The following is a 57,671-nucleotide window of genomic DNA, read 5'->3' as shown; positions in this document are numbered from 1 at the left end:
AATGCAAACTTGACATTGCGTATTGTCAGATTTGTGCTTTAATAAAAAAGTACTCTTAAAAAGGTTATAAAAACAACATGGAAAAGCAAGTTGATATTCTTATCGTTGGTGCAGGTATCTCTGGTATTGGTGTAGCTGCGCATCTTTCAAAACACTCACCACAACGTTCATTTGAAATTATTGAGCGTCGTGAGAGCTTCGGTGGTACTTGGGATTTATTTAAATATCCGGGTATCCGTTCCGATTCAGATATGTCTACTTTTGGGTTTAATTTTAAACCATGGCAAAAAGCCAATGTCTTGGCAGATGGCGCTTCGATTAAAGGCTATGTTGCTGAAGTTGTCGATGAATTTAAATTAAAAGATAAAATTCATTTTAATCAACGTGTACGTACTGCAAATTATGATTCATCAATTAAAAAATGGGTCGTACAAATTGAAGATGAAAATCAAAAACTCAATACGTGGGTTGCAAACTTTGTAATCGGATGTACGGGTTATTATAATTATGATCAAGGTTATCAACCTGATTATCCAGGTAAAAATGATTTTAAAGGCGAATTTATTAACCCACAATTTTGGCCTGAAAACTTAGATTATTCGGGTAAAAAAGTGGTGATTATTGGTAGTGGTGCAACAGCTATTACCTTAGTGCCTGCGATGTCAAAAGGTGGAGCAGGGCATGTGACCATGTTGCAACGTTCACCAACCTATATTGCTTCAATCCCATCTATTGATTTTGTTTATGACAAAATGCGTAAGGTTTTACCTGAAGATGTGGCATATAAGTTAACCCGTGCACGTAATATTGGTATGCAACGCGGTATCTATGCGCTTGCACAAAAACAACCGAAGTTACTGCGTAAGTTCTTACTCAAATCGATTGAAATGCAATTAAAAGGTAAAGTGGATATGAAACACTTTACCCCAACCTATAATCCATGGGATCAGCGTTTATGCGTTGTGCCAGATGGTGACTTATTTAAAATTTTACGTTCTGGTAAAGCCAGCGTTGAAACAGATCAAATTGAAAAAATTACCGCAACAGGTATCCAATTAAAATCTGGGAAGCATTTAGATGCGGATATCATCGTTTCAGCAACAGGTTTAGAAATCCAAATCTTGGGTGGTATCAAAGCGACAATTGATAATAAACCAATGAATACGTCTCAACACATGCTGTATCAAGGTGTGATGGTTAGTGATGTGCCAAATATGGCAATGATCATTGGTTATATCAATGCATCATGGACATTAAAGGTTGATATCGCAGGTGAGTATATTTGCCGTCTTGTAAACTATATGGACAAGAAGGGCTATGACGAAGTTATTCCTCAAGGTGATGCAACTGAATTGATGGAAGATACAGTGATGGGCAGTTTAAGCTCAGGTTATATTGCCCGTGCGGCGGATGTGATGCCGAAACAAGGTAAGCATGCACCTTGGAAAGTGTCGAATAACTATTTAGCAGATCGTAAAGAACTTAAAAATGCCAAGTTTGAAGATGGTATTTTAAAATTCCATAAGCGTGAAGCACAACTTGCAAAAAAGCCTAAACTGGTTTCTTAATCAAACCTAGAAATCACTCAACTAAGAAATAGCAAAATAAACAAGCTATGAAATAAACAAGGAGCGAAAGCTCCTTTTTTATTGCGACATAAAATTGATTTAAAAAGAATGTTTGGTGATAGAAAAAGGAGCCAAAGCTCCTTTAACAATGATCAGATAAATTATAAAGAACGGGAAATCAGTTCTTTCATAATCTCGTTTGTACCTGCATAAATACGATTTGCCCGATTATCGATATAAGCGCGTGCAATTGGATATTCCAGCATATAACCATAACCACCATGTAATTGAAGGCATTCATCAACCACATTAGAGAATACTTCTGAAATTTTGTATTTTGCGGCAGCTGCAGCATCAACACCTAATGTACCTTCAAGTTGTAATTCCATACAACGGTCGAGGTAAGCACGGCAGAAATCAATTTCTGTGCGCATTTCAGCAAGTTTAAAACGTGTATTTTGAAAAGCACCGATCGGTTTACCAAACGCTTTACGGTCTTTGGTATATTGAACGGTATGTGCCAGCGCTGCTTCTGCGCCTGCTTGACAGATAATCGCGACCAGCATACGTTCCCATGCCAACTCTTTCATCAGCATGATAAAACCCATGCCTTCCATACCCAATAAATTTTCTTTTGGCACACGAACATCTTCAAAGAACAATTCGCAAGTATCTTGTCCTTTCATACCAATTTTATTGAGTGGTTTTCCTTTGCTAAAGCCAGCACGGTCAGCTTCGACGATAATCAAAGATAGATTGGCAGAACCTTTCTCTGAACTGCCTGTTTTACATACGACAATTGCCATATCGCATAGATAACCATTGGTAATAAAGATTTTAGAACCATTGATTACATATTCATCCCCATCTAAAACGGCGGTGGTGCGAACACCTTGTAGGTCTGAGCCTGTTCCCGGTTCTGTCATCGCAATGGCTGTGACGGTTTCTCCAGAAGCCATTTTAGCAATCCAATGTTTTTTCTGTTCTTCATTACCAAAGTTGTTGATGTAGTTGGCAACAATATCTGAGTGCAAAGAAAAACCTGTAGAAGAATCCATTGCATAGGCTTGTTCTTCAATCAGAATCATACTGTAGAGGCGATCTACGCCATAGCCACCATATTCTTCAGGCATGGTTGCACAGAGCAGGCCCATTTCACCTGCTTTGTTCCATAAATCGCGATCTACATGTTGTTGCTGTTCATATTTAGCAATATTTGGCACAACTTCTTTTTCATAAAATTTACGTACTGTTTCACGAAAAGCATCGTGATCGGAATTAAACAATTTACGAGGCAACATATTGGTTAAAGGTCGGATAGCACCTGATTGCATTTTTATAATATCCATATGAGTTTTAGTGAGTTGAAATTATGTGAATTGCTTATTTGTCGCAATGAGATGAATGCTCAAAACTCATTTTTAAATGATGAATTTGGTCATTTAGAAGAATTTAGCGAGAAATTGATCGGGAATCGGGTAAACTAAGTCAGAATTAACCATTGGGGGAAAATGATGTCAGAAGAACTTACTTTAGAAGAACGTAAAGTGATTTATCGTGCTCGTCGCGGTTTAAAAGAGATTGATGTATATTTTGACCCATACGTAAAACAATATTACTTAGCAGCAAGTGCGCAGGAAAAAGCCTTGTTTAAAGAGTTAGTTGATCAGGAAGACCCAGATTTATTGGATTGGTTTATGGAAGTTTCAGAGCCACCTCGACCTGAACTCAGAAGCTTGATCAATAAACTTAAAGATTATGTCCACGGATGAGTTAAAAACTCACCAACGATATCAATTCAAACCCAGTCGTATTGCACTGGGTTTTCAACTTTTGTGTTTAACAATTATTTTTATAGTGCTGTACTCCATTATTACTGTATGGATAAGTGTATTACTGCTGTTGTTGGCATGCTTCAGTCTAAAAATATTTAGAATGCGTCCACAAGTCCGAAGTTTAGAACATTTTGATTTAGATCAGTGGACCCTACAATATGAGGATTCCAATCAAATTCATCATGTACAAATTCAGCAAATGATTGATCATCGATTTTATATCGCAGTGTATTTTTGTGAGAAAAACAATAAAAGTTTAATTATTTGGCAAGATCAAGTGAGCAAAATACAGTGGAAATCTTTAAAATCTCGGGTTAAATTAAGTTAATTGTCTAACAAATATAAAAAATCTAATTTTAATTTAATTTAAATAAAACATAGCTTTATTTATATTTTTGCTTATTTAATATTCATTGTTAGACCAAATATATACAAAATAGCGCAATTGTAAAATTGTCCGACAATTATCTCTGTAAAAATCTGATCTTGCATGTAAATTAAAACGACCAACAGCGAGGAGGAATTTCCAAATGGGTGAAATTCATACGTTTTGGTTCTTAGTGGTTGCAATTGTTTTTGCAATTATATTTGGAAGACTAGGAACTATGCTGAGGGAACAGATTGAGAAAGCTAACGCTAACAGTGTTAACGGTAGCAAATTTAAAAGACTTAAAACCAATAAACTCTCTTAAAGAGTTTACCTTTTAACAAGTAGCATGTGCTGAACCGTCGCAATGCTACTTTTTTTTGCTTAAAATTTGTATAAAAACCAGATCAGGTCAATTGAATACTTTCTATATTGTGGCAAATTCTTCAGATGAAATTAGAGCTATTACTCTGTTATTCAGAGATTGCATCTGATATTGTTATTTTAAAAGGGATATAAACACAATTATATAGAGGACAGGAAGTATGTCTAAGGTCCACAAGCTTGGTCAATTGATGCTGACCGCTGTTGTTGCCTCATCTGTGTTATCAGGTTGTTCATATGTTGTAAAATCAGGTGCCAATGTTGCGCTTGGCTTTAGTGAAAAACATATCGTCCCACCCATTTTGGCGGGCAATGATACTGATATGGCATGCAACTCAGGCAATGCGTTAACGCCAGCGATTATGGCAACAAAAGATATGGGGGCCGACCCAACCCGTATGGCAGTATTGTTATATTCAGCTGCGGGGATGTGTGCAGAAAATCGTGCTTTGGATGCAGAACTCAGATATTTACGTGCTTCAAAAGACGGTAAAGTGACTGAAGCGCAAGATGCTCGTATAGAACAAAAACGTTGGGCAGCCCTTGCCGCAGAACGTCAATACACGGGTTATCAATTATTTGCAGAACGTTGGCAGGCAAAATATAAATATACTTTAGGTGATTCTTGTCCAACCATGCGTAAGGACTTAGATCAAACCATCTATTTAATTGGTATGCTCAGTGGTTTGCAATCGATGACCAATGACATTAACTCTGGCGGTGCAGTGAATGTACCGAAAGATATTGCTGCGATTGTCGAACGTGGTATGGCATGTTTAGACAATAACAAATTCTGGGGTGCGCCAATGGCGACACGTGCAGTGATTTGGATATTGTTACCAGGTGCAGGAGATGGTAAGCCTGATCCAACACAGACCTTACAACAATCAATGCAAATCGCAGAACAGAAAGGTGTTCGTTTAGCATTTGCAATGAATGCCGTTGCAGCGCAAGCCAGTGGTGATGATGCTAAATTAAGAGCGGCGTTAAAAGCCTATGCCGCATCGCGTGCAGATGATAAGCCAGTAAACCCTGAATTTAGATTATTAGATGGTATGGCCGGTCAAATGGTTCAAGGTATTGCCGATCGTTATTGGACGGAACATACCGGTGTTCGTGCAGCAGATGATGGAATGACCACATTCTGGGATGAACAAGCCTCTACGGGTGATGATGAATTGTTTAATGATTTACCTGCACCGACTGAAGAGCCAAGTGCTTCAGCTGACGAACCTGCAGCAAATCCATAGTATTCAATTGCATGAATTGGTTAGAATAGAGGAAGAGCGACAGCTCTTCTTTTTTTATGGTGTAGCATGGAACAACACAAGTTAGATAAAAATATATTGTTTATTGCAACCAGTATCATTTTTTTTGCAATTCTTCAGCTTTTTCAAACTCATTTCATTTATCAGCACGATGTTTTTTTAAGCCAGCCTTGGCGCTGGTGGACAGGGCATTGGGTTCATGTGGGATGGATTCATTATGTTTTAAATGTTTTAGCTTTGGCTTGTTTACCCTTTTTATTTCCAAACATTAAAAAGCAAGTTTTTATTGCTTTATTGCTTATTTTATCGCCTTTACTCAGTCTCTGTTTTTATCTGATTTATCCTCATATTTTTGCTTATGCAGGTTTGTCTGGTATTCTTCATGGTCTGTTTGTATTTTGTGCAATCGTCAGTTTAAAAGAAAAGCCAGAACGAAATTTTGCCTTCATCGTATTGTTATGCATCTTCGGCAAAATCGCATGGGAACATTTTTTTGGTGCACTACAAACTGAACAATTGATTGGTCATCCTGTTTTAATACAGGCGCATTTGCTTGGGGTGATTTTTGGAAGTATTTGTGCCATCTTGAGCTTAATTTTTCGACTTAATGTTATGAAATAGACAATGAATCAAGAATATTATTTGTATGAAGTATTATTCTATAAAATTTCATTATTTTGATGAGGTTAAGCACATAGAAGTGTAAAGATATTTAAAAAATAAATTTGAATGAATACTTTGTAATGAATGGATGCTGATTCTCATTTGTGGTTAATTATGTGAATGTTACATCTATTTTAGTTGTAAAAAATATAAGTACTTAGTTGTTTTTTCACATTTAATGATAAGACTATAGATGAGTTGACAAAAAGCTCGCCAAAAAAATTAATCTTTGTCATGTTTTTCTTAGGAAAATTAGGGCAAATTTGAGTGGTGATGATAGGAATGGGTATTGGTAAAGGATTTTACCTCTCACCTAATAATAAAAGATAAGCTGTGCAAGCGATTGTACACTGGTTATAAAAACTGGAATAACAATGCAAGAACCTGTAAATAATAGATCGGGATTAGGTCTACTCAGTTATCTCTGGAATGAGTGGTTCTCAACCTTTTCCATCCTTATTCTGCTTCTCCTGACCTTGATCATTGGGACAGGGGATATGATTCATGGGCAAATGCTTCGTTTAGGTGAACGCCTATATGGAGATGAAAAAATAGGAATGCAATATTCCTTTTTACGTGCTGAGCCCAACAAACCTTCATGTGACCGCAATGTAGATATCGATAAGCTTGTCAAAGAAAAAATGCAACAGGAAGCCAGTGATCCTGATGCGGCATTTTTTGGTTTAACACCAGAAGCAGATGTTCGCGCTTCATTCGTTTCAGCTCAAACGGATTGTGAACAGAAGTATGCGTTCTATGATAAATCGATCAAACATATGGAAGATCATCCATCCCTTCGTTCATATCGTTCGATGGAAACGGGTTTCTTCTGGATATTGAAATGGGGCTCTGAACATCGCGTACTCATCCTGATTTTGATGGTGGTGATTGCTGCAATTACAGCATCATTGAAGATGCATCATATTGGGCTACGTCCAGCGCGTACTAAGCTTGATTTTAAAGTCTATAATATTGCGATGGTACTGGGGAATGCCTTACTGAGCTTCTCGGTCATTAGCCAATATCGTTCAGTACTCAATTCTGGTGTTGAATCGACCCTTGAAACGATTGGAGTCTATTGGCTATGGATGATCCTGTTCGTTGTCTTGACAGTCATCAGCCTGTTTAAATTATTCCGTACACCAGAAAATGCTGAAGAAGGCGGTAAATTTGGCCTTGCGCTGTTGAGCATACCTTTATATGCCTTTATGGCAATTGTGACAGGTATTGCGTTTACTTTCTTTATGGACTACCCAATGGGGCAAGGTATTTACCTTGGCTTGTTGACTGAATTTTCAAATATCTTCCTTAATTTAGCACTGTTTATTTGGGCAGGGATGTTATTGACCCAAACACGCGTGATGGATCTTTTCTTGGCGATTCTTCGTCCTTGGAACTTAGCGCCTGAAACGTTGACGTGGATCATTTTGATTGGTGCAGCAATTCCAACCGCATATACAGGTGCTTCGGGAATCTTCGTTGTTGCTGCTGGTGCGATTATCTATAAAGAAGTGTGGAATTCAGGTGCACGTCGTCAATATGCATTGGCTGTTTCGGCAATGTCAGGTTCACTGGGTGTTGTATTACGTCCGTGTCTCTTGGTGATTTTAATTTCAATGCTGGATAGCCGTCATGTAACTTCAGACGAGTTATTTGATCATGGTATTTATGTATTCTGGTTAACCGCATTTATTTTCTTAGGGGTGTCGTTATTCCTTGCAGAGAATAAGTTCCGTATTAACTCACCGAAAACTGCTGTCCCAGGTATGTTGCGTGCTTTCGTTCCAGTGCTTCCATATATCTTGATTGTTGCTGTCGTGATTGGCTTCTATCAGTTTGGTCTGGACACGAAAATGGATGAATTTACTGCACCTGTAATTCTTCCAATCATGTTATTGGCATTTATTTTATTTGATAAGTTATTTGGTAATAAATTACCGATACCAGAAAACCCAAATAAAGCGCTTGCTCTAGAGCATGAAAAAAATTCTGAATACTTACGTGAGCATGGTGATACCGCTGAAACAAAACGTGGCTTCCGTAGCGCAATTCGTTTTGCAACATCGGAAAGTGTTGGTCATATTGGTGCGTTAATTATCCTGATGGCGTTGTCTGCAAGTGTTGGTGGTCTGATTGAACGTAGTGAAATCGTGACCATGGTTCCAACGCATCTGGGTAGTATCTTGGTGACACTTGGCTTTATGGCATTGTTACTTGCATTAATTGGTATGACAACAGATCCATTTGGTGCGGTGATTCTTGTTGCTGCGACGATTGCGCCAGTTGCATTTGAAAATGGTATTCATCCGATTCACTTCTGGATGATCGTACTGGTTGCATTTGAGTTTGGTTATGTTACGCCACCTGTTGCGCTCAACCATTTGCTGACGAGGCTCTCAGTCGGTGATGCAGAGGTTGCCGCCGCCGATGCTGAGGCAAAAGCCAAATATACAAGCTTCTACTATCGTTATGAGCGTTGGATTTTGCCAATCGTGGTGCTGTTCTCAGCATTGGTGATTGTGACCTATGCGCCGTACATGTTTAACTTGTTTGACTGGTATGCCAGTAAATAATTGAATGTCTAAAAAGCGCCTTCGGGCGCTTTTTTTCTGTCTGTGGCTTTGAATAGATTTAGTGATCTTTAAATTGAAACTGCTGAATGTACTCACTCGGCGTCAAGCTGGTTTCACGTTTAAACATGGCACTAAAGGCACTGGCACTGTCATAGCCCAAATCAAGTGCAACATTGAAAATAGATTTATTCATTGCCAAATCAGTCATGGCTTGCATCAGCCTTGCCTGCCGTACCCAATGACTAAAATGCATATTGGTTTCTTTCTGAAAATGCCGAGTAAGGGTTTTCGGACTAACATGTAAAAATTGGGCGGCATGTTCGAGTGTCCATGTATGGCTGAGATCAAGTTTGATTTCAGCACAAAGCTTTTGCAATTTAATATTTTGTGGCTCAGGTAAGTTAAATGGTAGAACAGGGAGAAGCTCCAACTCATCTAAAATTAGTTCAAGCAATCGTGCTTCACGACTTTGAGGATGGATTGTGGTTTGAATCTGCATCGCTGAGCGAATAAGCTCTTTTAGCAGAGGCGAGATCGTGACAACACGACATTCATTGACTAATTTTGAACGCGCATCTGGCTCAATAAATACACCATAAGCTTGCACATCACCACTGATCAGTAAGGCATGAGCCTTATATGCTGGAATCCATACACCGCGTCCCGGTGGCGTGACCCATGTTCCTTCTGTCGTTTGAATACGGAGAACACCAGAAAGCGTATGAATCAGTTGGATACGTTCATGGCTATGCCAATCTTCAATATGCCCATGGGAATAATTTTCAGTAAAGGCATAAATTGGATAATCTAAAAATCCATGATCATAATTATTCCCCACGATTTACTCCTCAATCAATACGGCACTGCCAATCATATATTCGTGGAATTGCTTAGACCTCAAGCATAATGTCCTTTTTACGATAATTATTGTCATTTTGTCGTACAAATACAAAATGATTATTTTTTAACATGGTTGAATCTTTCTGTATAGGCAGAGCAGCATGTTTCAAAAAGCTTATTTCTACCCATTGTTCGCCATTTTATTTTGGGCTGGAAATGTGATTGTGTCTAAAATGGCAAGTCATGCAATTTCACCTGTGGCGATTACATTTTATCGTTTGGTTTTTGCGCTCGCGGTGATGAGTACTTTTGTATTGATTCCCACTTGGAAAAATCGCCATATTATTCGCCAGTATTGGAAACATTTGGCTTTAGGTGGATTTCTTTCTGTATCCTTATTCCAATTTTTGTCTTATCAAGCAGCGACAACCACAACAGCGACCAATATGGCGATTGTGACAGCATTGATTCCATTATTGACGATTATTTTAAGTACATGGATTTTAAAAGATCAGATTAGCTATGGCTTAGTGATCGGAGGCTTCTTATCATTCTATGGCATTTTGTATTTATTGAGTCATGGGCATATTGCCCAAGTTTTTAGCCAAGGTATGCATCTTGGAGATGGCTTGATGTTGCTTGCCGCAATTGGCTACGCCTTATATGGTGTGCTGTTAAAACGTTGGAAAATGCCGATCCCTGCATGGCAATCGAATTTTGTGATGTCGAGCTTTGCCATCTTATATGTTTTGCCGTTTTTTATCTTTTTACCCGCATCACAAATGCAACTGAATCAACAGACCATTCCTTTGATTTTGTATGCCAGTATTTTCTCATCGATTTTATTGTCTTATCTATGGATTGAAGGTGTAAGACATTTGGGACCCAATAAAAATAGTATTTTTATGAATTTATTGCCTGTGTTTACAGCTTTAATTGCCGTGGTGCTCTTGGGTGAACATTTACAAGTTTTTCATTTGGTTGGTGGTGGTTTAACACTCTGTGGAATTTTATTGGCGCAAATTATCCAAAAGCCAATCCAATGGAAAAAATCAACACAGCAGTCATTGGACTCACTTTAAAATATTGAAATGTCTATTGTTCAAATTGAAAAAAGCCTTAACTTATAAAGAGGTTAAGGCTTTCTGATATCAGATCGTCATTTTTGCCCATGATCAAAATTATTGATTTTGTGCCGCCATTTGCTGTTGAAGTAGCTTGATTTGCTCTTCCTTAAGTTTAATCAATTGATCCGCATCAGCATGTTGTGATTTGAGGTTTTGTTGCTGATCATCAAGTTGTTTTTGGATATCTTCTAGTTTAGCCACTTCTTCTTTAGCTAAACTGGCATTTTCAGGAATTTTATCTTTTAAAATGGATGCTTTGACCAATTCTACATTGGCAGCCTCTGAAGCAGCACTTTGTTCAACAGGCGTTGCCACAGGGGGTGCCGTTGCTTCCACTTTCTTCGCAGCAGGTGTAGTCTGATTCAATGGCTCATTGATTTGGGTGCTTTCAGAGGTGTTATTTAACCAGAAAAAAATAGCAATTAAAACGATAACTGCCCCCAACCCGCCTGCAATAATCCACATTAATTTTGAATTGTTTCTTTGTTCTATATGCATTTTATTCGGTCCGATCTATTTTGAAGAGCGAGGCTTGAATTGAATGACCCCAATTTCATCAGGTATAGCAGGTTCTTCAGGCGCATCTACATGGGTAGGGCGATTTTCAGAATATCCACACTCGATGCATTCAATCCATTCAGCATCGCCTTGGGTGAGCATAACAATACGATCCATCGCTTCACATTTTGGACATTTTGCACCAGCAATGAAACGACGTCTAATATTCATACACCCACCACACTTTAAACAATTTTGGCCGTTAGTTTAAGCGTTTTTTTAGCTATTCGTCCAACCTTGATGACGTAATAATGCATCTATTTTAGGTTCACGACCACGGAAATTGATAAATGCATCAAGTGCTGTATCTTTTCCGCCAACTGCAAGGATTGCCTTACGGAACTCTTGTCCAGTTTGGGTATTAAACACACCTTCATTTTCAAAGCGGTCAAAAGCATCACTTGCTAAAACTTCTGCCCATTTATAAGAATAATAACCCGCAGCGTAACCACCCGCAAAAATATGGCTAAAGCCATTTTGGAAGCGGTTATAAGGTGCTGTTGCTAAAACAGCATACTTCTGGCGAATATCATCTAAAGTGGCTTGGATTTGTTCGGCATTTAGTGCAGGTGTAAGTTTATGAATGGTTAAATCGAACAGTGCAAACTCAATTTGTCGTAAAGTTTGCATACCTGACTGGAAGAAACGAGCATCGAGTAATGCTTTTAAAAGATGCTCAGGAAGTGAGTCTTTAGATTCAATATGTTCACTGATTAAAGCCAAGCTTTCCGTATCCCATGTCCAAAATTCCATAAACTGGCTAGGTAACTCCACTGCATCCCATGCAACGCCGTGCGTTCCAGCAACTGCAATATTGTCTACTTCGGTCAACATATGGTGTAAGCCATGACCAAACTCATGAAATAAGGTATTCACTTCATCATGCGTTAATAGGGCAGGCTGATCACCGACAGGCGGGGTAAAGTTCCCAACCATATAGCAGATTGGTTTTTGTAACCCCGTTTCGGTTTGCATACGCGAGCGGAAACCACTCATCCATGCACCACCACGTTTACCGTTACGTGCATAGAGGTCAAAGTAAAAACCACCAATCACAGTGCCTTGGTCTTCTAGTTCATAATAATGAGCATCTGTATGCCAAAGTGGTGCTTGGCGTTCAATGACTTGAATTCCATATAAACGATTGACCACATTAAATAAGCCTTGAATCACTTTAGGCGCAGGGAAGTATGGTTTTAAATCTTCCTGAGAAAGGTTGAACTGTTGAACTTTTAGTTTTTCAGAATAATAACTGCTGTCCCAAGGTTTTAGCTCATCTATGCCATCTTGTTTGGCAATGGCTTTGAGTTCTTCGATTTCTTTTAATGCAGGTGTACGTGCATGTTCTGCTAAATCAACCAGAAATTGATCAACAGTGGCCACATCGGGTGCCATTTTTGAAGCAAGTGAGTATTCTGCAAAATTGTCAAAACCTAAAAGCTTGGCCATTTCCTGACGTAAGCTGAGGATTTCAACCATCACGGGTGCATTGTCAAATTGCGTATCGCTGGCTTGATCTGAGGCGCGTGTAACATAAGCGTGATAGATTTCTTCACGGAGCGCGCGATCTTCTGCATAGGTCATGATGGCCAAATAAGATGGAATATCTAAGGTAGCAACAGGCTGATCTAGTTCGCGTTGTTGACCATATTGTTTGAGTAATTCAATACTGCCTTGCGGTAGACCTTTAAGCTGATCCGTGGTTAAAGTTTTGCTATAGGCTTGAGTTGAATCCAAAACATGATTAGAAAAATCTGAAGACAGTTGTGATAATCGTGCTGAAATTTCTGCATAGCGCTTTTTAGCCTCACCTTCGAGGGCAACACCTGAAAGTTTAAAATCACGTAAAGCCAGCTTAATTGCACTTTGTTGCGCCGTTGGCAAGTCGCTAAAAATCGCATGATCATAAACATTTTGATAAGTTTGGAACAAGGCAACGTGTTGACCGATCTGAGTGTAGTATTCACTTAGACTTGGCAATAAGGCTTGATAGACTTCACGCGTTTCAGTGTTATTCATCACTGCATTGAGGTGTGACAAAATTCCCCAAGATTCACTCATGTTATTTTCAAGTGAATCTACATTTTCGATCACTGCAAGTTGTTGTTGAATGCTTTCAGGGACTTGGACCAAGTCATTTAAAAAGTTTTGACCGTCTTGGATGGCTTTTTCAATATTTTGTTTGAGTTGATCTAAACTAATTTGATCAAATTGCGGTACTGGCAACGTTGCCTGTTCTAGTGTCATGAGCTTTATGCCAAATCATTTCTTAAGTTATAGATAGATGTAGGGCTTCTGGCAGGGGAAATCAAGGTGTGACAATAAAATTAACACAGATGTTAATGGACTTGTTTGGTTTTGAGGTTGTATTCAAAAGGGATAGAATATGCGCCCGCATCAAAACTGATGCCCAAAATATCTTTTTTAAGATAAAAGCCATTTGCATTTTTTAGCGCAATAAAATTTCGATCTTCAGCATAGTATCGGTATAGGTATTGCAGATCTGCGCTATCACAGTCATTAGACGTTTTAGAAAGCGTTGCTGTTTTATTTTCAATACATGGGTCAAGTTGCTGAGCAATTTCATTTGAGATTTGTGCTGCAGACAATTGATATTTTTGTAGTATTTGGGACAATGTTGCGAACTGTTTATTTTTTAAATCGATCACGTAATACTTTTCACGAAAATAGCTTCGTCCGCCTTCAATTTCTAAATGAGTATAAACACTTAAATAGTTTTGATCCTGATAGATCTTTCCTGAACTAAAGTCGATACGTGTAGCATCATCTGCCAAAAGTTCGTGTTTGATCTGTTGGTTGATTTTTTCAAAACCTTTGCCTTGGATAAAGGGAAAATTTCCTGAAAAGTTTATGTATTTTGAAGGAATCGCTTGGGTTGTAAAGGTGATGGTTTCAGCAGAAGCTATACAGCTGAGTAGCAGTATTGAGAGTGATAGTATATTTTTAATTTTCATGCTGTTATTTCTAGAGTTATTTGAGTCGCTATAGATGCATTATAAAACAAGGAAGACTCTATGAGGGTACAAGAAAAGTATTTTTAGACGTATTCAAATTTAAAATTTTAATGATAAAAAAGAGAGCCGAAGCTCTCTGATTTTGTGGTAAGTAAAATTACTCAGTCTTTGCTTTTGCGTTCGACTTTTTCTTTTTTGCTTTAGCCTTTTTCTTCACTTTATCTTTAGCCTTTGTTTCAGGCTGAGTTGCAGCACTTTTTCCAGGTTTTTTATTGTAAGAGCTGGGTTTTCCTTTGGGCTTTTTCTTTCGAATGGGACGTTCCCCATCTTCGCTGGCATTCCCACTGTCAGATTCAGATTTAACTTTGACAGGACGTTCAGAAAAAACTTCTTCTTTGGCAACGGGTTTTGCAACACGTGGTGCACGACTACGGATTACACGGCCCGCATGCGACAGTTGTTGTAACAATTCAAAATCAATCTTACGTTCTTCTAGGTTAACCCCAGCAACTTTGATCTTGACTTCGTCACCCAAGCCAAAGGCTTGACCACGATTTTGACCGACTAAATTTTGACTAACTTGATCATAAACAAAGTAGTCATCGCCCAATTGACTCACGTGAATCATACCATCCACATATAAGTCTTTTAGGGTTACAAATAAACCAAATTCAGCGGTTGCACTGATCACACCAACAAATTCTTCGCCTAAATGTTGCTGCATATAGTGACATTTCAGCCATGAAGTAACCGAACGCGAGGCTTCATCTGCACGACGTTCAGTTGCAGAGAAATGTTCACCCGCATCTTCTAACGCCGCACCTGAAAGTGGATACTTTTTGTTGGTTAAACTGGCTTTAATCGCACGATGTAATAGCAGGTCAGGGTAGCGACGAATTGGTGAAGTGAAATGGGTATATGCTTCATAAGCCAAGCCATAGTGCCCCACATTTTTTGGACCATAGTAGGCTTGCATCATTGAACGTAACAACACCGCATGAATACTCGGTGCATCAATACGATCTTTGGTTGCTTCAATCACCGTTTGGTAATCGGCTTGTGTCGGTTGGTCAGGGAATTTAAAGCCCAATAATTTTACAAAGTCTTTTACTTTTTGAATGCGTGAAAACTCTGGTGCTTCATGCACACGGTACAACATTGGAACTTCATTTTTTAAGCAATATTCCGCTGCTGCAACGTTAGCAAGCAACATACATTCTTCAATAAGCTTATGCGCAACATTACGTGAACGCGGTAAAATTTCTTTAATTCCACCCAATTCATCAAAAGTCATGTAGGTTTCAACGGTTTCAAATTCCATTGCATGACGTTGTGCACGTAAACCTTTTAAGGTTTCATACAATTGGTAGAGCGTATTGACCGATTTACGGACATCACGATCTTCAGGAATCGCATTGCTGTCGCCATCCAAATATTGTGCAACTTGGGTATAGGTTAAACGTGCTTTTGAATGCATCACTGACGGATAAAATTCAAATTTAGTCACTTTACCAGCACGACTTAAATTTAAATCACACACCATGCATAAACGGTCAACATGTGGATTTAAAGAACATAAGCCATTTGAAAGTGCTTCAGGCAACATTGGTAATACATAGTGTGGGAAATACACCGATGTACCACGTTCTTGCGCTTCATCATCTAAAGGTTTACCAACACGGACATAATGACTGACATCTGCAATCGCGACAACGACACGATAGCCACCACCAGGACGTTTTTCCGCATAGACTGCATCATCGAAATCACGTGCGTCTTCACCATCAATGGTGACTAAAGGCAAATCTCGTAAATCTATACGGCCTTGACGATCTTTTGCAGAAGGTTCTTTAAATGCTTCAGCTTCTTTGATGACTTCTTCTGGGAACTCATAAGGTAAACCATATTCTAAAATGGTTTGCGGGATAATGATTTCAGTATCTGCTTTATCCGCCATTGACTGAATCACATGACCTGTCGCAAATTCATCTCGAGTTGGATAGTCATCAATTTCAACACGTAATGCATCGCCGACTTTGGCTTTGGCATGTTCAATCAGTTCTTTTTCTAAAGTTATGGGTTGATGTGCATTGGGAGGTGCAGGTTGAATAAAGTATTCACCTTCAAATTCTGCAACTTTACCGATCAATTGTTTAACTCGACGTTGAGTCACTTCGGTAATATAGCCCCAAGCTTTACCTTTACGGTCTACAGAAGTTTGTTGGACTTTAACGCGGTCACCATGGAAGACTTGACGTAATTCGCGCTCAGGCAGAAGGAATTCATCTTTCTTACCATCTAAGCTTGCAACGCCTAAACCTTTAGCGTTGACATAAACAGTAGCGTCTAGGGTAGGTTGATCTGCCATCAGCTGATATTTAAAACCATCTTTCATCAACTGACCATCACGGACCATTGCACTTAAACGATGGCTGAGCGCATCTATACTTTTTTGATCGACAATTTCAAGCAGTTCAACAAGATCTGCATGTGACAATGCTTCTTGTTTTCGTTCAATGATTTCTAAGATAAGGGTACGACTTGGAATGGGATTGTCGTAACGCTCAGCTTCAGCTTTGGCTTCAGGATCGACCCAATTTTTCATGATGTATTTGGTTTCTAGTCAGAAGATAGGATTAGCATAAGACATACAGTGGAATACTGCACGTAATTGATTGCAATATTGTGTTTTTAATTTAGTTTTTAGAGAAAATTTCTAGGTATTTGTAGATTGTGATTATTTTGCAGCATAAAAAAACAACAAAATGATGGAAATCGCTTAAAAAGTATTTAATTGAGTAAATTTCTCTATTTTTTTTAATGTCATCACTTGCCGAATCGGGTTTTAGTTTGTATTATGGCGGCTCGTTACGGTGAGATGGGTGAGTGGCTGAAACCACATCCCTGCTAAGGATGCATACGGGTAACTGTATCGAGGGTTCGAATCCCTCTCTCACCGCCAACGATTACTTATGACGCGCTCATAGCTCAGCTGGATAGAGCACTTGGCTACGAACTAAGGGGTCGGGAGTTCGAATCTCTCTGAGCGCACCAATAAGTTAATCATGATGTAACGAATGCCTTTTGGCAACACAAGTATTGCGCTCATAGCTCAGCTGGATAGAGCACTTGGCTACGAACTAAGGGGTCGGGAGTTCGAATCTCTCTGAGCGCACCAACTTGAAGAATTAACGGTATACGTTGCGGTTTTTTTGTGCCTGAAATTTAGGTCGATGATTTTAGGCCGGTGATTTTAGTTGGTTGAATATATTAATTCTCTTGGCTATTTTTCGAAAAATAAAATAGCTAAATGCAATAAGCCCAATAATAATGCTAGTTATCTCTAAATAGGAAAAAGTGCTAATTTTAAAAAGAAAAAAGATGCTGATTAAACTTAGACTAAGCCACAATAAACAGAAAAATAGCATTTCATTAAAGAAGAATACTTGAAAGAGCCATTTGCGTAATGCCTTATTTTTAATTCGCGTCAGAAATAAAAACCGATGTTTAAAACCGAATGAACTGTTTGGCGAGATTTCAGCTTTGGACAGCAGCATTCGATAAAAATGGATCTCATCAAAAGACGCATTGAGTTTATTTTTAACAGGCTGTTGTGTCTTTTCATGATTATTTAACCATCTATCCACCTCAAAACAGGGCAGTAAAGACTCTCCAAAACCATCGATATCTAAATATCGATTTTGTGGTGTTTTAAGTTCAAAAGATTTTGGCAGCCAATATTTGGATGGTGATGGACTTTTGGGATCTCGATGTTTTTCTTCGATGAAATGGATCATATCCACCATTTCATTGTTAGCTTCTATGCTAAATGGATCAATCATCATTGCCATAATATCGGTAATATTAAGCTCGACTGAAAATGTTGGAGTACGTTGTAAATATTGTAAAAATGATTGCGCTAAAGTTGCTACTTTTTCATCATTATAGAGTACTGACCATATATTGAGTCTGGATTTAAACGTTTCACAGCTTTTTAAGATCGTTGCCCGAAAGACGTAATAGCTTAAGCCATCTTCATCTTGAAGAGTGGTAATGTCTTCAACTTTAAATAAGGCCAACCAAAATAATGGAATAGAGTATTTAACTGCTTGATAGGTTTCATTTTCATCCATTTCACCCGTGGTTCTATCGAGATTGGATGAAATTAAAAGTGCTGAGTAATGTCCCATTGTTTCCTTTTATCATCTGAATTTTTATAGGAATATTTATGAAATAATAGTACAGGATTGATTGATGTGGAATTTAAATAAAATGAATTTTATTATTTTTTGCACGTCTATTCTTGTCGCAGAGTAAGGATTGAAACATCTATTCTAGAGCTAAAAACTTTAAAATAATAAAATAACCGAAGCTTTAGAAAGAAGAACATGAAGAAATATACAGATGGATATTATATTTACCAGCATGTTGATTTTATTTGTCATTTCAACCTGCAACAGTGTGATGGCTGTAATCGCACGCTGACAGGTTTTGTCTATGAACTGCAAATCCAAAGTTTAGAAAATGAATCTGTCATCTTCTGTGCTGAATGTATGGAATTGTTAGACGTGGTGAATGCCGAATAATTGCTTCGGATTGATGATTGTCCAATTTTAACTACGCTTATTTTTTCATTGTAAAAAAGTAAGCATTATCCAGCATTATTTTTATAGAAAAGCTTATCTGATAATCATATTTATTTAGAAAAAATTCTCACTGTAAGATAGTTCCAAATCATTTTTTCTGCTTTAGAGCGTAACAATAAAATAATTATTTTGGACGATTTCTTTGAATTGGCAATATATCTACAGTGTGATGCCACAGTTTGCTTCGGCAATGGTGACGACACTCAAAATCTCAATCATCAGTATTATTCTCGCAATATTGGTTGGTTTAATTTGCAGTATTCTCATTACCTATCGGGTACGGGGCTTTGACAAAATTGCCAAAATTTACATTGAATTATCACGCAATACGCCCTTATTGATTCAGTTATTTTTTCTCTATTACGGTTTACCAAAACTGGGGATTAAAATTGATGGATTTAGCTGTGGGGTCATTGGTCTAACTTTTCTAGGTGGAAGCTATATGGCTGAAGCCTTTCGTGCGGGTTTACAAGCTGTGGCCAAAGGGCAAATTGATTCGGGTGAAAGTATTGGACTGAATCCACTGCAAGTTTTTCAATATGTGATCTTCCCTCAAGCTCTAGCAATTTCAATTCCTGCAATTGGTGCAAATTGTTTATTTCTGATTAAAGAAAGTTCTGTGGTGAGTGCCATCGCGGTGGTGGAACTATTGTTTGTCACCAAAGACTTAATTGGTATGGATTATAAAACCACAGAAGCATTGTTTCTCTTGATCATGTCTTATCTGATTATTTTATTGCCTGTGTCTATTCTCACCAGTTATCTGGAATACCGCAGTCGGAAGGTGAGCCATGGAATTTGATTATTTGTTTCAACCTAGCCACCTTGCACGATTACTGGAAGGGCTGTGGGTTACTGCAAAAATTGCCTTTATATCAGTATTTTTTTCAGCAATTTTTGGCACGATTTTCGGTGTCATTATGACGTCAAAAAATTTACTGATTAAAAGTTTGTGTCGATTGTATTTAGAAGCGATTCGGATTATTCCAATTCTGGTTTTATTGTTTGTTTTCTATTTTGGCTTTGCAACATGGTTTAACTGGCAGCTCTCAGCGGTACTGGTATGTATTGTGGTTTTTGTATTGTGGGGGACTGCTGAAATGGGCGATTTAGTCCGTGCTGCCATCACATCGATAGATCAACATCAACGCGATTCTGCACATGCACTTGGCCTGAGTCCTATCCAAACTTTGGGCTATGTGATTTTCCCGCAGAGTTTAAAAAGAGTCACGCCGGGCGCAATCAATTTATTCACGCGTATGATTAAAACCAGCTCCTTGGCAGTGCTGATTGGCGTGGTCGAAGTGATTAAAGTTGGACAGCAAATTATTGAAAATTCGCTGTTAATTGTTCCGAATGCATCTCTTTGGATTTATGGTTTGATCTTTATTTTATATTTTATCATTTGCTATCCCTTATCCCGTTTAGCGACGCATTTAGAAAAAGTTTGGGAGTAATCATGACTTTGTTATCTATACAACATTTACAGAAATCATTTGCAGAAAGTCATATTTTACAAGGCATAGATTTGGACGTAAAACAGGGTGAAGTCGTGGTGATCCTTGGTCCATCGGGATGTGGGAAAAGCACATTGTTGCGTTGTATCAATGGCTTGGAAAAAATTCAGGGTGGCACAATCAATTTAGCTGGCTCAGGTGTATTGGGCAAAGATTTAGCGTGGGTGGATGTACGTCAAAAAATTGGCATGGTGTTTCAAAACTATGAACTTTTTGGGCATATGAATGTGATTGATAACATTTTATTAGGCCCTTTAAAAGTTCAAAAACGAACAAGAGCTGAAGCTGAGAAAGTCGCAGACGAATTATTGAAACGTGTCGGTTTATACGATCGTAAGCGAGATTATCCGCGACAGTTATCGGGTGGGCAAAAGCAACGTATCGCAATTGTGCGTTCATTGGTGATGCAGCCTCAAGTGATTCTGCTAGATGAAATCACCGCTGCTTTAGACCCTGAAATGGTCCGTGAAGTATTAGATGTGGTTTTAAAACTTGCACATGAAGGAATGACCATGTTGATCGTGACTCATGAAATGTCTTTTGCCAGAAAAGTCGCAGACCGAATTATTTTTATGGATAAAGGCAAAATTATTGAGCAAGCCACACCTGAACAATTTTTTGAGCATCCACAGACTGAACGGGCAAAAGCCTTTTTAAATATGTTGAATTACTAACAGTAATTTAGACATCAATATTCACCCTAATAGCAACACATAATGATCTATAAAAATGAGGATGTATGGCTTTATCTTATTTAACTCAACCATCGATTTTTTTTAATATTTCCAACGTTGTTCGAACATTGAGTGTGGGCTTATGTATGGGAATGTTGAGCGCATGTAGTCAGCCAACTGAACCAAATGCATCAGCGGAGCAAAATACCCAGAATGATCAATCTTTAGATCAGATTAAAAAGCAGGGCGTGTTTCGTGTGGCTGTTTTTGCAGATAATCCACCATTTGGTTATGTGGACAGTGCAGGTAAACCACAAGGTTTTGATATCGCTTTAGCAAAAAGAGTGACCAAAGATTTGCTTGGGGATGAAAATAAAGTTGAATTTGTGGTGACTGAGGCTGCTAATCGGGTGGAGTTTTTAAAATCGGGTAAAGCAGATGCGGTATTTGCCAGCTTTTCAGTCACTCCTGAACGTAAACAAGTGGTTGATTTTGCTCAACCGTATTTAAAGGCTGCTTTAGGCATCGTATCGCCTAAAGCCAAGACGATTACAGATATTCAGCAGCTTGAAGGCAAAACCTTGATCGTCAATAAAGGCTCGACATCAGATATTTATTTCACTAAGAATTACCCAAAAATTAATTTATTAAAGTTTGAACAAAATACTGATGCCTTTAATGCATTGAAAGATGGTCGTGGTGATGCAATTTCTCAAGACAGTACTTATGCCTTGGCATGGGCAGCTGAGAATCCAACATTTACGGCGGGAATTCAACAAATTGGTAATCAAGACTTTATTGCACCTGCAGTGAAAAAGGGCAATAGCCAACTTCTAAATTGGCTCAATACTGAAATTTCAAGCTTACAAAAAACAGGTGAAATTCAGAAGATTTATGATCAGACCTTAAAGCCTGTTTACGGTGGAACTGTGGATGCTCAAGTCTTTTTGGATGTGACACCGAAATAAAAATTGCATTAAAGCGTTTAACTATGAAAAGAAATCATTGTTTAAATATGAAAATAGATCAGAGGAAAATTAAATGAATATATCAATAAAACAGCTGACTCATCTACTTGCGGCCTCAGTGCTTAGCTTAGGGTTAGCGGCGTGTAATAAAAACGCGTCAACAACTGAAAAAGCTGCTGAACCTGAAAAAACCAGCTCAAGTATCGAGCAAATTAAGAAAAATGGTGTGGTTCGTATCGGGGTGTTTAGTGATAAGCCGCCTTTTGGTTACTTGGACGCACAAGGTAAAAACCAAGGTTTTGATGTGGAAATTGCCAAGCATGTTGCCAAAGACCTATTGGGAGATGAAAACAAAGTTCAGTTTGTTTTAACGGAAGCTGCCAATCGTGTGGAGTACCTTAAAGCCAATAAGGTGGATATTATTTTTGCCAATTTCACCGTGACACCTGAACGCAAGGAAGTTGTCGATTTTGCCAAGCCTTATTTAAAGGTTTCTTTGGGCGTTGTATCACCTAAAGCTAAGCCGATTACAGATATTGCGCAGCTTAAAGACCAGACTTTATTGGTCAATAAAGGCACGACAGCAGACTCATTCTTTAGCAAATCACATCCTGAAATTAAATTACAGAAGTACGAGCAGAATACAGAGACCTTTGATGCGCTGAAAGATGGACGTGGTGTGGCTTTGGCACATGACAATTTATTGGTACTGGCTTGGGCAAAAGAGAACCCAAATTACACCGTGGGTATTACCAGCTTAGGTCAGCATGATTTAATTGCACCTGCAGTCAAAAAAGGCGATAAAGAATTATTGGATTGGTTGAATCAAGACTTAGAAAAATTATCTAAAGCAGGGGTTATCCAGCAAGCCTATGAAAAGACGTTAAAACCTGTCTACGGTGATAGCATTAATCCAAAAGATTTATTGGTTGAGTAAAACCCTTAAAACTTAAGTTTGCTCTTTTAAAAATATCATCGACTTTAACTGGGAAAACATGATTTGCATTTAATTGATCTTTTTCACAAAGGTCTCTTGTGCAAGTAGATGTTTTCCTTTTTTTGTCATAGGTTGCATAAGTGCCAATTCATCACCTGTGTTTTTCTCAAGTAAAATAGAATGTGGTTGATCCTCAGCAAATAAAAATTGCTCACCCCATTGACGTAATGCCACGATGATCGGGAACAGTGCGTAACCTTGTTCAGTGAGCACATATTCCAAATAGGCTGAGCCATTAGAAGCGGGTTGGTTCTTTAGAATTTGAGCATCAATAAGTTTAGCCAAACGATCAGATAAAATATTTTTGGCGACATTTAAATTTTTTTGAAAATCACTAAATCGTTTTACCCCATCAAAAGCTTCGCGAATGATCAATAAAGCCCAACGATCTCCAATCAATTGCACTGACCGTGCAACTGGGCAAGCTTCATATCTGTCTTGATTCATCAGTCGTTCCTTTCATCTTAAAAAATAGACTATAAATCTAGTTGCAATTTAAAACAAGATTGCGTAATTTAATCTGGTTGCAAATTAAAACCAGATTGGTGCAAAATGAACAAAACAGATCATCATCAGCGCAATAAAACAAGAGAGCAAAAGCAATCCCATCTTTCTCCAGCCTTGGTGATGCTGTTGGCGTGTGCTGCTGGATTGAGTGTTGCAAATGTTTATTATGCACAGCCATTGCTGGATTTGATTGCCCAAGATTTTAAATTAGATTATTCGTGGGCGGGGTTAGTTGTTTCATTGACTCAAGTGGGATCAATCATTGCATTAATTTTTATTGTGCCTTTAGGCGATTTATTACCACGAAAATCTTTGATGTTGTTTCAGTCCATCATTTTATGCCTAGCTTTAATCTTGTTGGTTTTTTCAGATCATATTTTCACGTTGTTATTGAGTATGCTGATTGTGGGCATGTTGGGCACAGCGATGACCCAAGGCTTAATTGTTTATGCATCAGTTTTGGCAGCTGCTGATGAACGTGGCAAAATCGTCGGTACAGTCCAAGCTGGTGTGTTGATTGGCATACTTTTATCTCGGGTACTGTCTGGTAGTTTAGCGGATTGGTTTGGATGGCAAGGGGTATATATATTCTCTGTACTATGTATGAGTATGATCAGTGTGTTTTTATGGAAATACTTAGCTGTTATCCGTATCGAAAAAGATCCTATTCAGCAATCTACTTATTCCCAGATGATCTTTTCATTGTTTGAACAATTGTTTAAAAATAGAGTGTTACAGATTAGAGGCGTACTTGCTTTCATCATTTTCGTCAATTTAAATCTGTTTTGGAATGCTCTGGTGTTTCCTTTATCTGTTCAGCCTTTTGAATATTCACATAGCTTGATTGGTTTTTTAGGCATTATTGGTGCTATCGGTGCAGTTATGGCAATCCGTGTTGGTGGGTTGGCTGATCGAGGCTATGCGCAGCGTGTTACACAATATGCGTTTCTATTACTGATTGGAGCTTGGCTCATTTTAACCAGCTTATATTTTTCAATTTGGATTTTTATTTTAGCGATTATTTTATTCGATGTGGCCATTCAATCAGTTCATGTGATTAATCAAAGTCTGATCTTCCAAGCGGATATTCGATTACATGGGCGATTGGTTGGCGCTTATATGTTGTTTTATGCATTGGGCAGTGCTGTGGGATCATTACTGGCAACAACACTCTATGGTCATTGGGGATGGTATGCCGTGTGTGCGGCTGGAGTCCTATTGAGTGTAGTTGGCTATTTATTTTGGTTGTTTACTGAAAAATATTTAATTCAATTTCAAATGAAACAGCATGCAAGCAGTGTATAAATGCATAAATCCTAGGTTTTTTGTCGATTTAAAGATAAATAGCCCAAATACTAAACACTTGGTGTTTAACTATTGAAATAATCCTTAACAAAAAAATGAAAAGGCGTATAATGCGTCCCATCAAGACGTCGCGCTCATAGCTCAGCTGGATAGAGCACTTGGCTACGAACTAAGGGGTCGGGAGTTCGAATCTCTCTGAGCGCACCAACTTGATAAAATATTTAAAAAACCGCTTTATTGCGGTTTTTTTGTGCCTAAAAATGGCACAATGAGCGAGATAATAAAAATAAGGCCAATCATTCATGCATAAATATTTCTCATTGTTTATCGTGCTGTTCATCAGTCAAATGATCGGATGTACCGCCATTCTGTGGAATAACAGTGATTCTGGCAGGTTGGCGACGGGTAAAGTGGTTTCAACCCATGCAGATCGTGTGATTGTAGATCAGGATCAAATTGTCGGTTTTGCCTATTTAGAAGAAAATGCCTCCTCAAAAAATAGCCATGATAGAAGCAATGTAGATCGCTCCTTAATCGTGGTTGGGCAAAAATATGCGTATATGATTGATATTGGAAATAAGGAAATTTTAGAGACCATTCAATCTGATTTAGACCCCAAGTATTGGCGGATCAAACCAGTCCGTCCGAGTGCCAAGCATTTTAGCTTGTCTTTAATGCCTGAAAGCGATGATCAAAAAAATCCACAAGCAACTCAATTTAGCGGTGATATTGAACTGTATTATGCAAAAAACAATTTAACTGAACAGGAAGAAAATAGGTTATCTCGACTTGGACTGAGTCAGTACGAATATGGTCAGGAAAACTCTGAATTTTATCAAAGAAAAATTGGATTGGTTGGGCGTATTGTGGGTTTAAACGCTGAAATTAAAAATATGAAATTTCAAAACTTTAATCAGAACTATACGATTGCGATGTATACACAAGGAAAAACCAAATACTCACTACATTCTAAAACACTGTTGCAGAAAGTCGCCTTAACCCCAGTCACTTTAGTCGGTGATCTGGTCGCAATCCCGTTATATTTCCTATTTAATATTGGCACAACAATCAAACATCTGGCTGATTAATTGAGTTTTAAAAGCCCAATCAGCACTACTTTACTTTTTGAGCAAAAATTGCATTTGCACCCAGTGCAGGTAACATTTCATGGTAGGGTAAACTGCGTGCTGCTTTGAGTAGAAATGGTGCTTTTTCATCAATTTTGATGGTGGTGGTCATTTTGAGTAAGGTGTTATTGCCTTGGGGTAAAAATTGAATTTGACCTTTGAGATAACGTAGATCACCGCCATTGGCATAGAAGTTATTTTCAGTGGCTTTGGGATAGCTAAAACGCATTTTAAAATCAAATGGGATGCTAATAACGCCCAATCCGACACTAACTTTAAAGTCTGCATCTTGTCCTTGTGTGTTGATCGCTGTGGTTTTAATACTTTTGATTTGTTTTGGAAAAATCTCTTTATAGGATAAGGGTTGTGTCCAACGTTGTAATTGTTGCGGGGTGGCATTTAAATATTGATAGCTTGTGGTAAAGCGTAAAACTTCCCGACCATGGGTATAAGGTACAGTGACAGGATTAAGTACAATACTGACGGGCTGTTGCGCGTTGGCACTGACCTGAACAATTTTATTGATTTGAGCTGTATTTAATTGTGGGCTAGGCAGTTGCCCTGCATTTAATGCCGTCACTTTTTTAGCCGTATATTTATTTTTGAGTGCTTCTAAAACAAAGGCGCTCGAACCATTTGGAATCGCCAGTTTTACTTCAGGGAAAGCATTTAAAATTTTCTTAAATAGGAAACCCTGCGGTTGGTTTAAATCACCCCATTGTGTCAGAGTCACTAAGGTTTTGTTGTCAGCTAAATTGAACCATTCAAATTTCCCTAATGCATAAGGAATTGGGCCATCAATCACCATGGTTGAAATGCTATTTTGTCCAATTTGATGTTGCATCACCACATCTTCATTAAAATTCAATACAGGTATCGGTGTCGGGATGGAAATACGATATTTCAATTGACTGACAGGTCCTGCTGTTTCGATGACTTTTGCTGATTTTAAAGTCGGGAATAACCCAACATATTGCGTGTAATTGCTTAATGTTTTAGCCACTTCTTGGCTACTTACAGGTACAACAATGGCTGCTGTTGAAAATTTAGCTATAGGTTGAGGCTGTTTGCTGAATGTCGGTAGCGACGTCTTGGTCGCTGGATGGGCATAAATTAAAATATTGTCTTGTGCAATTGCTGCGATTTGCTGAGCATTATTGTCAAATGGCTTTAACGCGCTGGGAATATTATCGGTCCAAGTGACCAATTTCGCGAAACTGATTTGACTGATACCGATTAAGAGCACTAGACTGATATTTAAATAAAAAGCTTTCATCACAATTCCTTTTGCGCCTTGATAAGCGGCAATCTTTTGTTCTTATAAAAACCATTTGTATGAAAGACCCTAAAAGGATTCACTTTTAAAAAATAGAGGTGTTCTGTAAAACAAGATGAAAATCCGCATCTCGCTGGAAAAATCTAGTGTAATATCTTGGCATCGTAAAATATTTGTATTGAAGCAACTATGTCAGACACCCAGCCTGCATTATCTGCACGTTATTATCTTAATTTAGAAGAATCTCAAGACGGTTTTAAATTGGCAACTTTTGGTAAAAAGCAAATTAGCCAATTTCTCACGCCTTTGGTCAGCATCGGAATCATGGTTTGGGGGATTTACCTCGGTTTAGAGGGTGTGGGTAAATATTATGTTTGCTTAGGTGCTTTTTTCTTAATTCTGCAAATGCTGATGCGGTATTGGTTTTTACCGATGATGTTTAAACGCCAATTCGTTAAATATCAATTTGGTAAAAGCGAACAAGGTATTGAATTATTTCAAGACTATATGGAATTATTCAGTAGTGGCCGTCCAAAACAAGTTCATCATTATTCAGATGTAGATAAATTTGCAGAAGGCAAGCTTACCTATATGATCGAATTAAAAAATCGTACTGTGGTGATTGTGCCTAAACGAGCATTTGCTACACCCGCAGATCAAACGATTTTTATCAATACTTTTAAAAAGTAATTTGGAATTATAAAGTTTTTAACGCTGAGCAATAAGAAGGGAACAATATGAGTACACGTCCATCTAAAATTGTATGTGTCGGTCGTAGTTATGCAGCGCATGCAGCAGAATTAGGTAACGCAATTCCAGATCGTCCAGTCTTATTTATCAAGCCGCCCAGTAGTTTGATTTCATTGCAAGACGGTATCTCTTGGAATGAGGCGTGGGGAAATTGCCACCATGAGTGTGAACTGACGTTACGTATCGATAAGCCACTTAAGGGCGAAACTAATTTAGATAAAGTATTGGATGCGATTGGTGCGGTGACTTTAGGCTTAGATTTAACTTTACGTGATCTCCAAGATGACTTAAAGGGCAAAGGCCAGCCTTGGGAGCGTTCAAAAGCTTTTGATGGCTCATGTGTACTGGCAGATTGGGTCAGTGTGGATGAAATTAAAGATTGGTCGGCTGTTACTTTTGAATTTGCAGTAAATGATGAAGTTCGTCAAAAGGGAGATACTGCTTTATTGATTTTTGATATTGCTTACTTACTTGCAGACATCTGCCAAGTATTCTCTTTAGAACCAGGGGATGTGGTGATGACAGGGACACCAGCAGGTGTTGCAGCATTGGCTTCTGGTGATCAATTGAGTATGACTTTACATGGTCAAAGCCAAGATTTTGTTTGGAAAACTTTTGTAAAATAATCACTTAAAATTCAAGCAACCCAGTGTTTATTTATAATCAATACGCATTGGGTTTTTTATTATCTACAGTTTTATAAAACAATAATTCATCACTAACTTTTGGGATATATCCCGCTTTATTTATCAGTTGAAATTTACAGCATCGCTATTTTTTAGCTATCGTGCAGAAGCTTGGACGAAACGCTTTGATAGCGAAGAAGCAGAAAAGCTGGATGACTTTGGTAAATTACTAGATAACCCAAAGTTAAATTCAGCCCATGCATTTTTAGATCGACATTTAGATTGGTCGGGGAGATTATTGATTATCTGTATTTAGATCATTCCACTTCATCTACTCAAAATTTAAAAAGTTGATTTAGTGATGCAACAATTTTCTAAACTGATCTGGGGTACGCATCATCCAACGTTTAAACATATTGATAAAAGCAGAAGCATTGGCATAACCTAAATCCAGTGCAATGCTTTCAACCGTTTTTCCCTCATTGAGCATAGACATCGCTTTCATGACTTTAAGTCGTTGTCGCCATTCATTGAGTGACATAGCCAGCTCTTTTTGACTCAGCCTTGCCAAGGTACGTTCAGTCATATTAATCCGTTGGGCTAAGGCCTCTAGGGTACTGTGGTCAGCAGGGTGGGCATGTAAAAAATCCAAAACTTGTTTTAAGGCAACATGATTGGTATGGGGTAAATAACTACCGATTAACTCAGCATGTTGTAATTGATCAAGTAATACCTGTAACAGTCGCAAATATTCAGGCTCAGATGCTTGCATTGGGTGTTGTTTGATGTGCTGTAAAATCGCTGAAACCAAGGGTGAGGTTAAGAGAATCCCAGCTTGTTGAGGTAAGGCACTACATAACGATTGGTGGATATACAAAGTTGCATGGGAAACAGGAGTCCGGTTCAAACCACTGTGTTGCGTATTTGGCGGTAACCAAACTCCATATGGAGGTGGCGTAATATAATTAATTTGATCGATATTGACTTCCATCACCCCATTAAAGGCATAAATAAATTCGCCCCAAGCATGCCCATGTTCAGGATAAACAGACAGTGCAGGATCATGTCGAAAAATAAGCCACAGCGGTGCAACAATTTCATCATTGGTACTGAGTTGAGTCAGTATATTTTTATCGCTGGTTTTTGTTATCGTCATGCAAAGATTGCCTGAATAAAAAGATCTTTTGTCTACTTTGAATTATATCCTATAAAAAAGACAGGTTCATACCATTGTGGTGTCTTTTATCCGCTTTATGCGGTGGTTTTGGCTATTGCGAAATTATAACGATTCATCGAAAAAGTAATATCACGTCCCTTTCCAATGGGCATTGCTTGGAAAGGGACGTTGTTTATCTATCTGGGTTAAAATTACTTATCATCCAAAATGGTTGAAAGTGGAATTGATAATTTAGCGGCCAAATATTCATCGGATTCAATTAAAGTTGGACCGATATGTTTCATCCAAACATCATCATCATGGACATGTTCAACATCATGACGACGAGGGAGGGTATAAGGCAATGATGTATAGAATGACCAGAAATCAATTTCATCTAAATTTCTGACCAGCACATATTCATTATTGTCAGTACATTTAACCAAATTCTGTTTTTCTAGAAGTTGTATATAAACTGGCCAGCGTCCAATTTCACCACGACCTAAAATATTTAGTGCTTCTGCATCAGTCACCACGTCACCCGTTTTCTGTTTTTTATAAAATAATTCTAGAATATCGAGCATCATCAACACAGGATGGCGGGTTTGGATTTTACCTGTATGAAATGCGGTAAGGGCATAGCTGATTTCCACACCCAATAAGACGATATTCCACGATAAAAAGATCCACAACAGGAAAATTGGTACAGCAGCAAAAGCACCATAAACAAGGGTATAGCTGGTGAAATTTGCCATAACAAAACCAAATAAGTTTTTAAGTAGCTCAAATGCAATCGCACCAAAAAGACCTGCAATCGCGGCCGCTCGAACAGGAATACTGCGATTTGGAATCGTCCAATATAAAATGAAAAAGCCTAAAGTAGTCAGTGCAAACGAAATGACCCCAAGTAACGCTGTACCATCAACTTCATAACCTGCAAAGTTATTACTTAAAACATTCATAGAGGCCAATGTTGATGAAATGACAAAGGCACTCCCCAATAAAATCGGGCCTAAAGAAATAATGGTCCAATAACGCATAAAGCCAATGATGCCATTACGCGTTTCTTGAACACGCCAAATCCGATTAAAAACCGTTTCGATACTGGTAAGCATCAGTACTGTGGTAATGAATAAAAACAGCACACCAATAACAGTTAAATTACTTGAGTTCTCGGTAAAGACATTAAAAGCTTTATCAAAAGCAATGCTGGTTTTCGGCAAGAAATTACTATAAATCATCTGCTGGAGTTGCTGTCTAGCAGGCTCTAAGGCTTTGATTGATGAGATAATAACCAAGAAAACAGTCAACATTGGAACAACAGCAAATAATGTCGTATAGGTCAGCGATCCCGCTTGTTCACGACAACGATCTGCTTCAAAACGACCAAGTACAAAAAGAATGAATTGAAACCAAGTTTTTTCATAGAAGGGTAGTTTTTTAAGTAATTCAAGCATATATATCTTTGATCTCAATTATTTTTCGGCATATCTTGCATTTTCATTGTCTAGCTTACCCAAAAAAGCAGAAAAATACCGTATAGTTTTATTTTCTTATGTTGAAATCAAGAAATCTCTATGCAAGCTTATGTTCTCGTACTCTATTACAGTAAATATGGATCTACCAAAGAGATGGCACACTTGATTGCCAACGGGGTAGAAGCAGCGGGTGTCGCAGTAAAAATTCGCACTGTGCCTAATCTTTCCACTGTTGTGAAAGAAGCGGAAGCCAGTATTCCAGAACATGGCGATATTTATTGTACATTGGATGATTTACAAAATTGTGCAGGATTGGCTTTAGGTTCACCAACACGTTTTGGCAATATGGCATCTGAAATGAAATACTTTTGGGATCAAACCACCAGCCTTTGGCTAAATGGTGCATTACACGATAAACCTGCTTGTGTATTTACCGCGTCAGGGTCAATGCATGGTGGACAGGAAAGCACATTATTAACGATGTTACCGCCATTGTTTCATCATGGCATGATGATCATGGGGCTGACCAATGCCAATCCAGCTTTATCCAACACTAAATCAGGCGGTACGCCGTATGGAGTCAGTCACGTCAGTGGACCACGTCATGACCAAAACTTAAGTTCGGATGAAAAAGCTTTATGTGCAGAACAGGGCAAACGTCTAGGTGAAACGGTTAAAAAGTTAAACCCATAATTTTTGATGCTCTTGCGAGATCTAGATAAAATTCAAAGACTTCTCTTTTATCTGGCGTCTAATGGATAAAAAGAGAAGTTCTTTATCATATTGATATTTTATATTTTGTTATTTTAGATTAAAGCGATGATTACATTTTTTACATTGGTAATCAAAAAAGATATTTTGGTCAACAATCACACCTGCTCGTTTACCAAAGCGATTTCCTAGAAATCCACCTGTAATTCCAACACTGATTGCGCCTACGAAGGTTCCTACAGTTCCACCAACAATAACGCCTAAAGGACCTGCAACCGTTCCGATAGCCGCACCAATTGAAGCACCAGAGGCAGCGCCACCTACAGTTCCTGCTGCTGCACCCGCAGAAGTCAATAATACACTGCCTGCTTTGCCTAAAAGTTGTTCATGGTCACGGCGTTCTAAGTCTGTAGCGCCACACTTTGGGCACTTTACTGTTTGTTCATCAGTCATTGATTTTTACTCACTCAACAAAGTCCATTTGTCTTCGTTAAGTTATGGTTAAGCGTTATATTCACGTTCACTACTGGCATTTTTGTCATGCTTATCGCTATCGTTACAATCATGTCAGGGATATGACATGATTTTGATTGTAACTGAATACCGTGATCAGTCTTTATATTTTGTGTGAATGTAATAGATGGAATGATTGACACAAGCTTATAGAAACATCTTGTTATTGCTTCAGCCGCATTAAACTTTCCTGATTAACGCTACACACCAATCGACCATCTTGCCACATCCGGCCGAAATTAAGCCCTCTGGATTGGCTAGATACTGTGGCATTCATATCATAAAGTAGCCACTTATCTACTCTAAAATCTGTATGAAAATAAATGCTATGGTCTAAACTTGCACTACGTACACCGCCGTTCGCATAGCTGACACCATGCGGTCTAAGTGAAACCGTCAGCAGGTTATAGTCAGAATAATATGCAGCAATGGCTTGGTGCATCATGGGTGTATCTTGTTGAATGGGAATAGTTTCAAAGGTTTGAAAATATTCAGCATAATTTGTGTCTAATTTTATCGGTTTAAATGGATTGAATGGCTGTACAGGATGGATGTTGATAAAAAATTGACGCATAAATATTGCGCGTGCAGGTTCAGGAACATCCTCATAAATCATTTGTTTAAGTTGTTGTTCTGGGATCAGTTCATTTGGCGAAGGGTAGAGAGGCGGTTCAATCTGATTTTCTAAACCCTCTTCAATATTGGCAAATGAAACCATGGCCGAAAATATAATATGGCCGTTTTGCCAAGCATGGACTTGGCGAGTCGAAAAACTTTTGCCATCTCTTAAATTTTCAACTTTATATAAAATCGGAATATCTGTGCGACCACTGCGAATAAAATAAGCATGTAATGAATGTGCTGGTCGATTGGTGGTTTTTGATGCGGCAATCAATGCTTGTGCCACCAATTGTCCACCGACAAGGTGTGATCCAAATAAACGTGTGTTTTGCCCTTGAAATAGACCATCATCCAATTGTTGTACGTCGAGTAGATCAACTAATTTTTGAGTGATTGATCTCATTTATTATTTACCTGAGTTATCTCTTTATTTACACAATATAGCTGAGGGCTTGATCAAAATAAAAGGTAAAACAAAGACGCTACTGATCAAAAAGCAAAAAAAAAGAGCGCCTAAAGCACTCTTTTTTAATGAAAACTTTTGAAGTAAGACCAGCTTATTCTTCTACAAAGCTTACCGTACCGTTTGCCAAAGATTCAACACGTGCCAAAGATTCAACACGGTAGCCTTTATCTAATAACAATTGACGGCCTGGTTGGAAAGATTTTTCAATCACAATCCCAATACCCACAACTTCTGCATCCGCTTGATGAATCAAGTCAGCAAGACCTAAAGCGGCTTGACCATTCGCTAAGAAATCATCAATAACCAAAGCTTTATCGCCTTTGCTAATATGTTTCTTAGAAATCGCAATGGTGCTTTCAATTTGCTTGGTAAAAGAGAATACTTTTGAACGATATAAATCATCTTTAAGGGTTAAAGACTGATATTTACGTGCAAAAATAACGGGTACACCAAGTTCCAAACCAGCCATCACAGCAGGCGCAATGCCTGATGCTTCAATTGTGATGATTTTGGTAATGCCTGCATCTTTAAAAAGACGAGCAAACTCTTGACCGATGAGCTGCATCATCACAGGGTCAATTTGGTGATTTAAGAAAGAATCGACTTTCAGAACTTGATCAGATAGAACGATACCTTCAGCTAAGATTTTCTGTTCTAGTGCGTGCACAGGGAGAATCCTCTAGAGGCAAGGTGCTTTTTAAAGCAAAGGCGTATTTTAAAAAGCACTAAAAAAAATGCAAGCTGAAATTGATCAAAAGGTGAAAAATGTCTTACTTTTTGTAACTGGTCAAGGTTAGGTTATAAGATGTTTTACCATCAACATGTGACATTTTCACGGGTAAATAGTCTAATTGAGGCGCTAACCAGAAAATTGAACTCTTTTCACCATTGTCATGGGTGAGTACAACTTTGACCGTGTTATAGGTTCCCGCAGGGGTTTTAATTGACTCTGTGCCTTGTTTAACAAAGCGACGCGCATCTAAACCTTTTGCATCTGCAATTAAATAACTTGATTTTAGACCTGCACCTTTTAAGTCTTCACGTACTTGTAATTCAGCATTTAACTCATCTAAAGCACCTGCTTTCCATGGGAAAGAACGTGCCTGATCTTTTTTCTTGGTGTTAATGGTTTTGCTGTTTGGATTAAAGTTAATGGTCATGGTGTCATTATGTACCAACACTTTACTGGTACGACTAAAACTACTTGAGTTAATTTGACCATTGGTAAAGCTAAAACGGCTTGTTTCACTTGCAGAAGCAATTGCTGCTGCTTTTGCTGCAAATACATAGGTCCAGTTATTGCCACTTTGACTCAATGTACGGGTCGCAGTACCTAAGTTTTTACCATTATAGGCAAACTGGTAGCTTGCTTGGAACGGACTCATGGCAAGAGCATTGCTTGAAAATCCAACCAATAACATTGCAGTTGAAACACCAGTTGCGATACTTAATGTTTTAAATAACGTTTTTGCCATCATTAAATGTCCTATGCATTTAAAAGTATTTTTGGATATGACACCTATTATGCGGTGTAATTAAAGAGAAAATATTCACTTTATTTCTAATCCTGTGAATTTATGTATACATTTTGATTGCGATAACTTGAAATCTAATCTGCAATTTGAGACTTAACTCTTTTGCTCAATCGGTGTAACTTCAGTTTCAAGATAATCATCTTCGTCCCAGTCTGGGTCTTTATCTTCTCTAAATTTACTAAATAAAGCGGTTAGGTTTACATTACCAATCACCACCAACTCAGTTTCACGTAATTCTGCATGGTTCACATGGACTTTGTTTAATGTGTCCATAATAGAACGATTTTTTCCTAACCAACGATTCAGATCTAAGTGAAGTAATTCATCTTTTACGGTAATGACATTAAATTTTTCTAGGATCATTCCTAAAGGATCTTTTTTCAGTACCTTTTGATAGAAGAATAAAGCAGTATTTACGCCCATCTTATACCAAACATTGGGATAGCTAGCTTCGATCACTTGGGTGTTGCTGATTTGTTCAAAAACAATCAACTGCATATCTTTGTTGAGTTCCATTTGAACTAACTTAAGATCTACAGAAAGAACCAAATGCATGCCTTTGACATTGAGTGTGGCATAAAGTTTTAACCAATCATCATGCAGGTCGGCATGTAAATCTTCTAAAATTTTGACGTTGTCGGTGACAAAACGTTTAAAGGTCGCATTTAAAAATACTTGTGATACTGGAAACTCGCGTTCTTCTTCTATAAAACCTTCTGCTTTTTGGTATACTTGTCGAATACGTTTAACAATGTTAGAAAGTAGCGTCGGCATAAGTATTGTCCCAAATCATCATCATTTTTTAAGGCGATAAACTTGTCGATTATTAAAAAAATACAAGTCTAACGATTGCAGTTTAACAAAAAACATTGCACCATTTTGAGTGTTTTAAAATTACGTTTTTACTTTTACTAAATAAGTCACAAAGTTTGTGAATAATGTAAAGTTAAACTTATTTTAATAAATTTTAAATTTGGCGATTGGGGAATTTTGTCGGATTAATGTCATGATAAAAAAATTATTTGCCAATACACAGCATTCTGAGTACTGGTGGCAAGACGCATTATTTGTTGGAGCTGTTTCTGCAGCTGTCATTGCACATGTACTTTTTTTATCTGTTCAATTTGGAATGCCACAAGAAAATAATACCAGCACAAAAGAAATCGCAATCAGTATTCGCCCAAGTGAAGATGAAATTAAAGATGCAGACTTTTTAGCGCAAGCAAATCAGCATGGTTCTGGAACATTTCGTAAAGAGCATCGTATTTCAAGTGATATGCCAGCGCAAGCAGAAAACAAGAGTGCGGGTGATCAGCAACTCGAAGCTTTAGAGCAAATACAGCAAAAACGAGAATTGAAATTCGAAGAAAAAGTATTAATGACGGTTCTTAGCTGGCAAAAGCAGGCGGAACAGAACGATCGCAAAAAGGCCATGGAAGAGTTGCAGAGCCAGATGCAAGCTAAAACGGCAATGGTGGCGAGTCTAGAAGCTCAATATTTACAGAAACAACAAAATTTTAGTAAACAACAAAAAATTAAAACCTTAGATGGTATTCAAGCCAAACAAGATGCATCTGCTGGATATTTAGATAAATTTCGTGAAAAAGTTGAGATGTATGGAAACCGATATTACCCAGATCTTGCCAAACAGCAGCGTCTTTCGGGTGAGGTCCGTTTAATGGTCATTCTCAATAATGAGGGTGGGATTCGTGCTATACGATTGATTGAAAGCTCAGGTCATTCAATCCTCGATGAAGCTGCCAAAAACTCAGTGCGTAAAGGTGCACCTTTTGGACGTTTTGATTCAAAAATGAAAGATATTTCTGAACTGCGGATCGTGCGTACTTGGCGTTTTGATCCAGCTGAATCTGAATTTGAAGTGCGCTAGAAACTGAACAAGATGTAATGGGATTATCTTGATTCTATTTTTTAGTATCTACCTTCATAAATAGACCGATTTTTAAGTGATCTAGTGCTAATAGCTTTTTTGAATTTGGCAAATTTCAACACTAAATTTTTTATACCACTGTTGTTTACCAATTCGTTGAGCTGCCTGATGTTCTGCATCTTTATGCCAAGCCTGGATATCTTCAAGTGTATTCCAATAAGAAAGCGCAACTTCAAAATCATTTTCACAAAGAGACTCAAATTTTTGACAGTTAAACTGGCTCAATGCTTTCTCTCGTAAAAGTTGTGCAGTTTGAAAATACTGTTGATCAAGCGTATTGATCTGTGCCTTAAAGATAACCACATATTTCATTTTCAGTGCTCGGCCTTTACTTTAACTTCTCTTTAAAAAGGGCAATAAAATCAGAAACTGATGTATTAAAGTAAATTGTGATCATGGGCTTGAATCGGTGGAGGAGTCGGTTTCCCTAGAGTTCCCAATAATTCAATTTCAATCATTCTTACCATTGAATCTAAAGGTAAATCATTACTTTGCGTACCAAAAGGTTCTTCTATCTCGGTACTTAAAGCATCTAGCCCCAGAAAAGTATAGGCTAAAATACCCACCAGCAAAGGTGTTGCTAAACCCAGTAATGAACCTAAGCTAAAGGGCAGCATAAAGCAGAAAAAATAGACCGTACGATTTAATAAAACTGAATAAGCAAAAGGCAAAGGTGTGGTTGCAATACGGTCACAACCGGTTTGTACCAAACTGAGCTCATTTACATGTTCATTTAATTGGGTATAGATAATGTCGGAAATTTCGCCTTCTTTGAGCGCTTGCATCAATTCCCATTGGATCAAACTCAGCGTGTATTGCGGCGCATTGGTTTGTTGATACAACTGTGTCAGTGCCTGTTGACTCATACCACTGGTTTCCACCAGCGCATCTGGATTTGCTGTTTGATGCCTCAGACGATCTCTTAATAAGTTTGCAAATACAATCACATGTTGAATGATCCGTTCACGACGCCCTTGAGGGAATATGCGACAATCACGGTCAAAGTGACGTGCATTGGCGATCAGCATTCCCCAAAGTTTACGCGCTTCCCACCAACGGTCATAACAGGCGGTATTTTTAAAGCCTAGAAAAATAGAAAGCACCACACCAATCAGGGTAAAGCCAACCAAGGGTAATTCAGGAAAACGATATAAATTGGTATACTCAATGCCACCCACAATTGCAGAAATCAGCATCACAAAACCAAGCGGTGGCAGCACTTTGGGTAAAATCGTACCACGCCAAGAGAGTAATATTTTAAGGGTATCGTTTTGATCGCGGACAATCATACTTTTAAATCTATATTTTTTAGTGATCTTCACCGCTTCAAAGGTGCTTGTCAATCACATTTGTAGGGAAAGTTTTGGGTTTGATGAGTCCGTGTTCAGCAAAGGAGTAGCTTTGCTCAGCAGCAATGATCATATGATCCAATAATTCTATTTCAAGCAGTTGACAGGCTTTTAATATTTCTTGAGTTAAATCGTAATCTTCACGTGAAGGCTTGGCAAAACCTTTAGGGTGATTATGGGCAATAACGATAAAAGTCGCATGTTTTTGTATGACATATCGTAATAATTGATTAATGGAAATATTGCAGTAATTGATTGAACCATAAAATAGTTTTTTAAAACTCAATTTACGTAACTGGCTGTCTAAACACAGTACCGCAAAGACTTCTTGAGATTCTCCGATCAATTCATAACGTAAATAATCTCGGATTAAATCAGAACGACTCAAGTCTAAACCTTGATTCAGTTGATGTTTCAAGTAACGCCGTCCCAGTTCTTTCACTGCCATCAGTTGTGAATACTTGCTTTCGCCAATGCCATGAAATTGTTTTAAATCGTCTAAAGACGAATCAAATACAGCATTTAAATGACCAAAATGTTGAATGAGCAAGCGTGCTAATTCAACAGCGGAGTGTTGTTTTGAGCCTGAGCGTAGAAAAATCGCAAGTAATTCTGCATCAGATAAGCTGTGCGCCCCTTGTAAGAGTAATCTTTCACGTGGACGTTCTTGTTCAGGCCATTGTTTGATTGAATGATTCATTATTTTTCACATTTTAAAATTATTTTACTTCTGATTTTTCTCCCTTGAATGACTTGGGAGATAGACTATTTAATGATATTGTGAGCGCCACTGCAACTGAAAGGTAGCCTGATAGTGAGTTTTGATCTCAGTGTATTTTCTAATAAAAATATTATCCTCGCTGTAACAGGCGGTATTGCCGCCTATAAAAGTGCAATCCTGGTACGTCGTTTAAAGGATTACGGCTTTAATGTACGCGTGGTAATGACCAAAGGTGCACAGGCATTTATTACCCCTTTAACTTTTCAGGCCTTATCAGGCAATTCAGTTCATACCGAATTATTAGACCCTGAAGCAGAAGCGGGAATGGGGCATATTGAATTGGCGCGTTGGGCTGATTTAATTTTAGTTGCTCCTGCAAGTTGTGACACCATTGCAAAGTTCGCCGCGGGTTTGGCTGATGACTTGCTCAGTACTTTGTATTTGGCAACCAAAGCACCTGTTTGGGTTGCGCCTGCAATGAATCAGCAAATGTGGGCAGCTAAGCCGACACAACGTAATCTGAATACTTTAGTTGAAGATGGCGTACATGTGATTATGCCTGAAGCGGGTTCACAAGCTTGTGGTGATGTCGGTTTAGGGCGTATGCCTGAACCTGAAGATTTAGCTGAACAAGTTAAAAATTACTTCCATCAAGCACAACGTGCGATTGCTGAAAAGTTTGGCTTGCTTGCTGGAAAACGTGTGGTGATTACTGCGGGACCAACACGTGAAGCGATTGATCCTGTACGTTATATTTCCAATCACAGTACAGGGAAAATGGGCTTTGCTATTGCGGCAGCCTGTTATTCAGCAGGGGCAAAAGTGACACTATTGGCTGGTCCAGTCAGTTTGGATACTCCGAATGGTGTGCGTCGTATCAATGTTTCTTCTGCGATAAAAATGCTTGATGAAAGCATGCATCAGCTTGAGGAAGGCTGTGACGTGTTTATTGCAACCGCGGCTGTCGCTGACTATCGTGTGGCAGAAGTTGCGGAACATAAGATCAAGAAAGCGGGTGATGAGCTGAATGTTTCGTTGGTGAAAAACCCTGATATTGTGGCGACCATTGCACAGCAGTCAAAGCGCCCATTTATGGTGGGTTTTGCGGCTGAAACCCGTAATGTAGAGGAATATGCAGCAGGAAAACTGGTTGCAAAAAAACTCGATATGATTGCCTGCAATGATGTCTCGCGTGCTGATATTGGTTTTGCTTCTGATCAAAATGCGATGACCGTGTTTTTTGCAGAACAGTACCAGATGGAAAAGCGTGATTTAGAGAAAGCCTCGAAACAAGAGATTGCACAACAATTGGTTGAAGCGATCCACGATGCCTTACACCATGAGATTGAACCAATTTAAGTCTTTTTCTAATTATTTCTGAATATAAAAATGCAACGAATTCGTTGCATTTTTATTTGCTATTTTTTGTGCTTTTAAACTATGTTTAGTCTTGGAAATGGACAATAGCCACAATGGGCTTTTTTACACCCAACAATAGCCACAGTTTTAAGGAAGATCATAATGATCAAAAAAACTTTAGCCACCGTCATGATGATTTCTGCTTTAGGTTTCAGCTCAATGACTTTTGCTGCAACGCTACAACAAAATATGCAGGCATTAGGTAAAAACTATAAAGCATTTAATCAAACCAATAATGCCGCTGAAGCAAATAAAGCTTTAGATAATATGCGTGCTGCTGCAACGGACGCTAAAAAAGTCAAACTTAAAGGTCGTGGTGATGCCAGTGCACCGACTTCGACTCAGTTATATGATCAATTGATTGCGCAAATTGATAAGACTCAAGTGCTAGTCAAAGGCGGTCATTTAGATCATGCCAAAATGGAAGGCAAGAAAATTGCTGAAATACGTGATCAAGGGCATAAGATCTATCAATAGTCTTATTGCGCAAATATGCATTTAGATGATTTATAAATAAGGTCAAAATTATAAATCATATATTTATATACTTTCATTAACGTGATTCATATGGTTATAACGCTTGCAATGCCACACTTTACAATTAAAGTTTAAATAGCTTTGCGTAGGCGATGCCTCACTTTTCAGAGATGAAAAGGTGACAAAAATCTTCCGTTGGGCGAGGGGTACGTCCTGTACCCCCGCCCAACAGTGACATCCATGTCGCCACACGATAGATCGACCATGTACGATTCAATAATACAAAGAATCAGGTAAATTTATATAGATTGCGTATGGACTACTTGTTTTTTGACGAACGTAATTTCGAAGAATAGATTTATCCATTTAAAAGCCGTTAGTTTTAATGACTAACGGTTTTTTATTGTGAGGAGATTTTTAAACGATATTGAATCACTAAACTCAGCATGATTCGGATTTGCTCATTGCATAACAACTGTTAAGTTAGATGTAGAAAAGTGAGGAGAAATGCGATGCAACAGCACCATCAGTTTGAACGTATTGCAAAGGCCATCGAATACATTAAACACAATTTTAAAGCACAACCAAATTTAGATGAGGTGGCTGCGCATATTCATTTAAGCCCTGCACATTTTCAACGTTTATTCACTGAATGGGCTGGAACCAGTCCTAAGAAATTCTTGCAATATATCAGCATAGAACATGCAAAAAACTTGTTAAAACAAGAGCATTCGGTATTTGATGCGACTTATGACACAGGACTATCGAGCACCAGTCGTTTGCATGATCTATTTATACAAATTGAAGGGATGACACCTGCTGAATACAAAAGTGGCGGAGAAAACTTAACCATCCACTACCAGTATGCTGAAACACGCTTTGGAATGGTTTTAGTGGCTTCAACAGCCAAAGGGATTTGTTTTATGTCTTTTGTGGAGCATGAGCAAGATGCCTATAGTGCACTCGTTGAAAAATTTCCTAAAGCAAGATTTTATCAGCAAGCAGATGCCTTACATGAACATGCTTTGGCCATTTTCTCATCTGAACAAAAACCATGGAGCCAAATTAAGCTGCATCTAAAAGGCACTGATTTCCAGCTTAAAGTTTGGGAGAGTTTGCTTAAAATTCCGATGGGGCAATTAGCAACCTATGCAGATCTTGCTGAACAGATTGGAAATCCAAAAGCTTCCCGTGCAGTCGGTACTGCGATTGGCAATAACCCAGTGGCTTTTTTAATTCCATGTCATCGTGTGATTCAAGCGACAGGTGTTTTAGGTGAATACCATTGGGGAAAAACACGTAAAGCCGCAATGATTGGCTGGGAAGGTGTGCAAGTACATGCCAGCGTTTAATTCACAACAAGCAACAGCGTTGCTCAATAAAATTGAGGGTTTAGATTGGGAGTCAATCCATGCTCAGATGCATACACAAGGCTACTCAATCCTTAAAGACTTTTTATCTGATGAATTGTGTGAGTTGATCAAAAGTCATTATAACCATCAACAACTGTATCGAAAAACCGTCACTATGCAGCAACATCGTTTTGGATATGGCGAGTATAAATATTTTAATTATCCATTACCAAACTTGCTTCAACAGCTTCGAACTCAGTTTTATCCGTATCTGGTTCCTATCGCCAATGCTTGGTCTGATGCTTTAAAGTTGGATCGACAATATCCAGATTCACATCTTGAATTTTTACAACAATGCCAACAAGTGGGTCAAAATAAGGCCACTGTTTTGATTTTGCACTATCAGCAAGATGGTTTTAATACCTTACATCAAGATCTATATGGCGAGGTCTATTTTCCGATCCAAATGGTATTTGTTCTTAGTCAAGTCAATAGCGATTTTACCGGTGGTGAGTTGGTGTTGACTGAGCAAGTACCACGAGCACAGTCAAAAGCCATTGTTTTACAACCTGATCAAGGGGATGTGTTAATTTTTACCACGCAGTTTAGACCCAAGAAAAGCACTCATGGCTATTATCGAGTCAATATGAAGCATGCTGTCAGTCAGGTGCGTACAGGGGAGCGTTATACATTGGGGATTATTTTTCATGATGCTGTGAGTTAAATGATGATTAAGCATGATGACATTGAGCGTTTGGCGTTATATCGAAAAATCAGGAATGCTGAAATTTTATTTGCAGGCAATCAAAAGCTAAAAATTTATGGACGTTTAAACTGTGGTTCGGGCAAGCGTATGTTAAAAGCCAATCGGGTGTTCTTTAGTAGTGAAGCCGAAGCCTTGGCATTGCAATTCCGCCCGTGTGGACATTGTATGAAATCAGCCTATGTGAAATGGAAAAATGCAACAACTTGAGTTTCTAACCGATCCCCATGAGAATTTGCTTCCACAAGATGGAACAGTGAATTATTTCGGAAAAATCATGGATGAAGCCATCGCCAATGATTATTTTGAGCAATTGCTAACGCATATTGAATGGCAAAATGACCAAGCGATTATTTTTGGCAAAAAGATTATCACCAAACGGAAAGTGGCTTGGTATGGAGATCGTGCTTTTGAATACACTTATTCAAATAGCTCCAAATATGCCTTGCCATGGACTGAAGAATTAATCGAACTGAAAAAACAGATTGAATTGATCACGGGTGAAACATTTAATTCTTGTTTGCTGAATCTTTACCATACAGGTGAAGAGGGTATGGCATGGCACAGTGATGGTGAAACAGATCTAAAAAAGAATGGTGCAATTGCATCTTTAAGCCTAGGCGCGGTTCGAAAATTTGCCTTTAAACATAAAAATAGCCAAGAAAAGATTGAGGTTTTTCTCGAAAATGGCAGTTTGCTGGTCATGAAAGACACCACACAAACATATTGGTTGCACCGCTTAGCCCCAACAAAGAAAGTGCATACGGCTCGGATTAATCTAACCTTTAGAACAATCGATGAATCATGATTTTTCCTCACGGATAAGCCAAACAATTGCGGCAAAAATAAAGCCAGGGTCTGTTGACAATTCGTCTATGTTTGCGACTACGTGTGTTTTTTAGACGATACTAGGCACGAAATACGAAATTTAGTCATTCTAAATGAGTAGTTCGTAACGAAGTAGCGGCAAAAAACACACTAGTCCCGAAGGGTTGTGGCTAAAATTATCTCAGCCTACGTTATGAAACTCGAAAATAGTCTCGCTATTCTCTTCGTTTCCTGCCTTGCCTGCTCAATTTTAGCCTACAACGCAAGCCATTTATGAAATGTCAACAGACCCTAAACTTCCATAAAAAATAAAATTGTAGTGAATCATGTTGAGTAAAACTTGAGAATAACTTAGTGGATAAAAGGGATACATATCTGCATGCATCAAAGCATCTAAAAAAATATGACTAAAACTACCGACCAAAGCACTGACTGTCGCCACTTGCCATGTGATCTGCCAGTTTGCTTGTTTGAATAAGTGGCGTAAGCAAAACTCACTCATTACTTTACCTATGGGGACTGCAAGCAAAGCAATCAACAAAGCACCAAGTAAATTATGGGTATATAAATGGAGTGTGGTCCAGCCTCGAATGATGCCAAATAGAGGTTCTATATCCATCAAAACCTGAACACCAGAGAAAATTAACAAGCTAAATTTTTTATTTGCAATGGCTTTACAGCTTGCGCCTAAGCCCAAATGTAAGGGAGTAAATGGCATTGTTATTGTTCATGCTTATTGTGATGTTTAAATTATAAAAAATTGCATCACCCACGGTTGTGAAGTTTGGGTGATTTTTATCTGATCAAATATAAAAAAGACCGCATAGTGCGGTCTTTTAAACTTAATTATTGAGAAATTAAGCTTGGCCTTCAGCAGCAGCGCCTTGGGCACGTTCCATATTTGCTTCAAACTCTGCATCAAAATTGATTGGCGTAAGAAGTAATTGAGGGAAGCTACCTTTCGTTACAAGATCATTAACTGCTTCACGCAAGAATGGGAACAAAATGTTCGGGCAGTAAGCACCTAAGATGTATGGAAGACGGTCTTCTTCAATACCATCAATCAAGAAAATACCTGATTGTGTTACATCGACGATAAATGCTGTATCGCCAGCATTGTTCGCTTGCACAACAACTTTTAAAGACACTTCAAAGTGGGTTGCATCCACTTTTTCAGCAGCAGAAGACAAGTTGATGTTTAATTCAGGTTGCCATTCTTTGGTAAAAACTTGAGCCCCAGGTACTTCAAAAGAAATGTCTTTTGTATAAATACGTTCTAAAGCAAGTTGTGGTTGAGCTTGTTGTTCTTCACTCATTCTTTATTCCTTAAATTTTAAGAAGTGATTCATTAATTAAGTTGTGGATTAACCAAGTAACTCATCGAGTTTGCCGGCTTTTTCTAAAGCATAAAGCTGGTCAAAACCACCGATAAATTCATTATTAATAAAAATTTGTGGCACTGTACGGTGTCGAGTTTTCTGGATCAGCTCAGTCTTAACTTCAGGTGCTTCTTCATCGAGATTGATTTCGGTAAAAGCAACACCTTTACGCTCAAGTAGAGATTTCGCACGTACACAGTATGGGCAAAAAGTTGTTGAATATACTTTTACTTCAGCAGTCATGTTGAGCTCCTTAAGCTTATTTTTTAGCTTTAACTAATGGCAAGCCTTGGGCTTTCCAGTTACTGATACCACCATCAAGACGATAGCTGTCTGCATGGCCGACTTGTTGTAAAGCACTTCCTGCAACTTGACCTAAGTTGCAGATAAATACTAAAGGACGGTCAGCAGTTTTTAACTCTTCGATGTGACTGGCAATTTGACTGTATGGAATGTTGCGGCTGCCACTCACATGACCTTCACGGAAATCTTTAGCATCGCGTAAATCAATCAACATCGCATTTTTAGCCTTCACTAAAATACCAAGTGATTGTGGTGAAATCTTACGACCACTGCGTTGTCCTTCAAAAATAAAGAACAAGATCGCCAGTACCCCTAAAATACCAAATAAGAAGGGGTGATTCCCCATAAACTCAAACCAACGTTCCACAAGTCACCTAATTACAATCAAAAATTGCGTCGAGTATAGCGTATATATATGGTGATCAAAATCACCGCTTCAAGGTTCTCAAAGAAGAAATTTAATTTTTTTGTTGCGCATCAGTGATTTCTTCAATTAAACGTAAATAACTTTCATGTCGTCTGGCTAGAATTTCACCATTTTCTACCGCTTTTTTAATTGCGCACTGTTTCTCATGTGTGTGGGTGCAATTACGATATTGGCAATGTCCAATCAAGTTAGAGATTTCAGGAAAGCCTGCATCAATCTTTTCTAGGCTCAAATGCCAAAGCCCAAATTCACGGATGCCGGGCGAGTCGATCAAGGCACCATTTTCACCAAAACGAATCAAACGGGTAGAGGTGGTTGTATGTTGTCCGAGTGCTGAGTTTTCAGAAATAATATTGGTCTTTTGTTCTGCATCAGGAACGATGACATTAATCAAGGTACTTTTGCCGACACCTGATTGCCCAACGAAAGCAACAGTTTCGTTGTCGAGTCGTTGCTTTAATTCGCTAATATCACCTTCAGACTGAGTGATCAGTACTTCATAGCCCAAGTCTTGATATTCTTTAATGAGGTCTAAAATAGGATCATTTTCTTTGAGTAAATCTGATTTGTTTAACACCAAAAGGACTGGAATATCCGCATCTGCACATGCCACCAAATAGCGATCAATCAGCGTGGGTGCTGGCTCAGGCAGAGTTGCAAAGACAATGACGATTAAACTGATATTGGCTGCGACAGGTTTAACTTTATGATAACGATCGGGACGCGTTAACAATGAAGTCCTTGGATGAATGGCAGTGATGATGCCTAAACCTGTATTTGGGTCTGCTTGCCACTGAACTTTGTCGCCTGTCACTAACAGCTCTAAATTGGTTCGTGTATGACAGCGCCAGACACTGCCTAATTCAATCGGTTTCCAAAAGGGTTCTGGATCACCTTCATTGACGATGGGTTTTTGCGGATGTTGAGTAGGAACAGAAAGGGCTTGTACTTCGAGTTGTCGTCCATAATGCTGAACAACAAGACCTTCAAGGTCATTGGAAGTGTCGATTTCTTCTTGACGTGTTTTATGTTGTTTCTGAATGCGGCGTTGCTGCTGTTCAGTTAAACGACGTTTACGAATTAAAGCCATTCATATCCTAAAAACCTTAAAAATGAGAAGGCAAAAATACCATGACAGGCGAATGAATTACAGCGAAGATGCAAGAAATTTGCTACTATTCATTTTTTATTGGCCTAATAAGATTGCACTATATGAGCAGCACTCCGGATACCCGCTTAATTTGGATCGACCTAGAGATGACAGGTTTAGATACAGATAATGACAAGATCATTGAAATTGCGACAATTGTAACAGATGATCATTTGAACATTTTGGCGGAAGGGCCTGTGCTTGCAGTGCATCAATCAGATGTTATCCTTAATGCAATGGATGAGTGGAACACCAAACAACACGGTCAGTCAGGTCTGATTGAGCGGGTACGTCGTAGTAAACTCACAGCGCAAGATGCAGAGCAGCAAACCTTAGAATTTTTGAAGAAATGGATTAATCCTAAAACTTCACCAATGTGTGGTAATTCAATCTGCCAAGATCGTCGTTTTATGCACCGTTTAATGCCAGAGCTTGAACAATTCTTCCATTATCGTAATTTGGACGTGTCTTCAGTGAAAGAGTTAGCAAAACGCTGGAGACCTGAAATTATGAGCGGTCTAAAGAAAAATGCTTCACATTTGGCAATGGATGATATCCGCGATTCGATTGCTGAACTTAAATATTATCGTCAGTATTTCTTTATTGCCAATCAAGATTAATCATTTGAGTGGTTAAATCTCATTACATATCAGATTGAAAGAAGAGGCTTTTTAGCCTCTTTTTTTGCTATGCATTTTGGTTTTTTAAGCTATACTAAAGCTGATGTCCTCTGACAACTCGTTACAAAAAATAGCAAGCAGTTCAAATTGTTTGCATAAAAAACGTTTTAATATCCTTATATATATTTGAATTATTACAAAGAGATTGACTATGCAAAGTAATAACCCAATTTTAACGCGTGCGGAAACGTATGCAGATTATGAACAGCCAATGACTGTACAAGGCGCAATTCAAAAATCAGTTTTATTGACTGTTATTGCGGCCATACTCGGTGTTGGAATTTTTTTCTATAGCTTTACCACAATGAATGTTGGAATTGCCTATGCTGCCGCAATGGTTGGTGCAATTGGTGGTTTGATTCTTGGATTGGTTGCTACATTTAAGCCGAATACGGCACGTGTTTTAGCTATTCCTTATGCGTTCTTTGAAGGTGCATTTTTGGGTGGTGTTTCAGTGATCTTCCAACTGAAGTTTCCGGGCGTACCATTACAAGCACTTTTAGCTACATTTATCACAACTTTAGTGATGTTTGGTTTATATAAATTCCAAATTATTCGTGCAACTGAAAAATTTAAATCTATTGTGATTTCAGCATCTATCGCAATTGCATTGGTTTTTGTGGTGCAGTTCATTATGCGTTTGGCTTTTGGTTCAAGCATTCCATTCTTATTTGAAAGCAGCATTTTAGGTATTGGTTTTGCTGCATTTGTTGCAGTGATCGCATCATTGAACTTGATTCTTGATTTCGATTTGATTGAATCTGCTGCTGCACAACGTGCACCGAAAGCCTATGAATGGTTATGTGGTATCGCTTTATTGGCAACATTGGTATGGATGTACTATTCATTCTTACGTTTATTGAGCTTGTTGCAAGGTGATGATTAATCATTCCCTTTATATAGATTGATAGATTTGAAAAGGCGCACTCGATTCAGTGCGCTTTTTTTATGTTTTTAGTAAACTTTTAAAAAAAGATGCATTATGCAATTTAGTTATGGGTCAAGACTTGGCATTATGCTTACAAAATTGATCAGGTGAGAATTTCATGGCACAAGGACTATTGGCAGGTAAACGCTTTTTAATCGCGGGTATTGCAAGTAAATTATCCATTGCATTTGGTATTGCTCAGGCATTACATCGTGAAGGTGCAGAACTCGCATTTACTTATCCAAACGATAAACTAAAAAAACGTGTAGATGATTTTGCAGAACAATTCGGTTCTACTTTAGTTTTCCCTTGTGATGTTGCTGTGGATGCTGAAATTGACCATGCATTTGCTGAATTAGCGAAGCATTGGGATGGTTTGGATGGTGTTGTACATTCAATCGGCTTTGCACCTGCGCATACACTTGATGGTGATTTCACGGACGTCACAGATCGTGAAGGTTTTAAAATTGCCCATGACATCAGCGCTTATAGTTTTGTTGCTATGGCACGCGCGGCAAAACCTTTATTGTTGGCTCGCCAAGGCTGTTTATTGACTTTAACTTACCAAGGTTCAGAGTCTGTTATGCCAAACTATAATGTTATGGGTATGGCGAAAGCATCTTTGGAAGCAGGTGTACGTTATTTAGCATCAAGCTTAGGTGCTGAGGGTATCCGTGTAAATGCAATTTCAGCAGGTCCAATCCGTACTTTAGCGGCATCTGGGATTAAATCTTTCCGTAAAATGTTAGATGCCAATGAAAAAATTGCACCGTTAAAACGTAATGTTACGATTGAAGATGTTGGTAACGCAGCCTTATTCCTATGCTCACCTTGGGCAAATGGGATCACTGGTGAAATTCTATATGTTGATGCTGGTTTTAATACGGTCGGTATGAGCCAGTCAATGATGGACAGTGAATAGCATTTAGTCTATATAACAATTTGAATTAAAAACATAAATCTCAACATTAAGCATTTAATGTTGAGATTTTTTTACAAATTTTAAAAAATTAACCGATCAATAAACTAGGATTCAATCGTTTTTTTTGATTAAATATTCATAAATATTAATATTATTTTAAGTTTGATAAGAAAATGAATTTTGCCAATATATTTTCGGCTCTGCAACACCTTGGATTGACTGCGCAAAAACGAGCCTTGCATATCCAATTTAGCAATCCTGATTTGACTGCTCAAGTCTTCTTACAACGTATCGATGGACAACATGGTCTAAACCAAGGTGTGTCTGTTGAACTGATTTGCCTTGCCACTTCGGCTGTGATTCCACTTAAACAATTTATCGGTAGCCAAGTGGCCATTGATCAAGTCACAGATCATGGGCAACTGTTTCGTAGCACAGGAGTGATTACTGAAGCCGCACAAGGGCAGAGTGATGGCGCACTCACGCTATATAAACTCAAACTCGAAGATGCCACTTCACTATGGCATAAACGCCGTAACAGCCGAGTGTTTATGAATAAGTCGGTTGTTCAAGTCATAGAAACGCTGTTTAAAGAATGGCAAGACAAAAGCCCCCTCTTTGCATCGAGTCTAAGTTTAGATAAAAGTGGACTGAAAAAAGACTACGATATCCGCCCATTCATCATGCAGAGTAACGAAAGTGACTACGCATTTTTAACCCGCTTGATGCGCAGTGAAGGGATCAACTGGCTGATTGATGAAGCACAATTGATTGTAGCAAGCGCTACGACCCAAATTCAGCCGCAAAAACTGCGCTTGGTGGATGACAATAGCGAATACAAAGCACTAGAACGAAGAAAGATTCGTTTCCATCGCAGCAGTGCCACAGAACAACAAGACAGCATTACCAGCTTTATCGGACAACGTAGCTTACAACCCACCGCTGTCCATGTACAACGCTGGCAAGCAGATGTGTTAGAGCAAGAAGAGGGTGCAGGCAGTGTTCAAAGCAAACATCAACACAGTCAAAACCAAAACAATGCCAGCCTCGGTTTAGAACAAGCTTGGCATATCAGTCCAGCATGGATTCAAGACCTAAATGGTGAAGATCAAGCAACCGCGTCAAATAACAATCAGATTGAAAAGATTAACCAAAACCTCAGTCATTACTATGATGCTCAATCCAAGCAATTTATAGCCAACTCCACTGTACGTGATGCACAAGTGGGGTACTGGTTTGAGTTAAACGAACACCCAGAAATAGACCAACACAGTGGCTCAGACAAAGAGTTTCTGATCACGTCAAAGACATTCTATAACCAGAACAACTTACCCAAAGATCTGAATGAACAAATCAATCGCTTGCTCCAACAGAGCAATTGGGTCAATTCAAATGTAGACTCAAATAACCCAGAGCGCCAAGCCAATCAATTGGTACTACAACGCCGTAATATCACCACTGTTCCTGAATACCACCCACTACAACACCGTCCAAGTACCCATCCACAACGAGCCAAAGTGGTTGGGCCAAGTGGAGAAGAAATTCATGTGGATGAATGGGGGCGGATTAAAGTTCGCTTCCTGTTTACCCGCAATGAAGATCATAGTCATGATGGTGGTGCAGGGAGCAATGACAACGACACTGATTCCGCTTGGGTGGATGTACTGACCCCGTGGGCAGGTGAAGGCTATGGTGCGCGGTTCTTACCGAGGATTGGTGAGATTGTCGTGATAGATTTCTTTGATGGCAATATTGACCGACCATTTGTGATGGGGCGTATCCATGAAGCGCAACGAAGTCCAACGAAATTTGATGACAAAGGCCAATTGCCTGATACTAAAAAACTAGCAGGGATCAAAAGTCGAGAAGTTAAAGGCAGTGGCTATGGCCAGCTTAGATTTGACGATACCACAGACCAAATCAGCAGCCAGCTACAAAGCAGTCACGGCGCGAGTCAACTTAACCTTGGTAATCTGAGTCATCCTAAAGAAACCGATACCAGTGAAGGACGAGGCGAAGGCTTTGAATTAAGAACAGACCAATGGGGAGCGTTACGAGCTGGGCAAGGTCTACTACTGAGTACCTATGCTCAAGATTCAGCTTCAGGTAACCATCTTGATGCAACTGCGGCGAAAAGTCAGTTAGAAAGCAGCCTAAATAATTCTAAGGCCTTAAGTGAAGTTGCCAAGAACCAGCAAACTGATCCTTTGGAGGTGTTGGAAAGAATAAAAGGGTTTATCAATACACTAGACCAACAAGATCCGAAAAAAGCAGATGCATTTAAGTCTGCGGTGATGATGTTGGCTTCCCCTAATTCGATTGCGCTTGCCAGTAACGAAGATATTCATCTTTCAGCAGATGGGCAAATCAGTCATACCGCAGGCGACAGTATCAACCTAAGTACACAAAAGGCTTTGATTGGGCATGCCAGTGCTAAGATCAGTCTTTTTGCGGCACAGGAGGGGGCAAGGTTATTTGCTGGAAAAGGTAAAGTTGAACTTCAAGCTCAAGATGGTGGTGCAGATGTGATTGCACGTAAAGGGATTCAAATCATTTCGACCGAAGACGCGGTTTATATCATTAGTCCGAAAGAGATTAAGTTGATTGGTGATGGTTCTGAATTAAAGATTAATGGTTCAGGGGTATTTTCAACTACAGGTGGTTTGTTTCAGGTGAAGTCAGGGCAACAGAAGTTTACCAGTGGTGCGAAGATTAATTCAGACATTCCTCAACTTCCTATTTGTGAAATGCGTGTTTCTGGTGCTGCGGCAAAAGGTGATGCTTCTGTGGAGCTTTCATAATGTTATTAGAGGCTATACATCCAAAAGAAGTGATTGAGTATGATTACGTCATTATTGACCCGAATCTAAATGCGCAATATTTTTATGATGTGGAAGCTCAACTTAAGTCTTTAGCACCTGATTATGCGAAGAATGTACAGCATGTTTTTCCGTATTTATTGCGTTTAAATTCAGTTGGTGCTTCGCTTGTTGATGAAATAAAGCAACATGATCAAAATCAGATCAAAGCGGGGCTTTCACCTTTTTTTCTAATGACGTTTAAAAGTGTTCCAACTCGAGAACCTGATATTGTTGATCACTTAAAACAAAATTTAGTCTATGAAGTAGGCACTAAGAAGTATTTGTATCGGTTTTTTGATCCGAAAATTTGGATGTTACTCAATTATTTTGAGAGTCAGGATTTTTTATGGATCAATAAATATTTTAAAAATATTGAATTTAATTTCTTAAATGAAACATTGTGCTTTGACGCTGGATCTGAGGGGGATTTTATTCAACAGCCTGATCATGATTTATTGGACAAAATCAGTGTAAACAACAGAGTATTTGAAAAGTTAAAATTCAAGACTGACGACCTGCCAGCATACTTTTTAAAAGTTAGTCAGATTTTTAATTATGCAGACTTAATAAAAAATAAAGGGATTTTGACCAAGGATGATGCTGTAGCATCCATTTTTCATGCAGATTTAATCGGTGAAAGCTTTCTTGAAACCCACTTTTTTCAACGTTTAACAGAAAGTCCCAAAGGCTATGAACAGGCAAGCAAACAGCTTTCAACGTCTGAGTGGGATGATTTTTTTAAAAAACAAAATATTGATGATGAAAATTTAAAAAATAAGGTGATGTATGGATTCTAAGAGTTGTGATTTTTGTAAAAGAGATATTGGCTTAAAGATTTTTGTGAATCGCTATATATTTTCATCAACAGGTACAAATATTCCACTTGATATGGCTGAAAATCAAAGTGAATTGTATGAAATAGAGGATATAAAATCAGATATCAAAGAATATTTATCGGGTTTAGAAGAAACCAAGTTTGATTTTATTAACTCCTATAAGCCACCTAGTCCGCAAGCTTCAACAGCCACGTCAGCTTTAGAAGCATCTAGTCATGATTCAGAAAATAATCTTGAAGCACCAGTTAAGTCTCTGAATACGATTGAGGTAACGGCTATAGCGGGTAGCTATAGTTATCCTGTACATAAAACTCAAACATCAATGAAACAGTATGGTTTTACAGGGAGTACTTTAAGAAAAGGCTTTTTATATGTTTATCTAAAACACTTAAACCAATGGCAAGAATATAAAATTTCTGAAAAGGGCTTTTTAAAGCGTATTAATGAATCAAATTATGATCAAGATTACTCATCTAGACCCTTAGTTTTAATGGAGCAGGGTGATGAGCCTTGCATGAATATTAAGCATAGAGCAAATGCTTTAACGATCGTTGTACCCAAGCCCAATGAAGCCTCTTTTGTATATTTAAAATATTCTGAAAACGCATGGAGCAAAGCAACGAAGCTGAGAAATAAGTCACCTGAATTTTACGAAAAATATATGGATAAATTTGACGTAAAAAAATTTATTGCAGGACAATACGAAAAAGGCACATTCCCAATGAAGGCGGGAATTGAGAATTTTTGTGCAGATTATATAACAATATGGAAGTCGGGTGAAAAAGGTGAAGGGATTTTAGAAAACCGTCTATTAAAAAATAATATATCAAAAGAATTATTTTCATATTCAGAGTATTTTTCCTATCTGTCAGGGAAGACACCTAAAGATATACTTGAATACATAATGAATGAAAATCGAGAGATTAATCAAGTAAAACTAAATAACATGGAATATGCGCTATTCGCAGATTCAAATATGAATGATTCATTTCTTAAAGAGCATAGCAAAGAGGAGCTCACCGAGGCTTTATCAAATGATGCAAAAGCAAGAATACTTTTTGGAGCTGTATTTGCGATTGATGACCCTGTTGGCGTAGTGATGGATATTTCAGCTCAAGTCGCAAATCAAATGATGAGTGACGAAGATTATACTGATGATGAAAAAACTGTTAACACATTAGAAGTGTTAAAAAATAACTTTGGGATTAATGATTATCCTTACTTTACCAATGAAGAATTAAAACGAAAAGAAGAAGCTAAAGAGCTTAATCGTATGATTAACGGTCCTGGAGCAATTTATGGTGAGGTCCTTGAGGAGAGGTGGAATGAGAAAAAATCAACAGAAGAACTCAATGCCGAGGAGCGAGCGCAAAAAGCAGCAGAACAAATAGGAAAAAATAAAGAATGGAATACAAAATATATTCAATATATTGATTCAAATAGATTTAGTGCGGGTTTAGCCACGCTTAAGCAGAAAAAGCAACAGCAGACAGCCTATGCGGATGAATTGGATGGAATAGGTCAAGAGTTTCTTAAAGAAAGCATAATTGCGGATCATTTTTTCTTTAACCAAGAAAAAGATAATTTAGTTGATTGTGTTTCTCTTGGCATGTGTGTCAATCTAGTTTTAGAAAGTAGCAAATTATGTCCAAAAATGAATAAATACATGGGGCAATACTTATACAACACGCGAGATCCTAACAATTACTTTTTAAATTTTCTTGCTTTAAATTCAAATGGACTTCGTCAAAAGTTAAATGAACAAATTAATAAATGGTCGCTGACTAATTTAAATGGAGCTTTTGCTACACAGCCTTTTGGGGATTTCATTAATTCCTTTCATGGCTTTTTAAGTACAGCTCGAACGGAAGAATTAAAATTTACATTGTTGACGAATATCAGCAAAGCCTTTTTAAATATCACAGGGCTATCTGCCCCGAATGCTTTAGCTGCTCATCCATTCCAGCCTTTAATGATTTCAATGTTTAGTTTGTCTGAAATCAAGTCTGAGCGAATTACTTTTACGAACAAAAGCGATTTCAACACGAAAATGCGAAATTATTATAGATCACATCAAAATATTGTGGGTAAAGATAATGGTCTAGGCAATGTCATAAAAAATAGTGATTGGAACTATCTATATGACAAATACAAACATCTAAAATATATAGATGTGCCACGTTTAGAAGTAAATCCTGAGTTTGAGAGAAATTTACCAAAAAACTTTAGAGAAGCTGTAAAAAAGCATGCTGAGTTATTAAAAAAACAAAGTACGATGAATGTCAGTGTTATTGCTGAAGATGTTATAGAGCCAAGCCCGAGCTCAGATTATTATAAATTCTTTATGATTAAAGTCGCCATTGTTGGCTTACAAGGCTGGGCAATTTGTACTGTTTTTAGTCAAAGTTTTGACAATAAATATGAAAAAGTTGGTCGTAGAAGTGCTGCTGTGATTGGTCTAACCATGTCGACTGTAGAAGCAGTGGGCGCACTGTTGAATTCAAGTGATAAAATCACGTCAAAATCTCGGCTGTTAAAGTCAATGAATAGTTTTATTCTTGAATTAACGACATCAAATAAAAACAGTGTAAAAGGGTTGGTATGGCGAGGTTTTGGATTATTTGCAGGATTAATTTTTGGTGGATTTGACGTATATAATGGATATATGGCTGCCAGTAATGGTGAGAAATCATTTGGAATTGTGTTGGGTTTAAGCGGAGTTTTCGTTATCGGTGGTTCTATAGCCATTTTCTTACTGAATCCATTAGGATGGATAGCAATTGCTGTAGGGATTATTCTTTCTTTAATTGCCTATTTTGTAAAAGAGAACAATATCCAAATATGGATTCAACGATGCCTACTATCGACCAATACTGAAAAGAAAAGATTTAGCGATATCTTCGAGCAAACAGATCAGTTAAAGACGATTGTACCCCCTGCAAACAAATAATTTATAATGGCTCTCTTATGAAAAGTAAAATTAAAAAACATGTGTTTGGTTATGATGTATTTAAAAAAAACATACCTTTTTCCAAATTAGATGAAGGTGATGTACTTTTAAATCCTCATGATGAGTTTAAACGTAATCATAACTGGTCTTTTCTAAGAATGAATGATGATTATATAGAACTTATAGATCAGTCATATGCAAGACTTGGAAAAGGCTTAAGCCCATTTATATTTGTAATTCCACTTATGTTAATTGCATTATATTTTTTATACTTATATTTTACTCTTGGTGGTGATAGTAATGATTCAATATTTATAACTTTCTTGATTGTAACTTCTGTTGTTTTTATAATATGGTTTTGCTTTTTTGTTTTTTTTCGTCCTTTTTATAAATATGATTATAAGAAACCATTATGTAAACCGATCTTGTTTAACCGAAAAACTGGTAAGGTATTTTTTTATTTAACTGATGCTGAATATATCGAGCGAGATTGGAAGGATGTTGTTTATGTGATGGGGAATAGCTTTGGTCTTTCAGGTGCACCTTTAAGAGAGCTTAGAGCGCATATCGTTGAAGAAGGTATTTTAAAACATACTTTTGTTATTGGCTTCCCAATGATGGGTATATTCCGTACCCAAGGTTTATGGTCATTTATATGCCATTTTATGCATAAAGGACCAGCAGAATTGTATCCAAAGCCTAACCCAATGTATGGAACAATAGACCCGTTTACGCAGTTAACGTTTTGTCAACAGGTCATTGGAGCAAAAGAAAGTTATCGAGATACATGGAAGTCATTTCGAATCATTTATCATGATAACTGGGTTCCTGCTTTATTTTCTTTTCCTTTTGATCTTGGTAATTTTATTGCAAGACGAATATTGCTTAATATAAAGCCTCTACCTGTCTGGCATAAAGAGGTTATCCTTAAAAATAAAATGGAAAAAGAACGACCAGAGGAAATTAGTTTTAAAGACAACTTTGAATTTAGTATGTTTGAGATGAAAGATAAATGATAAAGCGTATCAGCGCTTTGATCTTTAATGATTAAAATGAAAATTATATTTTTTTATGAGCTTAATATTTGGAAGCATCAGTAAACATGGTTACATGATGAAAAGTAAAATTAAAAAACATGTGTTTGGTTATGATGTATTTAAAGAAAATATACCTTTTTCTAAATTAGATGAAGGTGATGTACTTTTATCTCCCTATGATGAATTTAAACGTAATCATAACTGGTCTTTTCTAAGCATGAATGATGATTATATTGAACTTATAGATCAATCTTATGCGAGGTTAGGAAAAGGAATAAGTCTTTTAGTTTTTATATCACCTTTAATATTT

59 protein-coding genes, 4 tRNA genes and 1 pseudogene are annotated in these 57,671 nt (G+C 38.1%); 39 read left to right on the top strand and 25 right to left on the bottom strand.

Annotated features, from left to right (window positions below):
* Positions 1-77 precede the first annotated feature (77 nt).
* Positions 78-1,568: an NAD(P)/FAD-dependent oxidoreductase gene (locus tag GJV03_RS05925; protein ID WP_151956993.1), complete on the top strand. Its 1,491-nt coding sequence runs from the start codon at positions 78-80 to the stop codon at positions 1,566-1,568.
* 161 nt (positions 1,569-1,729) lie between these two features.
* Here the strand turns inward: GJV03_RS05925 and GJV03_RS05920 are convergent, their stop codons facing one another.
* Complete coding sequence (locus tag GJV03_RS05920; RefSeq protein ID WP_004725731.1) at positions 1,730-2,902, bottom strand: acyl-CoA dehydrogenase family protein; 1,173 nt, start codon at positions 2,900-2,902, stop codon at positions 1,730-1,732.
* A gap of 180 nt (positions 2,903-3,082) precedes the next feature.
* Between GJV03_RS05920 and GJV03_RS05915 the strand changes: the two genes are divergently transcribed.
* The 6 genes from GJV03_RS05915 to GJV03_RS05895 all read left to right on the top strand — a co-directional run bounded on the left by GJV03_RS05915 (position 3,083) and on the right by GJV03_RS05895 (position 8,658).
* Positions 3,083-3,340 (top strand): succinate dehydrogenase assembly factor 2, encoded by a 258-nt coding sequence (locus GJV03_RS05915; RefSeq protein ID WP_004816878.1) that lies wholly within the window; start codon positions 3,083-3,085, stop codon positions 3,338-3,340.
* 163 nt (positions 3,341-3,503) lie between these two features.
* Positions 3,504-3,731 carry a hypothetical protein gene (locus GJV03_RS05910; protein WP_004725735.1) on the top strand — a complete coding sequence of 76 codons (228 nt, stop codon included), beginning with the start codon at positions 3,504-3,506 and terminating at the stop codon, positions 3,729-3,731.
* A 202-nt stretch (positions 3,732-3,933) separates the two neighbouring features.
* On the top strand, positions 3,934-4,095 hold the full coding sequence (locus tag GJV03_RS21430; RefSeq protein ID WP_004725737.1) for a hypothetical protein: 162 nt from the start codon (positions 3,934-3,936) through the stop codon (positions 4,093-4,095).
* A gap of 220 nt (positions 4,096-4,315) precedes the next feature.
* Positions 4,316-5,404 carry a hypothetical protein gene (locus tag GJV03_RS05905; RefSeq protein ID WP_056512199.1) on the top strand — a complete coding sequence of 363 codons (1,089 nt, stop codon included), beginning with the start codon at positions 4,316-4,318 and terminating at the stop codon, positions 5,402-5,404.
* 66 nt (positions 5,405-5,470) lie between these two features.
* A complete protein-coding gene (rrtA, locus tag GJV03_RS05900; RefSeq protein WP_154129671.1) occupies positions 5,471-6,043 on the top strand; it encodes a rhombosortase in 573 nt (190 codons plus the stop codon).
* 416 nt (positions 6,044-6,459) lie between these two features.
* Positions 6,460-8,658, top strand: coding sequence for a TRAP transporter large permease subunit (locus GJV03_RS05895; RefSeq protein WP_151956994.1), 2,199 nt, complete (start codon positions 6,460-6,462; stop codon positions 8,656-8,658).
* Between the two features lie 58 nt (positions 8,659-8,716).
* Here the strand turns inward: GJV03_RS05895 and GJV03_RS05890 are convergent, their stop codons facing one another.
* Positions 8,717-9,496, bottom strand: coding sequence for a helix-turn-helix transcriptional regulator (locus GJV03_RS05890; RefSeq protein ID WP_004725744.1), 780 nt, complete (start codon positions 9,494-9,496; stop codon positions 8,717-8,719).
* Between the two features lie 163 nt (positions 9,497-9,659).
* Between GJV03_RS05890 and GJV03_RS05885 the strand changes: the two genes are divergently transcribed.
* Complete coding sequence (locus GJV03_RS05885) at positions 9,660-10,580, top strand: DMT family transporter (protein WP_034614348.1); 921 nt, start codon at positions 9,660-9,662, stop codon at positions 10,578-10,580.
* Positions 10,581-10,679: 99 nt separating this feature from the next.
* On the opposite strand, the gene GJV03_RS05880 is transcribed toward GJV03_RS05885, so the two are convergent.
* The 5 genes from GJV03_RS05880 to rnr all read right to left on the bottom strand — a co-directional run bounded on the left by GJV03_RS05880 (position 10,680) and on the right by rnr (position 16,766).
* A complete protein-coding gene (locus GJV03_RS05880; RefSeq protein ID WP_004725747.1) occupies positions 10,680-11,123 on the bottom strand; it encodes a hypothetical protein in 444 nt (147 codons plus the stop codon).
* Positions 11,124-11,138: 15 nt separating this feature from the next.
* On the bottom strand, positions 11,139-11,348 hold the full coding sequence (locus GJV03_RS05875) for a YheV family putative zinc ribbon protein (RefSeq protein ID WP_171066870.1): 210 nt from the start codon (positions 11,346-11,348) through the stop codon (positions 11,139-11,141).
* Positions 11,349-11,402: 54 nt separating this feature from the next.
* The gene (locus tag GJV03_RS05870) at positions 11,403-13,430 is read right to left on the bottom strand and encodes a M3 family metallopeptidase (RefSeq protein ID WP_004725750.1); all 2,028 of its coding nucleotides are present in this window, start codon (positions 13,428-13,430) and stop codon (positions 11,403-11,405) included.
* A gap of 92 nt (positions 13,431-13,522) precedes the next feature.
* Positions 13,523-14,158: a hypothetical protein gene (locus GJV03_RS05865; protein ID WP_105714574.1), complete on the bottom strand. Its 636-nt coding sequence runs from the start codon at positions 14,156-14,158 to the stop codon at positions 13,523-13,525.
* Positions 14,159-14,315: 157 nt separating this feature from the next.
* Positions 14,316-16,766 (bottom strand): ribonuclease R, encoded by a 2,451-nt coding sequence (rnr, locus tag GJV03_RS05860; RefSeq protein WP_178283395.1) that lies wholly within the window; start codon positions 16,764-16,766, stop codon positions 14,316-14,318.
* Positions 16,767-17,030: 264 nt separating this feature from the next.
* Between rnr and GJV03_RS05855 the strand changes: the two genes are divergently transcribed.
* The 3 genes from GJV03_RS05855 to GJV03_RS05845 all read left to right on the top strand — a co-directional run bounded on the left by GJV03_RS05855 (position 17,031) and on the right by GJV03_RS05845 (position 17,336).
* A tRNA-Ser gene (locus GJV03_RS05855) sits at positions 17,031-17,120 on the top strand.
* Between the two features lie 15 nt (positions 17,121-17,135).
* A tRNA-Arg gene (locus GJV03_RS05850) sits at positions 17,136-17,212 on the top strand.
* Positions 17,213-17,259: 47 nt separating this feature from the next.
* Positions 17,260-17,336 (top strand) — tRNA-Arg (locus tag GJV03_RS05845).
* A 61-nt stretch (positions 17,337-17,397) separates the two neighbouring features.
* Here the strand turns inward: GJV03_RS05845 and GJV03_RS05840 are convergent.
* The gene (locus tag GJV03_RS05840) at positions 17,398-18,348 is read right to left on the bottom strand and encodes a hypothetical protein (RefSeq protein WP_154129670.1); all 951 of its coding nucleotides are present in this window, start codon (positions 18,346-18,348) and stop codon (positions 17,398-17,400) included.
* A gap of 198 nt (positions 18,349-18,546) precedes the next feature.
* On the opposite strand from GJV03_RS05840, the gene GJV03_RS05835 reads away from it, so the two are divergent.
* The 6 genes from GJV03_RS05835 (at position 18,547) to GJV03_RS05810 (ending at position 22,900) form a co-directional block, all read left to right on the top strand.
* Positions 18,547-18,744 carry a hypothetical protein gene (locus GJV03_RS05835; protein WP_004816901.1) on the top strand — a complete coding sequence of 66 codons (198 nt, stop codon included), beginning with the start codon at positions 18,547-18,549 and terminating at the stop codon, positions 18,742-18,744.
* A 202-nt stretch (positions 18,745-18,946) separates the two neighbouring features.
* The gene (locus GJV03_RS05830) at positions 18,947-19,606 is read left to right on the top strand and encodes an amino acid ABC transporter permease (protein ID WP_216070496.1); all 660 of its coding nucleotides are present in this window, start codon (positions 18,947-18,949) and stop codon (positions 19,604-19,606) included.
* The gene (locus tag GJV03_RS05825; protein WP_004816904.1) at positions 19,596-20,261 is read left to right on the top strand and encodes an amino acid ABC transporter permease; all 666 of its coding nucleotides are present in this window, start codon (positions 19,596-19,598) and stop codon (positions 20,259-20,261) included. Before GJV03_RS05830 ends, GJV03_RS05825 begins: the two co-directional genes overlap by 11 nt.
* Before the next feature lie 2 nt (positions 20,262-20,263).
* Positions 20,264-20,995, top strand: a complete 732-nt coding sequence (locus GJV03_RS05820; RefSeq protein WP_004725765.1) for an amino acid ABC transporter ATP-binding protein — start codon at positions 20,264-20,266, stop codon at positions 20,993-20,995.
* A gap of 65 nt (positions 20,996-21,060) precedes the next feature.
* Positions 21,061-21,963, top strand: coding sequence for a cysteine ABC transporter substrate-binding protein (locus GJV03_RS05815; protein WP_154129669.1), 903 nt, complete (start codon positions 21,061-21,063; stop codon positions 21,961-21,963).
* A 73-nt stretch (positions 21,964-22,036) separates the two neighbouring features.
* Entirely contained in the window at positions 22,037-22,900 is an 864-nt protein-coding gene (locus GJV03_RS05810) for a cysteine ABC transporter substrate-binding protein (RefSeq protein WP_004725770.1), read from the top strand.
* 69 nt (positions 22,901-22,969) lie between these two features.
* Here GJV03_RS05810 and GJV03_RS05805 read toward each other — a convergent pair whose 3' ends face one another.
* Complete coding sequence (locus tag GJV03_RS05805; RefSeq protein ID WP_004725772.1) at positions 22,970-23,407, bottom strand: helix-turn-helix domain-containing protein; 438 nt, start codon at positions 23,405-23,407, stop codon at positions 22,970-22,972.
* A 105-nt stretch (positions 23,408-23,512) separates the two neighbouring features.
* On the opposite strand from GJV03_RS05805, the gene GJV03_RS05800 reads away from it, so the two are divergent.
* From GJV03_RS05800 to GJV03_RS05790, 3 genes are all read left to right on the top strand, one after another.
* Positions 23,513-24,772 carry an MFS transporter gene (locus GJV03_RS05800; RefSeq protein ID WP_154129668.1) on the top strand — a complete coding sequence of 420 codons (1,260 nt, stop codon included), beginning with the start codon at positions 23,513-23,515 and terminating at the stop codon, positions 24,770-24,772.
* 130 nt (positions 24,773-24,902) lie between these two features.
* A tRNA-Arg gene (locus GJV03_RS05795) sits at positions 24,903-24,979 on the top strand.
* 95 nt (positions 24,980-25,074) lie between these two features.
* Positions 25,075-25,860 carry a hypothetical protein gene (locus tag GJV03_RS05790; protein ID WP_154129667.1) on the top strand — a complete coding sequence of 262 codons (786 nt, stop codon included), beginning with the start codon at positions 25,075-25,077 and terminating at the stop codon, positions 25,858-25,860.
* Between the two features lie 25 nt (positions 25,861-25,885).
* Here the strand turns inward: GJV03_RS05790 and GJV03_RS05785 are convergent, their stop codons facing one another.
* A complete protein-coding gene (locus GJV03_RS05785; protein ID WP_154129666.1) occupies positions 25,886-27,175 on the bottom strand; it encodes an SRPBCC family protein in 1,290 nt (429 codons plus the stop codon).
* Positions 27,176-27,364: 189 nt separating this feature from the next.
* On the opposite strand from GJV03_RS05785, the gene GJV03_RS05780 reads away from it, so the two are divergent.
* The 3 genes from GJV03_RS05780 (at position 27,365) to GJV03_RS05770 (ending at position 28,867) form a co-directional block, all read left to right on the top strand.
* The gene (locus GJV03_RS05780) at positions 27,365-27,865 is read left to right on the top strand and encodes a YcxB family protein (RefSeq protein ID WP_004816919.1); all 501 of its coding nucleotides are present in this window, start codon (positions 27,365-27,367) and stop codon (positions 27,863-27,865) included.
* A gap of 47 nt (positions 27,866-27,912) precedes the next feature.
* A complete protein-coding gene (locus tag GJV03_RS05775) occupies positions 27,913-28,551 on the top strand; it encodes a fumarylacetoacetate hydrolase family protein (RefSeq protein ID WP_004725784.1) in 639 nt (212 codons plus the stop codon).
* Positions 28,552-28,678: 127 nt separating this feature from the next.
* Positions 28,679-28,867, top strand: coding sequence for a hypothetical protein (locus GJV03_RS05770; protein WP_154129665.1), 189 nt, complete (start codon positions 28,679-28,681; stop codon positions 28,865-28,867).
* 39 nt (positions 28,868-28,906) lie between these two features.
* Here GJV03_RS05770 and GJV03_RS05765 read toward each other — a convergent pair whose 3' ends face one another.
* Positions 28,907-29,707 (bottom strand): helix-turn-helix transcriptional regulator, encoded by an 801-nt coding sequence (locus tag GJV03_RS05765; protein ID WP_154129664.1) that lies wholly within the window; start codon positions 29,705-29,707, stop codon positions 28,907-28,909.
* 212 nt (positions 29,708-29,919) lie between these two features.
* Positions 29,920-31,164: a YihY family inner membrane protein gene (locus GJV03_RS05760; RefSeq protein WP_004725788.1), complete on the bottom strand. Its 1,245-nt coding sequence runs from the start codon at positions 31,162-31,164 to the stop codon at positions 29,920-29,922.
* A 120-nt stretch (positions 31,165-31,284) separates the two neighbouring features.
* Between GJV03_RS05760 and wrbA the strand changes: the two genes are divergently transcribed.
* The gene (wrbA, locus tag GJV03_RS05755; RefSeq protein WP_004725790.1) at positions 31,285-31,878 is read left to right on the top strand and encodes an NAD(P)H:quinone oxidoreductase; all 594 of its coding nucleotides are present in this window, start codon (positions 31,285-31,287) and stop codon (positions 31,876-31,878) included.
* 108 nt (positions 31,879-31,986) lie between these two features.
* On the opposite strand, the gene GJV03_RS05750 is transcribed toward wrbA, so the two are convergent.
* The 5 genes from GJV03_RS05750 to GJV03_RS05730 form a co-directional block, all read right to left on the bottom strand.
* Positions 31,987-32,349 carry a hypothetical protein gene (locus GJV03_RS05750; protein WP_004725792.1) on the bottom strand — a complete coding sequence of 121 codons (363 nt, stop codon included), beginning with the start codon at positions 32,347-32,349 and terminating at the stop codon, positions 31,987-31,989.
* A gap of 223 nt (positions 32,350-32,572) precedes the next feature.
* Positions 32,573-33,433, bottom strand: a complete 861-nt coding sequence (locus tag GJV03_RS05745; protein WP_154129663.1) for an acyl-CoA thioesterase II — start codon at positions 33,431-33,433, stop codon at positions 32,573-32,575.
* A gap of 154 nt (positions 33,434-33,587) precedes the next feature.
* On the bottom strand, positions 33,588-34,163 hold the full coding sequence (locus GJV03_RS05740) for a xanthine phosphoribosyltransferase (RefSeq protein ID WP_004725796.1): 576 nt from the start codon (positions 34,161-34,163) through the stop codon (positions 33,588-33,590).
* A gap of 103 nt (positions 34,164-34,266) precedes the next feature.
* On the bottom strand, positions 34,267-34,974 hold the full coding sequence (locus GJV03_RS05735) for a DUF3108 domain-containing protein (RefSeq protein ID WP_004725798.1): 708 nt from the start codon (positions 34,972-34,974) through the stop codon (positions 34,267-34,269).
* A 150-nt stretch (positions 34,975-35,124) separates the two neighbouring features.
* Positions 35,125-35,805: a hypothetical protein gene (locus GJV03_RS05730; RefSeq protein ID WP_004725799.1), complete on the bottom strand. Its 681-nt coding sequence runs from the start codon at positions 35,803-35,805 to the stop codon at positions 35,125-35,127.
* A 232-nt stretch (positions 35,806-36,037) separates the two neighbouring features.
* Between GJV03_RS05730 and GJV03_RS05725 the strand changes: the two genes are divergently transcribed.
* The gene (locus tag GJV03_RS05725) at positions 36,038-36,919 is read left to right on the top strand and encodes a TonB family protein (RefSeq protein WP_151957005.1); all 882 of its coding nucleotides are present in this window, start codon (positions 36,038-36,040) and stop codon (positions 36,917-36,919) included.
* A gap of 87 nt (positions 36,920-37,006) precedes the next feature.
* Here GJV03_RS05725 and GJV03_RS05720 read toward each other — a convergent pair whose 3' ends face one another.
* The 3 genes from GJV03_RS05720 to radC form a co-directional block, all read right to left on the bottom strand.
* Entirely contained in the window at positions 37,007-37,291 is a 285-nt protein-coding gene (locus GJV03_RS05720; protein WP_056512243.1) for an antibiotic biosynthesis monooxygenase, read from the bottom strand.
* Between the two features lie 65 nt (positions 37,292-37,356).
* Complete coding sequence (locus GJV03_RS05715; protein ID WP_004725806.1) at positions 37,357-38,268, bottom strand: bestrophin family protein; 912 nt, start codon at positions 38,266-38,268, stop codon at positions 37,357-37,359.
* A 37-nt stretch (positions 38,269-38,305) separates the two neighbouring features.
* The gene (gene radC, locus GJV03_RS05710; protein WP_004725808.1) at positions 38,306-39,028 is read right to left on the bottom strand and encodes a DNA repair protein RadC; all 723 of its coding nucleotides are present in this window, start codon (positions 39,026-39,028) and stop codon (positions 38,306-38,308) included.
* 114 nt (positions 39,029-39,142) lie between these two features.
* Between radC and coaBC the strand changes: the two genes are divergently transcribed.
* From coaBC to GJV03_RS05680, 6 genes are all read left to right on the top strand, one after another.
* Positions 39,143-40,408: a bifunctional phosphopantothenoylcysteine decarboxylase/phosphopantothenate--cysteine ligase CoaBC gene (gene coaBC, locus GJV03_RS05705; protein ID WP_105714410.1), complete on the top strand. Its 1,266-nt coding sequence runs from the start codon at positions 39,143-39,145 to the stop codon at positions 40,406-40,408.
* Positions 40,409-40,570: 162 nt separating this feature from the next.
* Positions 40,571-40,945, top strand: a complete 375-nt coding sequence (locus GJV03_RS05700) for a cytochrome b562 (protein ID WP_154129661.1) — start codon at positions 40,571-40,573, stop codon at positions 40,943-40,945.
* A 512-nt stretch (positions 40,946-41,457) separates the two neighbouring features.
* The gene (locus tag GJV03_RS05695) at positions 41,458-42,297 is read left to right on the top strand and encodes a methylated-DNA--[protein]-cysteine S-methyltransferase (RefSeq protein WP_151957008.1); all 840 of its coding nucleotides are present in this window, start codon (positions 41,458-41,460) and stop codon (positions 42,295-42,297) included.
* Positions 42,284-43,021 carry a 2OG-Fe(II) oxygenase gene (locus tag GJV03_RS05690; protein ID WP_004725818.1) on the top strand — a complete coding sequence of 246 codons (738 nt, stop codon included), beginning with the start codon at positions 42,284-42,286 and terminating at the stop codon, positions 43,019-43,021. Before GJV03_RS05695 ends, GJV03_RS05690 begins: the two co-directional genes overlap by 14 nt.
* Before the next feature lie 3 nt (positions 43,022-43,024).
* Positions 43,025-43,270, top strand: a complete 246-nt coding sequence (locus tag GJV03_RS05685; protein WP_056512381.1) for an Ada metal-binding domain-containing protein — start codon at positions 43,025-43,027, stop codon at positions 43,268-43,270.
* A complete protein-coding gene (locus GJV03_RS05680; RefSeq protein WP_154129660.1) occupies positions 43,257-43,868 on the top strand; it encodes an alpha-ketoglutarate-dependent dioxygenase AlkB in 612 nt (203 codons plus the stop codon). The genes GJV03_RS05685 and GJV03_RS05680 overlap by 14 nt, the downstream gene beginning before the upstream one ends.
* Before the next feature lie 291 nt (positions 43,869-44,159).
* Here GJV03_RS05680 and GJV03_RS05675 read toward each other — a convergent pair whose 3' ends face one another.
* The 5 genes from GJV03_RS05675 to rsgA all read right to left on the bottom strand — a co-directional run bounded on the left by GJV03_RS05675 (position 44,160) and on the right by rsgA (position 47,087).
* On the bottom strand, positions 44,160-44,606 hold the full coding sequence (locus GJV03_RS05675) for a DUF4184 family protein (protein WP_154129659.1): 447 nt from the start codon (positions 44,604-44,606) through the stop codon (positions 44,160-44,162).
* A gap of 139 nt (positions 44,607-44,745) precedes the next feature.
* Positions 44,746-45,204: a protein-export chaperone SecB gene (gene secB / locus GJV03_RS05670; RefSeq protein WP_004725824.1), complete on the bottom strand. Its 459-nt coding sequence runs from the start codon at positions 45,202-45,204 to the stop codon at positions 44,746-44,748.
* Between the two features lie 48 nt (positions 45,205-45,252).
* On the bottom strand, positions 45,253-45,510 hold the full coding sequence (gene grxC, locus GJV03_RS05665; RefSeq protein WP_004725827.1) for a glutaredoxin 3: 258 nt from the start codon (positions 45,508-45,510) through the stop codon (positions 45,253-45,255).
* 16 nt (positions 45,511-45,526) lie between these two features.
* Positions 45,527-45,937, bottom strand: coding sequence for a rhodanese-like domain-containing protein (locus tag GJV03_RS05660; protein ID WP_004725828.1), 411 nt, complete (start codon positions 45,935-45,937; stop codon positions 45,527-45,529).
* 91 nt (positions 45,938-46,028) lie between these two features.
* Positions 46,029-47,087: a small ribosomal subunit biogenesis GTPase RsgA gene (rsgA, locus tag GJV03_RS05655; RefSeq protein ID WP_004725830.1), complete on the bottom strand. Its 1,059-nt coding sequence runs from the start codon at positions 47,085-47,087 to the stop codon at positions 46,029-46,031.
* A gap of 122 nt (positions 47,088-47,209) precedes the next feature.
* On the opposite strand from rsgA, the gene orn reads away from it, so the two are divergent.
* The 8 genes and pseudogenes from orn to GJV03_RS05615 form a co-directional block, all read left to right on the top strand.
* Positions 47,210-47,767: an oligoribonuclease gene (orn, locus tag GJV03_RS05650; RefSeq protein ID WP_004725833.1), complete on the top strand. Its 558-nt coding sequence runs from the start codon at positions 47,210-47,212 to the stop codon at positions 47,765-47,767.
* A gap of 211 nt (positions 47,768-47,978) precedes the next feature.
* Positions 47,979-48,713: a Bax inhibitor-1/YccA family protein gene (locus tag GJV03_RS05645; protein WP_004816949.1), complete on the top strand. Its 735-nt coding sequence runs from the start codon at positions 47,979-47,981 to the stop codon at positions 48,711-48,713.
* Positions 48,714-48,873: 160 nt separating this feature from the next.
* Complete coding sequence (locus GJV03_RS05640; protein WP_004725837.1) at positions 48,874-49,677, top strand: enoyl-ACP reductase; 804 nt, start codon at positions 48,874-48,876, stop codon at positions 49,675-49,677.
* A gap of 173 nt (positions 49,678-49,850) precedes the next feature.
* Positions 49,851-52,478 (top strand): type VI secretion system Vgr family protein, encoded by a 2,628-nt coding sequence (locus GJV03_RS05635; protein WP_154129658.1) that lies wholly within the window; start codon positions 49,851-49,853, stop codon positions 52,476-52,478.
* The gene (locus GJV03_RS05630; RefSeq protein ID WP_154129657.1) at positions 52,478-53,335 is read left to right on the top strand and encodes a hypothetical protein; all 858 of its coding nucleotides are present in this window, start codon (positions 52,478-52,480) and stop codon (positions 53,333-53,335) included. The genes GJV03_RS05635 and GJV03_RS05630 overlap by 1 nt, the downstream gene beginning before the upstream one ends.
* Positions 53,325-56,324, top strand: coding sequence for a T6SS effector BTH_I2691 family protein (locus tag GJV03_RS05625; protein WP_154129656.1), 3,000 nt, complete (start codon positions 53,325-53,327; stop codon positions 56,322-56,324). The genes GJV03_RS05630 and GJV03_RS05625 overlap by 11 nt, the downstream gene beginning before the upstream one ends.
* 17 nt (positions 56,325-56,341) lie before the next feature.
* The gene (locus tag GJV03_RS05620; RefSeq protein WP_154129655.1) at positions 56,342-57,340 is read left to right on the top strand and encodes a DUF6708 domain-containing protein; all 999 of its coding nucleotides are present in this window, start codon (positions 56,342-56,344) and stop codon (positions 57,338-57,340) included.
* Positions 57,341-57,437: 97 nt separating this feature from the next.
* Positions 57,438-57,671: pseudogene (locus tag GJV03_RS05615) on the top strand (hypothetical protein); the annotation flags it as partial.

It is taken from the genome of Acinetobacter sp. RIT698, from assembly GCF_009668065.1.
GTDB classification, from domain to species: Bacteria; Pseudomonadota; Gammaproteobacteria; order Pseudomonadales; family Moraxellaceae; genus Acinetobacter; species Acinetobacter guillouiae.
This window is presented reverse-complemented; position numbering and strand designations above follow the sequence as displayed.

Coding starts and splice junctions, on each gene's coding strand:
- GJV03_RS05925 (WP_151956993.1), top strand. CDS start 78: ATGGAAAAGCAAGTTGATATTCTTATCGTTGGTGCAGGTATCTCTGGT.
- GJV03_RS05790 (WP_154129667.1), top strand. CDS start 25,075: ATGCATAAATATTTCTCATTGTTTATCGTGCTGTTCATCAGTCAAATG.
- GJV03_RS05835 (WP_004816901.1), top strand. CDS start 18,547: ATGAAGAAATATACAGATGGATATTATATTTACCAGCATGTTGATTTT.
- GJV03_RS05870 (WP_004725750.1), bottom strand. CDS start 13,430: ATGACACTAGAACAGGCAACGTTGCCAGTACCGCAATTTGATCAAATT.
- GJV03_RS05680 (WP_154129660.1), top strand. CDS start 43,257: ATGCAACAACTTGAGTTTCTAACCGATCCCCATGAGAATTTGCTTCCA.
- GJV03_RS05745 (WP_154129663.1), bottom strand. CDS start 33,433: ATGAGATCAATCACTCAAAAATTAGTTGATCTACTCGACGTACAACAA.
- secB (WP_004725824.1), bottom strand. CDS start 45,204: ATGAGTGAAGAACAACAAGCTCAACCACAACTTGCTTTAGAACGTATT.
- GJV03_RS05625 (WP_154129656.1), top strand. CDS start 53,325: ATGGATTCTAAGAGTTGTGATTTTTGTAAAAGAGATATTGGCTTAAAG.
- wrbA (WP_004725790.1), top strand. CDS start 31,285: ATGCAAGCTTATGTTCTCGTACTCTATTACAGTAAATATGGATCTACC.
- GJV03_RS05840 (WP_154129670.1), bottom strand. CDS start 18,348: ATGGGACATTACTCAGCACTTTTAATTTCATCCAATCTCGATAGAACC.
- GJV03_RS05775 (WP_004725784.1), top strand. CDS start 27,913: ATGAGTACACGTCCATCTAAAATTGTATGTGTCGGTCGTAGTTATGCA.
- GJV03_RS05735 (WP_004725798.1), bottom strand. CDS start 34,974: ATGATGGCAAAAACGTTATTTAAAACATTAAGTATCGCAACTGGTGTT.
- GJV03_RS05920 (WP_004725731.1), bottom strand. CDS start 2,902: ATGCAATCAGGTGCTATCCGACCTTTAACCAATATGTTGCCTCGTAAA.
- GJV03_RS05730 (WP_004725799.1), bottom strand. CDS start 35,805: ATGCCGACGCTACTTTCTAACATTGTTAAACGTATTCGACAAGTATAC.
- GJV03_RS05825 (WP_004816904.1), top strand. CDS start 19,596: ATGGAATTTGATTATTTGTTTCAACCTAGCCACCTTGCACGATTACTG.
- GJV03_RS05675 (WP_154129659.1), bottom strand. CDS start 44,606: ATGCCATTTACTCCCTTACATTTGGGCTTAGGCGCAAGCTGTAAAGCC.
- orn (WP_004725833.1), top strand. CDS start 47,210: ATGAGCAGCACTCCGGATACCCGCTTAATTTGGATCGACCTAGAGATG.
- GJV03_RS05620 (WP_154129655.1), top strand. CDS start 56,342: ATGAAAAGTAAAATTAAAAAACATGTGTTTGGTTATGATGTATTTAAA.
- GJV03_RS05885 (WP_034614348.1), top strand. CDS start 9,660: ATGTTTCAAAAAGCTTATTTCTACCCATTGTTCGCCATTTTATTTTGG.
- GJV03_RS05690 (WP_004725818.1), top strand. CDS start 42,284: ATGCCAGCGTTTAATTCACAACAAGCAACAGCGTTGCTCAATAAAATT.
- GJV03_RS05910 (WP_004725735.1), top strand. CDS start 3,504: ATGCGTCCACAAGTCCGAAGTTTAGAACATTTTGATTTAGATCAGTGG.
- GJV03_RS05725 (WP_151957005.1), top strand. CDS start 36,038: ATGATAAAAAAATTATTTGCCAATACACAGCATTCTGAGTACTGGTGG.
- GJV03_RS05630 (WP_154129657.1), top strand. CDS start 52,478: ATGTTATTAGAGGCTATACATCCAAAAGAAGTGATTGAGTATGATTAC.
- GJV03_RS05880 (WP_004725747.1), bottom strand. CDS start 11,123: ATGCATATAGAACAAAGAAACAATTCAAAATTAATGTGGATTATTGCA.
- GJV03_RS05785 (WP_154129666.1), bottom strand. CDS start 27,175: ATGAAAGCTTTTTATTTAAATATCAGTCTAGTGCTCTTAATCGGTATC.
- GJV03_RS05700 (WP_154129661.1), top strand. CDS start 40,571: ATGATCAAAAAAACTTTAGCCACCGTCATGATGATTTCTGCTTTAGGT.
- GJV03_RS05865 (WP_105714574.1), bottom strand. CDS start 14,158: ATGAAAATTAAAAATATACTATCACTCTCAATACTGCTACTCAGCTGT.
- GJV03_RS05635 (WP_154129658.1), top strand. CDS start 49,851: ATGAATTTTGCCAATATATTTTCGGCTCTGCAACACCTTGGATTGACT.
- GJV03_RS05715 (WP_004725806.1), bottom strand. CDS start 38,268: ATGATTGTCCGCGATCAAAACGATACCCTTAAAATATTACTCTCTTGG.
- GJV03_RS05780 (WP_004816919.1), top strand. CDS start 27,365: ATGTCAGACACCCAGCCTGCATTATCTGCACGTTATTATCTTAATTTA.
- GJV03_RS05800 (WP_154129668.1), top strand. CDS start 23,513: ATGAACAAAACAGATCATCATCAGCGCAATAAAACAAGAGAGCAAAAG.
- GJV03_RS05750 (WP_004725792.1), bottom strand. CDS start 32,349: ATGACTGATGAACAAACAGTAAAGTGCCCAAAGTGTGGCGCTACAGAC.
- GJV03_RS05720 (WP_056512243.1), bottom strand. CDS start 37,291: ATGAAATATGTGGTTATCTTTAAGGCACAGATCAATACGCTTGATCAA.
- GJV03_RS05820 (WP_004725765.1), top strand. CDS start 20,264: ATGACTTTGTTATCTATACAACATTTACAGAAATCATTTGCAGAAAGT.
- GJV03_RS05815 (WP_154129669.1), top strand. CDS start 21,061: ATGGCTTTATCTTATTTAACTCAACCATCGATTTTTTTTAATATTTCC.
- GJV03_RS05645 (WP_004816949.1), top strand. CDS start 47,979: ATGCAAAGTAATAACCCAATTTTAACGCGTGCGGAAACGTATGCAGAT.
- GJV03_RS05895 (WP_151956994.1), top strand. CDS start 6,460: ATGCAAGAACCTGTAAATAATAGATCGGGATTAGGTCTACTCAGTTAT.
- GJV03_RS05695 (WP_151957008.1), top strand. CDS start 41,458: ATGCAACAGCACCATCAGTTTGAACGTATTGCAAAGGCCATCGAATAC.
- rsgA (WP_004725830.1), bottom strand. CDS start 47,087: ATGGCTTTAATTCGTAAACGTCGTTTAACTGAACAGCAGCAACGCCGC.
- GJV03_RS21430 (WP_004725737.1), top strand. CDS start 3,934: ATGGGTGAAATTCATACGTTTTGGTTCTTAGTGGTTGCAATTGTTTTT.
- GJV03_RS05805 (WP_004725772.1), bottom strand. CDS start 23,407: ATGAATCAAGACAGATATGAAGCTTGCCCAGTTGCACGGTCAGTGCAA.
- GJV03_RS05905 (WP_056512199.1), top strand. CDS start 4,316: ATGTCTAAGGTCCACAAGCTTGGTCAATTGATGCTGACCGCTGTTGTT.
- GJV03_RS05760 (WP_004725788.1), bottom strand. CDS start 31,164: ATGCTTGAATTACTTAAAAAACTACCCTTCTATGAAAAAACTTGGTTT.
- GJV03_RS05765 (WP_154129664.1), bottom strand. CDS start 29,707: ATGACGATAACAAAAACCAGCGATAAAAATATACTGACTCAACTCAGT.
- GJV03_RS05810 (WP_004725770.1), top strand. CDS start 22,037: ATGAATATATCAATAAAACAGCTGACTCATCTACTTGCGGCCTCAGTG.
- rrtA (WP_154129671.1), top strand. CDS start 5,471: ATGGAACAACACAAGTTAGATAAAAATATATTGTTTATTGCAACCAGT.
- GJV03_RS05685 (WP_056512381.1), top strand. CDS start 43,025: ATGATTAAGCATGATGACATTGAGCGTTTGGCGTTATATCGAAAAATC.
- grxC (WP_004725827.1), bottom strand. CDS start 45,510: ATGACTGCTGAAGTAAAAGTATATTCAACAACTTTTTGCCCATACTGT.
- GJV03_RS05915 (WP_004816878.1), top strand. CDS start 3,083: ATGTCAGAAGAACTTACTTTAGAAGAACGTAAAGTGATTTATCGTGCT.
- radC (WP_004725808.1), bottom strand. CDS start 39,028: ATGAATCATTCAATCAAACAATGGCCTGAACAAGAACGTCCACGTGAA.
- GJV03_RS05640 (WP_004725837.1), top strand. CDS start 48,874: ATGGCACAAGGACTATTGGCAGGTAAACGCTTTTTAATCGCGGGTATT.